The following is a 57,671-nucleotide window of genomic DNA, read 5'->3' on the forward strand; positions in this document are numbered from 1 at the left end:
TTCGGGTTATGAGCCCGACGAGCTACCAGACTGCTCCATCCCGCGTCCGATGCAAGGAATATATAGCTCCACCGCAGTCAACGCAAGAGCTCTTTTGCAAATACTAACTGACCGCTCACTAATCAGGCGTGTTGTTGAATATAACAGCAAGTTTTCGTTAATTCCCCAGATTAATGATTAGCCCTGTGACCAAAATTTAATACTCGAGTGATCTGTCACTGATTGTCTTCCAGGCGCCAAACCATAATGAAATCTGTCAGTCCCTCCTAGGCTTCTTCAAGCGCTGACATACTGAATCGACAAAAACGGGGCGAGCTACTGGCAATGGCTCCAAAATCTTTAATCGTATAGACGTTTAATGAACCAGCAATCCGTTCGCGGCGAAATTTTTCGCACACATATTTTTTGGTATTGGTGATCATCTCTGCCCGAGTTCAGATCACGCCGCCTGTATCATCATAAAATGCCATCCCCTCACTAAAGAAATCGCAGGCTGTTTACCCAAATGAATTTGGCCAGAATGCTAACAATTCAATGTGCTGAATGTAGGTTTTAACATCTAGCTACTCGCCCAAATGACCACATCACGTATGCCTGTAAGCGAAATATGGAATAGTGAGAATCGAGGAAATAGGGTTTGTGTTTGCTAAATTAAACTCAAAGCTATGCTTTGCATTGAGTTCATTTTTAACACTGTTCACCCTACGGGATTAGGGGAGTTATTCAGCAGCGTTGCGTACAAGCAACTCAGATTCATCTAATGCATCTTTGTGTGCAATAACATTAATACGCATTTCATTTTCAAAGAATTGCATGGTTGCCACTGCGTTTGCATCTTGAACTTGTGTTTTCTGTGCAATATTTAACTGCATTTCACGGAATTGCACATTTTGCTGAATTTTGTTGGCCATACATGAGCCGTCAATAGCGAATGTGCTTGATTCCATACAGTCGAATAATCTATTGTTCTGAGTCTCAGCATGGCTAGCGGCAGATGAAAATACGCTTAACATTGCGACAATAATGGGTAATTTGATTCTTAACATAATGATTTCCTCGATAATTCGCTTAACGACATGTTAAGCATCGTAATCCTGCGTTGGAATCAAATCTACATGCCAAACCATAGGATTGTGACAACAATATGACAAAACTGACTTTTTTGGTAGACTTTCTTGATTAACGACTTTGAACAAGCACGTAATTGCCGAGTGTGTGAAGCCCATTTACCCTTAACACCAAGGCCAATTATTCAAGGTAGCCAGCGTGCAAAGATATTGATTATTGGTCAAGCACCTGGTTTAAAGGCTCATCAAACTCAAAAGCCGTGGAATGATCCATCCGGGGTGCGTTTACGCACCTGGTTAGGTTTAAGTGACGCGCAGTTTTATGATGAAAACAATATTGCCATTTTACCAATGGGCTTTTGTTATCCGGGAAAGGCAAAAAGTGGCGACAAACCACCGCGTAAAGAATGCGCTCCGCTATGGCACGAAAAACTCATTAAGTACATGGCGATTAAGCACATTTTATTAATTGGTCAATACGCCCAATCATATTATTTGGCCGATAAGTTAAACTTGACCCAGCGCGTTAGGAATTGGCAAGAGTATCAACCAAAGTATTTCGTCTTACCACATCCGTCACCACGAAATAATATTTGGTTAAAGAAAAACCCTTGGTTTGAAGAACAAGTTGTACCTAAAATGCAAAGTGTCGTAGCCGAACTAACTAAATTTTAACCCATATTACGCGTCTTTTTTAGCCTCTTGAGCGATGAACACCAGTAGCGCGTCAAAAGGCATTGGTTTTGCGTACATAAAACCTTGGGCCTCATCACAGCCTAATTTAAGCAAGTAATTCGCTTGTTCTGGTTTTTCGATGCCTTCAGCGATCGTTCTCAGCCCTAACTTGCCACCTAAAGTGACGATAGTTTCGGCGATAAACGCCGATTTATTTGGACTGATCTCATTGACAAAAGCCCGGTCTACTTTAAGGCGATCAAGAGGCAGTTGTTGAAGATAACTCATGGATGAAAAGCCGGTACCAAAGTCATCAAGCGCCACTTTAACGCCAAACGCTTTCAACTCATGTAGCACATCAATTACCAGCTGAGGCTCATCCATAACGATACTTTCAGTAATTTCTAACTCAATACACTCTGGTGCCAAAGCGTTATCGGTTATCGCTGTTTTCACCAGCTCAATAAATGCTGGATCGCGAAATTGCGGCATGGATATGTTCACTGCCATGCGCAGATTGGTGAAGCCTTCGTTCGTCAGCAAGCGTAACTTTTCACAGGCCTCTTGCATCACCCAAGCACCAATATCGATGATCAATCCTGAATACTCCGCAAGGGGCACAAAAACTGCTGGAGAAACAAAACCACCATCTGTAGATGGCCAGCGTAACAAGGCCTCCATACCGATAATTTTTTGCGTTACCAAGTCAATTTGCGGCTGATACCACAATTGTAATTTTCGCTCGCCAAAATCATTACGCAATTGGCGGATCATGTCTAGCCGCCAAGTGGTCTGTTCTTCCATTTCAGGCGCATAATATTCAAAATTTGTTTTGAGACTCTTTTTAGCCCGATTTAGCGCAATATTGGCGTGTTTAAGTATATTAATACCTGTATGTTTTTTGCCATTAAAACGATAAAAACCAAATGCGGCACTTAGGGGCAACATATGATCTCCTGCCTCAAATGCGTTATTAAACAATCCTTGTAAGGTCGCAGGGTTGACCTCTCGCTCGGTACCGACTATGGCAAATACATCTGAGCCAATACGTGCAAGCGCTGCGGCCTCAGGAAACACAGATTCAATACGCTGGGCTAACGCGAGCAAAGTGTCATTGCCCGTATCCTGACCGAGACCATCATTTATGTCTGCAAAATGATTAATATCGATAAGCGCAACCACATCATTTGCGTGCTCTATGTCGGTGCTAATATCGTCTAGACGATTAATAAACTCGCTCCGATTAGGGAGTTTAGTCAACCAATCTTTAAACGCTGCGGTATGCAGTTGATGAAACAAATTAACATTTTCATAACCAACTGAAATACTTGATAAAAAAACCTCTATAAGTTGTTTAAAGACGTCAGAAATTTGCTGGCCAACTTTCAAATAAACGGCGGCATCATAATCCGAACTTTTTAAATATAGAACGGTGAAGTGAGCATCATAGATATGGCATTTTTGTTGTAAGCATTGGTTGACTGAGCGGACTATTTTTTCGTCGTGTAGATTTTCAATTTTTTTATTGATGTAACTGCTAAACTCCCCGGCCGCACCAAGCACATATACTGCGTTCTCGTCTTTATCTATTATTGAACCAGCCCGCGCACAAACTACCCCTGACGGATCAAGTCCTAATAAGGAGCTAATTTGTGTAACCACCCCTTCGCAAAAACGATTAATAGAATGCTCTTCCAATAAGTTTGATGCTGACTGGATGATTTTCTCTAAACCGATACGACTTTGATTAATGGTTAATATTTGTTGGTAAGAGCGTAACGAGGCGATAATAGTCGTCACTAACTTGCTACGTGTGAGCTCTGTCTTCGTTTTGTAATCGTTGATGTCGTATTCTTTAATGACACTTTCTTCTGGGGCATAGCCCGGCTGACCAGTGCGAAGTATGATGCGCGGCTCTGTCAGTCCCATTTCGTTACGCATAATACGCGCCACCTGCAATCCCGCATCGTCAGTTTCCATGACAACATCAAGTAGGATAATCGCTAAATCCGAACCTAATGTCTTTATAATATCCAGCGCTTGCGCTTTAGAGTATGCGTGATAGAAGGTCAAATTCCGGTTATTTAATACCAAATCGGACAGCGCTAAACGCGTAACAGAATGGATCTCTTCATCATCATCAACTACCAATACATTCCAGCTTCCTGAAAATTCTGTATTGTCTGCGGTATTTTCCTCAGAAAGGAAAACTAGCTCATCATTCTCATATTCCATCGGACACATTTATTTTACGACTCTCTTGAGTTTACCTGCACACAACAGCAGTATTTCTTAAGCTTAGCTAAATCCTGAGTAAATCAAAATTAGTTCACCTAATTTGTTACGCAATTCAATGCTACTAGGAATAAGGATACTATGGTAAATAATATTTACTAAATTAGATATGTGAATGAATACCCAATGAAAGTTGATAACCAAAACACTCCTCTTCCTGTGTCTTTAGACAAGAATACGAGCAAGTCTTCGCAACCTGCAAGCGCATCAACGGAAGCGCCTACAACCGCTCAAACCGAAACGAGAGGCACAGCAGCGCGTATAACACAGTGGTTTGCTCAAATTGGTGTGACTTTACCCTATCAGGGCATACGAGCGAACAGCATAGAGAGCCGAGTTCTCAAGCGCAAGAAGATAGCTGCTCAACGTAAACTAAACAACATTGAAAGCGTGTTTGAAAAAGCCTTAAAATTTTGCATTGAGGGGGATAAGGACGAACGTATCGATCAAGATTGGTTCTATAACTTCGTGAATATGGCAGAAGAAATACACTCCCCGGCAATGCAAGAACTGTGGGGTAAGATATTTGCGGTTGAAACCAGTCGCCCAGGTAGCTTTTCGCTGCGCACTTTACTGACCCTCAAACAGCTCACTTTCAAAGATGCACAAACCTTTCGCCGAGCAGTCGCACTATCAAGTCGACGAAAAGGAGATACAACCCCTAAATTATTAACTGGTTTCTACCAAAAACCATCCATGTTTGCTTTGTTTCGCTTACGCAAAGAGCAACAACTCAATTTGGCTATGTTTGGCTTAAGTTACCCCGATCTACTTTCCTTAATTGGTCTAGGTTTAATTCATCAAGCCGAGATTGAATCAGGAGAATGGTCAATAAATACTGATATAGAATGGAGGAATAACGCTCAAACCTTTCATTTGAGCGCTAAAAAGCATGGTACGACATTGAAGTATTATAAGTTCACCGCCACAGGCGCTGAGCTATTTACATTAGTGGGCACCAATACACAGGATAAGTACCTAGAGGCGCTAAAATTGATTTTGAACAACGCTTTCACTGTCAGTTAGATACCGTCACCGTCACCAAATTCATGTAAACCACACTCACGTTTTAAACCGAAAAAGCGGGTGTCTTTTTCATCCATGCCTTCTTGTAAAGATCGTGTGGTATGCCAATCACCAATTGACACATAACCTTGCTCCCACAAAGGGTGATAAGGTAAGTCATTTTCCTTCAGATAATAATGAATATCTTTGTTGCTCCAATCTAAAATTGGATAAACCTTCACTTGACGAGTCAGTTTTTGCAATATTGACAAAGATTCACGCATTTCTGATTGGCTACGGCGTAAACCAGCGAACCAAGTTTTCACTTCAAGCTCAGCAAGCGCTTGTTGCATAGGTTGCACTTTATTCAGCTTATTGTATTGCTCTATTCCTTCCGTTCCTTTTTCCCAGAGTTTGCCAAAACGCGCTTCTTGCCACGCACCTGACATTGGAGCGCGGTAAACCTGTAAATTAAGATTTAGGCGCTCGGTCAGCTCATCAACAAACTGATAAGTTTCTGGGAATAGATATCCAGTGTCTGTTAATACCACGGGTATATCAGGAAACTGTTGGGTCAGCATATGCAACATAACCGCAGCTTGGGCACCAAAACTAGAGGACAACATAAATGTCGGCTCCAAGTTTTCTAACGCCCAGCTCACTCGCTGAACCGCACTTTTGGCTTCTAACTGCTGATTAAGTTCTGTCAATGAAACCTGCGTTAAAATCTTAGGTGTTCCGTCGAGCAGCTCAACATTTTGCGACGGTTGCATAGCTAGGTTACGCATAAAAATCCTCAGCGGAATTTACCACTTCTGCAATAACACCAGTACGAATAACAAAATCACCAAATGACTCGGCGCTTTGTCCGTCTTTAGCCCATAGGCCAATTAACACGTCGAGCTCATCCATAATTTGCTGCTCACCGATGTTCTCTTTATACATTTTAGGAATGCGCGTACCTTGGCGATTACCACCTAAATGTAAGTTATACTTTCCTGGACCTTTGCCCACCAAACCGATTTCAGCCAGCATTGAGCGTCCGCAACCATTCGGGCAACCTGTGACCCGGTATATAATACTTTTCTGGGCAATTTCATGCTTCGCCAATAGGCCTTCCAATTGCGTTACTGCTTCAGGCAAATAGCGCTCTGCTTCCGCCATTGCGAGTGGGCAAGTAGGTAAAGCGACACAAGCCATCGAATCTTGACGCTGAAGAGAAAGATCATCCACCATCAAACCATGGGACCGGGCGATGTCTTCGATCTTTGCTTTGTTTTCAGCACTTACGCCAGCGACGATCAAATTTTGATTCGCCGTTAAACGGAAATCCCCTTGGTGAATTTTTGCAATTTCAGCACAACCGGTTTTCAGCGGCTTACCTGGATAATCTAAAATACGGCCGTTTTCAATGAACAGCGTTAAATGATGTTTACCATCGATACCTTCAACCCAACCAATGCGGTCGCCACGTTCGGTGAACTCATAGGGATGACTTTCACCAAACGTCACACCTGAACGCTTTTCGACTTCTCTCTTGAACGTTTCAACACCAACACGCTCAAGGGTATATTTTGTTTTCGCATTTTTACGATCTACACGGTTACCCCAGTCACGTTGCGTCGTGACTACCGCTTCAGCGACAGCTAACGTGTCTTCAACACCGATAAAACCAAAATCGTCTGCTTTGCGCGGAAACGTAGCTTGGTCACCATGAGTCATAGCCAAACCACCACCCACCAACACATTAAAACCGACTAATTTTCCATCCTGAGCAATGGCCACAAAGTTAAGGTCATTTGCGTGTACGTCGATGTCGTTAAGTGGCGGAATAACAACGGTTGTTTTGAATTTACGTGGCAGATAATTTGAACCTAAAATGGGTTCATGATCCGTGGTTTCTTTTTTCTCACCATCTAACCAAATCTCTGCGTACGCACGAGTTTTAGGGAGTAAGTGTTCGCTGATTTTTACTGCCCATTCATAAGCCTGCTGATGTATTACCGACTCAATTGGATTCGAAGTACAGAGTACATTTCGGTTAACGTCACCAGCGGTAGCAATAGAATCAATACCAACTTGGTTCAACGTTTGGTGCATCAGCTTGATGTTTGGCTTAAGTACACCATGAAATTGAAACGTTTGACGGGTAGTTAAACGAATGCTGCCATACAAGGTTTTCTCATCTGCGAACTTGTCGATCGATAACCACTGGGCAGGTTTAATAATGCCGCCTGGTAAACGTGCGCGTAGCATTACATTTTGCAATGGCTCTAGTTTTTGCTTTGCGCGCTCTGCACGAACATCGCGGTCATCTTGCTGATACATACCGTGAAAGCGTATAAGCTGGAAATTATCACCAACGAAGGACCCAGTTAGGTCATCTTTAAGATCGTCTGCGATAGTGCCACGTAAAAAGTTACTTTCGCCTTTTAGGCGCTCGTTGTCGGCCAGTTTGCCCTGTACAACTAAATTATTATTGTCTGTCGTCATTAATAAACGTCCTTCTGATAACGTTTTGCTCTGCGTAATGCAGTTAAGTATTCTTCTGCCGCCTCGGCGCTCTTTGCACCATGCTTTTGTACAATTTCAACCAGCGCAGCATGCACATCTTTCGCCATATGATTTGCATCGCCACATACATAGAAATGCGCACCCTGCTCTAACCATTCGAATACTTCTGCGCCTTGCTCAAGCAAGCGATGCTGTACATAAATTTTGTCTTCTTGGTCACGAGAAAACGCCAAGCTGACCTTGTCGAGTACACCGTCTTTTACGAAACGCTGCCACTCTGTTTGGTACAAAAAGTCCTGGGTAAAGTTAGGATTACCGAAAAACAACCAATTTTTGCCATCCGTTTCTTGTGCTTCACGTTCTTGCATGAACGCTCTGAAAGGTGCTATACCTGTACCCGGCCCCACCATTATGACAGGGGTTTCTGGGCTTTCAGGCAAACGGAAGTTGTCATTCTTCTCTACAAAAACCTGTATCTCTGCGCCTTCTTCCAAACGCTTAGTAAGGTAGCTAGAGGCCCCGCCTTGGTGCGCATGTCCATGGGCATCATATTCAACCAGTGCCACAGTCAAATGTACTTCGTCTTCAACTTCATTTTGGCTTGAAGCAATGGAGTAAAGGCGAGGGGTCATTCCCCGTAACATATCAATCAAGGATTGCGCATCTGTCTTAACCGGATACTGACGTACAACATCAATAATTTGACGCTCACCTAAAAACGCCCGCAGCCCAGCTTTATCTTCAATTAAGGCATTCAGCTCAGGGTTATTCGCAAGCTGCGCATAAGCACTGGCAAAAGAGGGGTAACTTTGAGTTAATTCACGCTTTTCGATTAAGGCTTCACGCGCAGATAAAGTATCACCAGCAACAGACACCTCTGATGCACCATCAATCTCTAGCAGCGCCAGCAACTCATCAACCATGCTCGGATCATTTTTGAACCAAACACCTAATGCGTCACCAGGACGATACTGAATGCCTGACTCTTCAAGAGAAATTTCAACGTGCCTAATATCTTTAACTGAATCGCGACCAGTAATCTTTTGGCTTGCTAACAAACTCGCGGTAAATGGGTTCTTCTTAGAATATTGCGCAGCCGCTACAGACAAGGTCGGCTTGCCAATATGTGGCATAGCCACAACATGGGAGTTACTTTTGGCTTTTAACTCGTCTTGGACCTTATCCAGTACTTGCTGTGCCCATGTTGCAGATGCTTCATCGTAATCAACATCACAATCGACTCGATTTACGATACGCGTTGCACCTAACTCAGCCAGTTTTTTATCAAAATCTTTTGCTGTTTGGCAGAAAAACTCGTAGCTGCTGTCACCTAGTCCCAATACTGAAAATTTAAGGTTAGGTAACTTAGGGGCTTTCTTGCTAGCCAGAAAGTCATGTAACTCGACTGCGTCGTCAGGCGCATCGCCTTCACCATGAGTACTGACGATGACAACGATGTGCGATTCGTTCTTAAGCTGCTTAACTTTGTAGTCAGCCATATTGACCAATTTGGCAGCAATACCTGCAGCATCAAGTTTTGCTTTATAACCCTGAGCCAACGCTTTAGCGTTGCCCGTCTGGGAGCCATAAAGAAGCGTAATGAATTTTTCAGGGGACGAAGCTTCAGCAGCAGGCCCATTCGCCTGAGGCAAAGTCGCAGTAACTTGAGTCTGTGCTAATCCAGCTAAATAACCACTTAACCAACCCATTTGAGCAGGTGTAAGAGATGGAGTCAACTGATTAAGTTGAGCCCACTGGGTATCGCTTAGAGCGGTTGTAGAACCTAAATTTTTCTGTGTATTTGATGACATAATATCGCTAACCTCGAATGCTATGGCACTAGGTTAGCGATCTATGTTCATAACTGGAAAGAATAAATACTGATTTTTTATTACTTAATGGACTGAGCGAAAAGTCAACAATTCACTACAGGCAACAAAACTTAAAAATGCACTTCAATACCCAAAAAAGCCCCACTGAATTCGAAGTTGGTATAGATACCGTCTAAGTCATCCAATTCTATTTCTAACGAGCGGTAGCCCAATTGCAACGTGGCATCGATTGCTAGGTTATCAAGCAACCCATAGGTGATCGCCGCCTGATAATCAGTAATGCTGTTGTCATCAAACGCTAAAAAACTGCCTTCAACAAACGCGCCTAACCCCGTAAACGGAACGCCTACAGCCACACGTGAATACAACATAGGCACAAAACCAGAGAAATCCTGTGCCGCATTTTGCGTGGCGTCGTTTTGTGCTTCGAGATAAATGTCACCGTCTAGATGTTTAGCATTTATACCCAAATCAAAGCTAATCAAATCATTATCAAACAGCTCGTAGTAAGCAATATAGTCAGTACTGACGAGGTCAATGTTAGTATTGACCTCGGTATTCGCCGAAAATAATTCGCCGCCATATGTCATGCTTGATGACAAAACGGTTTGCCCATTGGTATCTAAACCCGTGCGCTGTAACTTAACATTCGGCACTAAAGGTAATGGGTGCTCCAAGGCAATATAGAAACTTCCCTTGGTTTCATCTTCATAATTAAAATCTACATTGCTATTGTTATCTGAAAACCCACCTGTGGTCTCCATATCCCACGCTTGAGCCCCTGCATATACACCTAATAGAGTATCGGCCTGACTCGACAAGCTCGTTAAGGCCATGACTAGTGCACCGGCACAAAGCGATTTATTCATAGATTATCCTTGATTTAATAGTTCAGAAAGTTCAATTAGAGCAGCATTCGCTCGGGAAATATAGTTCGCCATCACTAACGAGTGATTAGCCAACATGCCAAAGCCACTGCCATTTAATATCATGGGACTGAAAATAGACTCTTGGGTTGACTCGAGTTCGCGAATTATTTGCTGAACGCTAACGCGTGCATTCTTTTTATCTAGCACATCAGCAAAGTCAACTTCCACAGCTTTAAGAAAATGGATCAGGGCCCAACTCGCTCCTCGCGCCTCATAGAAATTATCATCCAATTGAAACCAGCTTGTTTGCTCACGCAACTCTGCGGCGGGTATTGCTCCTGCGCTGCTATCACCAGCGAGGCCGGTATCGAGGCGGTCTTGCCCAACACTGACACTTAATTTTTGCGACAGGCTGCCCAAGCGTTTTTCAACTTGTTTAACCCAATCCCTAAGGTTATCAGCCCTGGCGTAAAACTGTGCTGTGCCCTGACGACTATTCGATAAGCTCGTGCGATATTCGTAGAGTTTATCGATAGCATCTTGATACTGAGATTCAGCAGACGGTAATAGCCAGCTACGATGATCAATATTTAGTTTAGGTTGTGCATCAGTCAAAAATGGGTTTTCACTGGATTGCGATTGAGAACGACTAATATCTTTACGCATAGAAAGCGCTAAATCACGTGTCATCTCTAACACGCCAAACTCCCAACTCGGCATATTGTCCATGAACAAGCTTGGCGGGATAACATCGTTGGACAGGTACCCTCCTGACTTGTTCAACAGGGTTTCCGTTACCGCAATCAAGCTCGTCGTTACGATATAACCCGGCACCAGCTTTTCATTATGCTGCTGGGCATAGTTTTGCGCCGTTTGTCGAGGATCAAAAGTTTCAGGCTCAAAACTCCAATAAATTGCAATCAGCCAAAAGAAAATAAAGAGTAAAGCTGCGATACTGAGCAGCCACTTTGGAGTTAGATATTTTTGCATGTTCACCTCCTAGTGATGACTATGTTGATTAGGGGATACGACGATGGCATCAAACCTGATCTGTTGCCCATCTTGGGTTAACAAATTTAGGGTTACAGTTTGAGATTTATTAAGAGACTCAGTTAAACCAAATATCATCATATGTAGTCCGCCTGGCGCAAAAATCAGTGTTTTGCCTGCAGGCACAACGACTGCGTTTTGTTTCTCCATACGCATTACATCACCATGCATAATATGATTGTGTAATTCAGCTTTACTTGCAATCTTGGTTTGGCCGCCAATTAAGGTAATATCCTGATCTCCAGTGTTGCGCACGGTAAAATACGCTGACGTATTCGGCACACTAGGTGGCAGCAATCTTAAGGTTGCATTTGTGATTTGCAGTTCTGCGAAGGTAGCGTTTGATATAAAAATTAACGCTGCGGCAATTATTTTTTTAATGCTCACAAGCACCTACCATTCCACTTAAATGAATCAGAACGGAATTATTCAGCAAATCAGAGCAATATGCTACCCATTCCCACGCATGGTAGATCATGTATCTCATTTATTTAGCGAACAATTTAGGAGTAGCGATCCTCATGCTTTTTGTCTTTTAATGCCCAAATGATTATCACCACCGCCAGCAATATCGGCCAAATACTGCCTAACCCAGCAAAAATCAGTGCAGCCAAGATAGCAAACAGGGCAAACCCTATAGCGGCAAATACGCTAAGGGCAACCGCGAACCCCACAAGCACCAACACTACGCCGACCACAATCATGACAATAAGCGACGTCACCGGCTCAACGAAATTATTGTCAAGTTGCACCTGTATATTCAGTAAATCTGATGCGGCGTAACCTAGGCTGTAGGTAATTAAAATAGCGATAAGTACCGCCAGCGCTAAGTTTTTCAACAGATTCATGAGCGTGTAGGCAGCAATAATACTGCCATAGCATAAGCGACTGCAGTTGCAACGGGTAACAGTAACAAACATGCAATTGCCGCGATGCGAATCGCCCACCGAGGTTGCTCCCAATGCTTCGCCAGACCCGCACAAACCCCAGAAATTTTACCGTGTAAGGTATCGCGATGTAATCTGTCTAAATTAATATATTCTCTCATGTTGCTCTCCTGATATATGTCACACCGAAGTTCACGTAGCAGATGTGAAATTCATGCTGTTAAATGGATTGACTAAGCGACCTTGTTACGCAGTTCTGTTAACTGTTTTTCGATATTCTCGTTCGCTTCAAGTTGCGCTAACTCAGCGGTTAAGCTTTTCGTTTCACTGACCAGATCAAAGGCGTCGACTTGCGCTTCTAGATCATCAATGCGCCGTTCATATTGATCGAATTTCACAATTGCGCTATCAACTTTGTGGTATGCGCCGGAGCTTTTAAGTTTCAATCTTGCATGCTGCGTACGCTGCTTAATCAATAAGCTCTTTTGCTTGCTTTTCGCCTCCATAAGCTTTTCGTTGAGCTTACTGCTGTCACTTTGTAATTTTTCGATAGACTCTTGCACTTCACATAACTGCGTCTGCAAACCTTCCAGAGCCGTATCAACTCGTTGTTTTTCAGCAAGTGCAGCGCGGGCAAGATCTTCTCTGTCGTTTTGCAGCGCAATACGCGCTTTGTTCTGCCAATTTTCGCTTTCAACGGTGAGCTTACTCATACTGCGCTCAATATGTTTTTTATCGGCCAATACTGTCGCTGCCACTGAGCGCACTTCAACCAAAGTATCCTGCATTTCCAGAATAAGTTGCTTGATCATTTTTTCTGGATCCTCTGCCTTGTCGAGTAATGCATTAATATTTGATTGCACTATGTCTGACATTCTTGAAAGTAGTCCCATGATAAATCTCCACTTGTTTGGGTTTAACTGGTTTTACCAGCACTATTGGTAACGCTTATATTCAGGTTTCTATAACCCTCATCACTGATTAACAACTACAAGTGTTATGCCAATCTATAAAAAAAACTAACCACTTGATATTAAATGGTTATTTTATCCGCCTGAGTTTTATGCGAATTAACATTGAACAAATAATTGGTTAAAACCACTACTCTTATAGTGAAAATAACGATTCTGGAATATTGGCAGTACACAACGTAGATAAAATTAGGGATTGCAGGGGGTCGTTTTTTGAACGTATTATGAATAAAGACCGCTCGATGGTTTAACTCACGCTAAGGAATAAGCATATGACCCACGACGAAATACAAGCCCTAATATTATCTGCAATCGAACTGACTAACCAATCACGAGAGGATCTTGAACAAGTACCAGTATCACCCGATACTGCGTTATTCGGGGCACAAGGTCACCTAGATTCTATGGGACTAGTCGCTCTACTGATTGACATTGAAGATATGCTACAGGACCAAGATATACATATCTCGTTAAGTGATGAACGAGCTATGTCGGCAGCCAATAGTCCGTTTAAAAATGTCGCTTCGCTTGTTGCGCATATCAGTCACTTGTTAGAAAGGGAGTAATCCCATGCAACACATTCTGGTGACAGGAGCAAGCCGAGGACTTGGCTTATCCATTGTGCAACACCTTTTGGCTAAAGGTAATGTGGTTATTGGTTGCGCGCGCAGTAAAGGCGAACTAAAACACGAAAATTACCACCATTTTGAAGCTGATGTAGCAAATGAAGAACAGGTACAAGAACTTTTCATTAAAATCAGAAAAACCTTCAAGTATATAGACGTATTGATAAATAACGCTGGTGTTGCTCGCATGAATGCTTTTGCACTCACACCGTTCAAAAATATGCGTGAAACCATAGACGTCAACTATGCAGGCACTTTTATGTGCAGCCAAAAAGCAATTAGCTTGCTCAGGAAGTCTGCCAATCCTCGTATCATCAATATGAGCACAGTAGCAGTCCCTATGAATCTGCAAGGCGAAGCCGCATATGCTGCCTCAAAAAGCGCGGTTGAGTCACTGACGCGTATTATTGCTAAAGAGCTCAGCAGCTTTAATATTACCTGTAATGCTATTGGCCCATCACCGATCGCCACCGACCTTATTCGTGGTGTGAGTGACGATAAAATAGCGCGTTTGGTAGAACAACAGTCAATTCAAAAGATGGCCCAACCTGAAGATGTGCTTAACCTCGTTGACTTTTTCATTCAGCCACAAAGCAAAATGATTACCGGACAGGTGATCTATCTAGGAGGCATATCGTGACAGTGCAGTTTTTGTTAGACAAAATGTCTGAGTTCAGCACGCAAGAAGCCGTGGCTGTTGGCAGCAATATCATTACATATGGTGAGTTACTTGAAAAATACCATGATTGGCTGAACTGGATATATAGTGAAAATATCAAGCCTGGAGAAGTCGTCAGCATTAAGTCCGATTACTCCGCTGATAGTATCTCGCTATTTTTGGCACTCACTCAAAATCGCAATATCATTGTGCCGCTGTCGAATGATTCAAAAGCCCATTTCGAAACCTTCTGTGACATAGCGCAAAATCAATACGATATCATCCTTAGTGATGACGACAGCCAGCTAACCAAAACGGGGAATCAGGCAGAACACCCTTTGTATAAGGTACTGCGCGAAAAAGACCGCCCTGGTTTGGTCTTATTCTCTTCAGGCTCTACGGGCAAGAGCAAAGCGATATTTCACGATCTGTCCCAACTGCTAAATAAATTTACCGTGCCGCGGAAGATGATGCGTACGTTAGCATTTTTGCAGTTTGACCATATAGGCGGTGTGAACACCTTATTATACACTTTGGCTAACGGCGGCACGGCAGTAGTACCATCTAAGCGCACTCCTGAGTCAGTATGCGAAGCCTTAGAGAAACACCGGGTCGAAGTTTTACCCACGTCACCGACCTTTATTAATCTGCTTTTACTGTCTGGGGCAGCAGATCATGCCGACCTAAGTTCGCTTAAACTGATTACTTACGGCACTGAAACCATGCCTGACAGTACCCTAGCAGCCATTACCGCAAGGTTTCCAGAAACAAAGCTGCTGCAGACCTATGGTTTATCTGAAGTGGGTATTTTACGTTCCAAGTCTAGAGATTCACAGTCACTTTGGGTAAAGGTTGGCGGCGCGGAGTTTGAAACCAAAATAGTTGATGGCAGATTATGGATAAAGTCTGAATCCGCCATGTTGGGTTATTTGAATGCCCCGTCACCATTTGATCAAGAGGGATTTTTAGATACCGGCGATCAGGTAGAACAAGACGGTGAGTGGCTTAAAATATTAGGTCGGCAAAGTGAAATCATCAACGTTGGCGGCGAAAAGGTTTATCCCGCCGAAGTGGAAAGTGTTGTGTTAGAGATGCCCGGCGTTGAAGACGCAGCAGTTTATTCATCCCCTCACGCAATTACAGGCATGATAGTAGCGATCGAAGTTAAGCTTAATACCGACGAGACATTATCCGAGTTTAAGGTGAGGCTGAGACTGCATTGTGCTGGGCGTTTACCAGCATACAAGGTTCCGAAAAAAATAACTCTAATTGACAGCTATACTCATAATGCTCGCTTCAAAAGAATGCGCAAACGGTCATAATCAACAAGTACAAGACGAGTCGACGTGACTCATCATAAGGATATTTACTATGTACTACGCATTAAAACTATTTATCAACCGTCTATGTCAGTTATTGGCCCTGCCCATGGCAATTACCTGTTGGTTAGAAACAGCATTAAGTAAGCACTCTGAATCTATTTTTTCTTTTTGGACCCACGTTTACTCTATATTGCCAGGCCTGCCGGGCGTATTTTTGCGCAGGGCTTTTTATTCCTTAACCCTCGAGAAATGCTCACTGAATAGCTATATAGGCTTTGGCACCATATTCGCCCACCGCAGTACGATCGTTGAAGACAACGTATACACTGGCATATATTGTTCCATAGGCTCGGCTCATTTAGGTAAAAATTGCTTAATTGGCAGTCATTCTAGTCTACTCAGTGGCAACACTCAGCATGTACGCAATGACGATAATGGAGAATGGATGCCGTTTTCGTCTAACAACATTAACCGCATCAATATAGCTGAAAATGTATGGATTGGAGAAGGAGCGATACTGTTAGCAAGCATAGGAAAAGGCTCTTTAGTGGCAGCGGGAGCTGTCGTTAACACCAATGTAAAAGCGAATATTGTTGTTGCAGGCAACCCAGCTAGATTTGTCAAAAGTTTCGCACTCCCACCATCAATCGACGAAGCAGCCGCAGAACCGCAAAACATTGCCTTAAAATCACAGACTGAACACTAAGGAAGAAATATGAAACGCTGTGACTTCGTTGATTGGATGAAAGCAGTCGGTATGTTTTTAATTGTATTTGGACATTTTTTTGGTGATCCCTTTGACCAATTTACCCAACCTGTATATCCAAAACAACTTGGCGTCGCTATGTTCGTTTTCATCATGGGCTGGGGATTAGGCAAAGTTACGACAAAAAGATACCAAATCAGTTACAACCGTTTGTTTCCTATGTTTTTTTGGGGAATAGTTATTGCCCTTTTTATTAGCGTTATAAGCTTCTTTGTCATAAACGACATTTCAGAAAGTAACTATGCACCTTTTGTTTTTGGTATAAATGTCATTTTTAACTTTTTCCCCGCCAATCCAACCACGTGGTTTATCGGTACTTATTTTCACATTATTTTGCTTTGGGCAATCATTTTATACCGAATCAACGTGACCCCTTTTATATTATGTTTAAGCTTAGGAATTGAAATATTCATTCGTGGTTATTTTATATACGACCACTCTACTTTCATTGCCTACATGACATTACCTAATTGGCTCACGGTGTTTTTGCTAGGTATGTATATGTGTCAACAAAAAGACCAAGACAGTTCCAAAGGTTTTTTTGTTGGCATAATTGCATGGGTGGTATTTTTGTTCCTTTGGGCACTCGTATTAAACGAAATAAATGTAACTCGTCGCTTTCCTTTTAAAAACATTCAGGTAAGTTCAGATTTAATCAATGCTGTGTATACATCTATCGCGGTTTCATTTGTATATATTAGCAATACCTTATTTAGTATTGCCGTCTTTAGTCGCGTTAAAGCTGGCCGTATCGTACGTTTCTTCTCACGTAACACCATTATTGTTTTTATTGGGCATATGCCGCTTTACTTTGTAATCGAGCCAATCGTCAATTTGGTTTTTGCCAGTGGATGGCCCAAGCGCCTATGCATCGTTCTTATTATGTATATTGGCCTATCTTGGGTATCTGAAATATTATGCAAAGCGATAAAAGTAGATGAAATAAAAAAGTGGGGGTGGGGAAAGTTAATTCATTGGGTGCCAATACTAGGCAAATAACATCTGGAGCCCATGTAACAGCGATCAATACTACAAGGAGTGACCGCTGTTTATATTTGAGCTTGTGAGGCTGATTGATGTCCACATGTTTTCTTGCACATAAGTCCCAATTGAAAACAAGATCGCACCCACTAAGTAAGCAACAACTGGTGCGAGTAAAAGCGTGATAAGAGCATGATGATCAAACATAATCATCTCCTATTCAGCTTTATTTTTCGTCACTTCTTTTTCGTCAAGATCAGTAATTTTCACATGACTCGCAAACACAGGCTCATCATTAATGCTGAACATGTTGCTCGCTGTCAATACCGCCTCTTGAATCCCGTATTGCAACTCTGATTTAGTCGTTTTTATGGTTTTTGCCATCAGGTGGCTAACAAATTGCTCCAAGTTTACCTCTGCAGCTGAAGCTTGAGAGCTGAAAGCCAGAGTAGACGTTAAAGCGATGACAGCGATTGTTGATTTAGTAAACATGATATTCCTCTTCATTTTAAGCAGTGTGACACCAATTTTTGATGTCACTGTTAAGTCGAGGGAAATAGTGCGAGAGTTGTGCCAAGTCAGAATGATTTCGCAACCAACTGATTAAATAGACTTTTTATAAATATGATTGTGTGACGTTAAATAAAAGTGGGTGAAAAAAGCAACAGGTTAGTAAAAAAGACCACCAAGATGGTTAAATTAACTAACCCGACTATCTTGGTAGGCTTTTGCTGTCGCGCGAGCTTCATCGACCGCCGCTAACGCGTTGATCAAGAGCTCAGGGCCAACTTGCAAACCATTTTTGCTTTGTCCCGTACCATGCTGGCTCAAATAACGCCGCCAAATACGCCCACCTGGTTGCCCTTGAAATAAGCCCAACATATGCCGCGCTATGTTCCATGCCCGGGCGCCACCGGCCATTTGCGCTTCAACGTAGGGCAACATAGCATGCACTATTTCTTCTCGGCTCAGCACGGGACGATCATCCTGATAGAAGCGCCTATCCACATCTGCCAAAATATAAGGATTACTGTATACCTCTCGACCGATCATAACACCATCGAGTTTTTCCAAATGAACAGCGGTGTCATCTAGGGTTTTTACGCCACCATTAATACTGATATTTAGCTGCGGAAATTCATCTTTAAGAGCATAAACTCGGTCATACATTAAGGGGGGAATATCGCGATTTTCTTTAGGGCTTAACCCTTTTAACCAAGCTTTTCGCGCGTGCACCGTAAAAATATCACACCCACTATCGGCCACGACGCTAATGAAGTCAGTCAAATCCTTATATTCATCCATATCATCTATACCGATACGTGATTTAACTGTCACCGGAATATCGACTTCTTTTTGCATTGCTTCGATACACTTAGCAACCGTGCTTGGTTCCGCCATCAGACAGGCACCAAAGCGTCCATTTTGCACTCTATCAGATGGACACCCAACATTAATGTTAACCTCATCGTAACCACGTTCTTGTGCAAGTACCGCACAGCGTGCCATGTCTACCGGATCAGATCCGCCGAGTTGCAAAGCTACGGGATGCTCCGCATCGTTGTATGCTAAATAATCACCCTTGCCGAAAATAATCGCCCCGGTTGTTACCATCTCAGTATAAAGCAAAGCATGTTTAGATATTTTTCGTAAGAAATAACGGCAATGCTTATCGGTCCAGTCAAGCATGGGTGCAACAGAAATAGTGCGGTTAATTGACGGCGTTGAATTATTCACTACAAACCTTTGATATTTAAAATATTTCAAAATGACAGCCAAATTTTGGCCATCATCAAAGTCCCTACGCTAGTCAAATAACGATAGCACTTAAGCTTACGTTATATTTATGCTGACAAAGCGATCATGGGGATACGGATAAATCAGCGGCGTATTATAGCACTTGCTGACACGTCTAGAAATGACGCAATGGTATCGTTAAGAAAAGGCTGCTAGTTTAGCGCCTTTAAATGTCATTGCGTTCAACCTTTGCGGTAAATTTGATCACAGGTAAACTAGTCAAAATACTTGGGCCTAACAGAGCCGCTGGCAAAGATGTGACAAAGGACAGCATTATGCACACCACAACAACACACGCGGCACCTTCATGGCAATCAAAGATTAGTCAAACGATTGAGCAACATAGCAACGATGTGACCAGCCGCTATTTGCAATTGGCCAGTGTGGATGAACGCGGCCACCCTTGCTGCCGGACCTTGGTATTCAGAGAATTCAACGCGCGCCAAACACAGCTCTTTCTGCATACTGATAGCCGAAGTGACAAAATAAGCCAGTTTGAGGCGAATAAACAGGTGGAAGCCTGTTGGTATTTTAACCAAACCCGTGAACAGTTTCGCTTAAAAGGGCAAATAGAGTGCATCGTTCATGATCCCATACACTCGTGCGACGCAACAAGTTGCCCAGCAACGCCACCACCACAACAGTTGCGCAATGAGCACTGGCAAAAACTCAGTGGCGCATTACGTGACAGTTATGGCGAAGATTGTGCTGCAGGGGCACCCAACCCATACTTTGTGCTACTGATACTGAACATTGCCCAAGTGGATTATTTGCGCCTAGCACCGCTGCCTCACCTGCGCCTGAATTACCAACTTGATGAGCAAGCCAATTGGATAGCCCGAGTTATCCGCCCCTAAGACTTTTACTCTTTTACGTTAAAAAATACATTTCATATGCTCCGCCTATTTGTACAAATCAATAACAATTAATGACAGTTGGTCAAAATAAGTACACAGTAGAGCGGTGGGTTCGGCCAAAAAGCATGTTTATTGCTTCTCTTAACGGATGCAATACGGGCCTATTATGTCTACCTAGATAGAGGCAAGTGTATGTTGGTATTAAGATTGAATAAATCTGGCCTACCTCAGGCATGGATAACCGTAGAAGAAGCAGCTCGATATTACACGCAAAACAGAGTTTTATTTGAGCTTGGAAACAATAAACGGGTACTGCGTGGCGGCTGGAATAATCAAGGTTTACAAAGTCGTCTGACCTTGTCTTCAATTATAGGCTGCGAAGGGAAAGTTATCCGTCCTCTGGGTAAAGTGCCGCTGAACAATCGTTTTTTGTTTCGTCGCGACAATTATCTTTGTATGTATTGTGGACAAAAATTTCGCATCACCGAACTGACCCGAGATCACATCATTCCCCGTTCAAAAGGTGGCCGTGACATATGGACTAACTGCGCCTCGGCCTGTAATCGCTGCAACTGCTTTAAAGCTGACCGGACACCGGAAGAAGCTGGCCTCGCATTAATTGCGGTGCCTTTCACGCCAAATATTCACGAACGTTTTTACTTAATGAACCGACGTATACTTGCCGACCAAATGGCATTTCTAGGTAATCATTTCTCTAAAAATCGCGCATGGGAAAAACCTGAAATCAGCGATATTGTTGTTATTTAGGCTAACTTAGGGCGAAAATCGGCTAAAAACAGTAATACTTAGCTATTAGGTCTATTCAACTTTAGTTTACACTACGCCTTTGTTTGTATCTGGTATCAGTTGGAGTGAATGTAGTGGCACTACTGTTTGGCAATTTGATGGGTCTACTCTCGGTTATCTTGTATTTTATCAATACAGTGTTTTGGGTTATCCCCATTGTATTACTGTCTTTTTTAAAGCTTATCCCCATTAAAATTTGGCGAACTGGGCTGTCTTACCTATTAGATGGTTGCGCCACCTCTTGGATAACGGTCAACAATATCAATCAAAACATTTTCAGCCGCACAAAAATTGAAGTCATAGGTACGCAAACACTCACCCGTGATGATTGGTACTTAGTCATTGCCAATCATCAATCCTGGGTTGATATTCTGATTCTGCAACGAGTGTTCAATCGCAAAATTCCTTTTCTAAAATTCTTTTTGAAACAAGAGCTTATCTGGGTTCCTTTTTTAGGTATTGCTTGGTGGGCGTTAGACTTTCCTTTCATGCGTCGTTACACCAAATCATTTTTAGCGAAAAACCCCCATCTAAAAGGCAAAGATTTGGAAACCACCCAAAAAGCCTGTGAAAAATTTCAGACTAAGCCAGTCAGTATCATGAACTTCGTGGAAGGAACCCGTTTTACCCCAGAAAAACATCAACGCCAGTCCCCGTCCTTTCAGCGTCTTTTAAAACCTAAGGCCGGCGGAATGGCATTTGTACTGAGTGCCATGGGCAGTCAACTACATAAACTACTCGACGTAACGATTTATTATCCACAAGGTATACCCACATATTGGGACTTTGTTTGTGGTAAAGTCACCTCAATCAAAGTACATGTTTCCGTCACGCCAATCAGCGACTTATTACAAAGCGAAGCGTTTACTCAAGATTACTTCGACAACCCTGCCCAACGAGTAATATTTCAACGCTGGCTTAATAGCGTTTGGACAGAGAAAGATCGAAAAATCGAAAAACTTTCAGCGGAGCAGTAACACGATGTTTTCAGTGCTGCCGAGTTTCATTATTTTCCCAATTCATTTGTGCCTGCAAATCATTAATTTGTCTTTTTGGGCAGTGCTGATCATTGCGCTCGGGATCATCAAATTGCTAATCCCATTAGCGTTTATTTCCCGGCCCATTAACCACATTCTCAACTTTATGTTATGCGCATTTGGTGTCATAAGTGTGCGCTTAATTCGCTTCTTTAATCGTATTGAAATAGACGTGAACATAGACGGAGTGCTGAGCAAAGAACACTGGTATCTCATGATGCCTAATCATCTCAGTTGGTTGGATATTATTCTGTTGGTTGATTTTGCTGCTGATCGTATTCCAGCACCGAAGTTTTTCCTGAAAAAAGAACTGATTTGGTTACCTTTTGTAGGGTTAGGTGCTTGGGCACTCGATATGCCATTTATGCAACGATATAGTCGAGAATTTATTGAAAAAAATCCTCATTTAAAAGGTAAAGATATCCAAACCACCAAGAAATCCTGTGAAAAATTCCAAACCTGCCCCACCACAGTGATTAATTTTGTTGAAGGAAGCCGTTTTACCGCACAGAAGCACAAACACCGTAATAGCCCCTACATGCACCTGTTACCCCCAAAAGCAGGTGGGATTGCATTTACACTCGCTGCTATGGGGGAGCTATTTACCGGTATCTTAGACGTAACGTTAATGTATCCAAACAACCCCAATAAGCCAATGTTAGACATGCTCTCAGGGCGACTGAGCAAGGTCATACTGCGCGCTTCCGTCATGCCGATTGAGCAAGAAATCATTGGCGACTATTTTAACGATGCGTATTTCAAAGATAGCTTTCAATCTTGGTTGAATTCTCGCTGGGCGCACAAAGATACCCAAATTAACCAATTATCCGGAGGCAAGTAAGTGGACCATAGCGCACAACTAGGTGACTATATTATTCAGGGCTACCAATATGTTGGCCTGACTGTGAGCAAAGACGGAGGGTTATTTGCGTTAACCGCTGTTATATCGCTGCTGTGCCTAGCCTGGCTTAGTTTTCGATTAGTGCGGATAATATTAACCGGTCGGCTCACTCGGGTTATTTTTCACAGTAAAAACACCATAGACGATGAATTACATGAGCACGGCGTGTTTAGACGTATCGGTCACATTGTCCCTGCCATGGTTATTTACCTGTGCAGTAGCATGCTGGTTGAAGATCCCATTCTGTTCTCTGTCCTGCAAAAAATGGCGATTATTTATATGCTGATAGCAGCAGTGGCTGCCAGTAGCGCTTTACTCAATACAGTAGAAGATATCTATAACGCATCTGAGCTGGCTAAACGTGCACCAGTCACCGGCTTCATTCAGGTAGGGAAGCTGTTCGTGGTGATCGTCGCAGGCTTACTTATCATCTCCAACTTATTAGATAAATCGCCACTGTTATTGTTATCCGGTTTAGGTGCCGTTACAGCCATACTCTTGTTGTTATTTAAAGATACGATTTTAGGTTTTGTCGCAGGTATTCAGATTGCAGCTAACCGCATGGTAAACACAGGGGATTGGGTTGAACTGCCTAAATACGGTGCCGACGGTACTGTTTTACAAGTCGGACTGACCACAGTCAAAGTACAAAATTGGGATAAAACCATTTCGACCGTTCCTACATATAGCTTGATTACCGACTCAATGAAGAACTGGCGCGGTATGTCGGATTCAGCAGGACGGCGCATCAAGCGCTCCTTGTATATCGATGTGAATAGCATCAAATTTTGCGATCAAGACATGCTTGACGACTTCCGTAAAATTCGTTTCATTAATCAATACATAGAAAAAAAACGCGCCGAACTGGATGCCTATCATCAAGAACAGAAAATCGATATCCAAGACCTGTTGAATAGTCGTCGTTTAACCAATATAGGTACCTTACGCGCTTATTTAGTATCCTATTTACGTCATCATCCAAGCATCAATCAGGATATGACTTTAATGGTTCGCCAACTACCGCCGACAGAGTTAGGGCTACCACTGGAGATATATTGCTTCAGTGCCAATAAAGATTGGATAGCCTACGAAGGTATTCAGGGAGATATTTTTGATCATGCGCTGGCCATGCTGCCAGTGTTTGGTTTGCGAGCCTATCAACGTGTCAGTGATAGGTCTCACTAAATATTGTTAACTTGACTGTGGGCTTTAGCCTACGGTCAAGGCATACCAAAATAAGATAAATAACACGACACCAGATACCCCAAAGAAACCATATTCAACACGTGATTTCATGGCAGTCTCTTGCCCTGCAGGTTGAGCGATAAACCCCATTATGATACTCGTCACGCCTAAAACAAACGCTACTAAACCAAAACCAAACAATATTGCATCAGTCCAATTACTCATCTCACTTCCTCAAAAATAGTAAACACGTTGTTATAAGCCCACATAAATTAGGGCAGAATTATATATCAATTCGTACAAGAAAACACAAACTGGTTAAATTGCCTAATTATTAGTGTGTTCATCAAAAATGCTGGTATAAAAACAATCCACCTTGCTCTCAACCTTAGGTTAACCCATTGTTTTTACTTGAAATACAATAAATGGTACAGGCCTTGCTGCTATCCCACTATCATTAAAATGTATAAATTTATCTGTCAATATCAAGGAATAAGGCCATGCGTAATATTATTTTTTGCACTTCGCTCATGTTATGTAGCGCCGCAGTAGCCGCAGATAAGCAATGCGATGTTGAATTCAACGGCGGCCTGCAATTAGAAAATCAAGTACTGACCTTAACCACAGAGCAGAACGATAAAATTGTCATTAATCAAAGCAAACATCTGTATGTTAACGGTCAAAAAACCTCGTTGTCTGCCAGCCAACAAGCACGTTTGAATGAATTCTATGATGGCATTAGTTCCGCTGTCCCAGTGGCGGCGAATATTGCAGCAGATGCAATTGAATTAGCGAACTATGCACTGGATGAAACGTTCACCCAATTACTCGGCGAAAATAACTCTGTTGTTGCTGACATTAGCGCCCAACTCCAAGAACTGAAACGAGAATTGAACGACAGTTTTTACGCCGACGATGGCTCAATACGGCTGAATTCTGCGCACCACAACCAAGGTGAGTTTTTAAGCGAAGGGTTTGAAATAAAGTTTGAACAAGCCATCGAGACCATTGTGGCTCACTCAATTGGTCAAATAATGGTCACTATCGGTAGCGAATTAATATTTAACGGCGGCGATCTTGATGAGTTCGAGCAACGAATGGAGAATTTTGCTGTGAACATAGAACGCCAGGTTGAAAACCAGAGCGAAGCACTTGAGGCCCGCGCCGAAGTATTATGCGCCAGTTTGGCTAATATAGACCGCCTAGAAGAAAAGTTGCAAAACGAGGTGCCACAACTTGCAGACATGGACATACTTCAGGTAAAACATTACGCAATGTAATGCCTATCAAGTAATCTATGAATATATCTATTTTTGGCGGGGGTTGGCTAGGTCAACCTCTTGCAAGCAAACTCAGCGGCGCTCGTGGTACTGTTAACCGACACTCCCCCAATCAATACCATGTCCGGGTCACCGCCCGGAGTGAGCAAAGCGTCTTAATGCTGAAAGAGTTGGGCTTAGTTGCTTATCCATTCACACTTGGTCAATCACTTACTGAACACAGAGATTTGACGGCGTTGCTTGATAATGACGTCGTCATTATCAATATTCCTCCCGGACGTCGAAATCTAGCGAATGATCCTAGAGCCAGCCAGATATTCATCGACAACATGTGTGCACTTATCCAGCAAACCTGCATCGAGAATAGCGCCCAACTAATATTTATTAGCACCAGCGCAGTATATGGGGATGCACAAGGTTATATCACAGAGCACAACAAGGTCGCTCCCGTGACTGAATCTGCACGAGCACATCAAGCAGTAGAATCGTTTATCCTGCAGCAGATTCCCCACTCCGCATGCATATTACGCTTGGCTGGGCTAGTGGGTCCTGGCCGCCATCCCGGCATGTTTCTAGCGGGTAAACACGAGGTAAGCGCAGGTGGTCAGGTCGTGAATCTTATCCACCAGCAAGACGTGATCAGTGCACTTGAAAAGATCATCCTAAGCAAGACTTGGGGGGAAGTACTGCATTTATCTGCCCAAGCGCATCCTTCTAGACGAGAATACTATACCTGGGCAGCACAGCAACTGGGCTTAGCAGCGCCGCATTTTGCATATGAAGTCGAGTGCCTCCAGGGTAAATGGATTGATGCCAGTTACACGCTACAAAAGCTATCACTGTCACTTACCTACCCTAGTCCCTATGACATGCTCTAACACCCAAAGAGCTGGGTGTTAGAGGGATAAAACCGCCAGCTAGGTACTGGCGTTTTCTACCTAGCCAATAAGCGCATTGCCAAAATACTTGAGCGCGACGGTATTGATAAATACCAACAGTAAAATCACTGGAATAAAGGTACCTAAGGAGAAGTTCACGTATTTTTCAAACCAACTATTCGCAAATTTTGGCGAGCCCATATCAAGTTCGGTATTTAAGTTGCTTTTCTTCCATCGGTAAATGACAAACAAACAAACTAACAGGCCGTTGAAAGGTAATATGGTGTCGTAAAAAACATCAATAATCACATCAAACACCGACTTGGTTTGCCCTGCATAACTCACAAACTCAGTGAAGAAAGTCGAAATACCAAAAGACGACGCAGCCACGATGGATAACGCAACCAGCAGCGCGCCCAATATACCTAACGATTTCTTACGGCTATAGCCCTTATCTTCCATCAGTGCAGAAACAGGCACTTCAAAAATAGAAACCAAAGAGGTAATTGCAGCAAAAAACACCAATAAGAAGAACAAACTCGCCACAACACTGGCTCCGGCATAACCAATCGTCGACTGCAGTGCTAAGAATATTTTTGGCAAGAAAGTGAAAATCATACCCACCGACGAATCACTTAGACTCTCAGTGTTGGTATTAGGGTTAAACGAAAACACCGCGGGTAAAATCAACAAACCCGCGATAAAGGCAACCCCAGTATCCATTAAGGCGACCAATTTGGCAGAGCCCGGCACGTCACTGTGTTTATCTAAATACGAGCCATATGTCAGCATGATCCCCATACCTAAAGACAAGGAGAAAAACGCTTGAGACAAGGCCGCACTCACGACAGCGGCATCAACCTTGCTAAAGTCAGGGACAAGGTAATATTTCACCCCTTCAAACGCATTATCTAAGGTCAGCACAAAGATGACCAGACCTATCAACATCACAAAAAGTGCGGGCATCATCAATTTTGCGGCTTTTTCAATGCCTTGTTTGACCCCACCTTGCAGGATCAAATATACGATAATCAGTACCCCAATCATGTAGTAGAACAACTCGTAACCATTGATGAACACACCAAAGGTTCCCGGGTCAGCTAATACGTCAAGATTACCCAATACGCACTGAACTAAATAACCAAATATCCACACTGTGAGCACGAGATAAAATATGGCAATCATAAAGGGGGTGATAGTCGCGAGCCAGCCTGCAATTTTCCAATGCCACTGACCGCCAGAAAGATCATTGTATGCGCCTAGCGGATCTTTACGACTTGCCCGCCCCACAGACATTTCGGCCAGCATCACGGGTAAACAAACAAATGCGACGAAGATGGCATACATCAGTAAGAAAGCGCCGCCACCATTTTTTGTTGCCGCAACCGGAAAACCAACCATATTGCCGATACCAACAGCTGAGCCTGCTGCCGCGAGAATAAAACCTAAACGAGACCCAAACTGTTCGCGAGGTGCACCCATAGTGTCATCCTTTATTATTGTTATATTTTTATCATAATGACCGGATGTTAACAGCAGATAATTAAAAAGTCTTCGCTGAGGTGCATTAGCTATAGCAACAAAATGCACAAAATATTTACAACTTGTAAATCAAGCTATTCACCACGGGATCGCTTTACCATCCCAATCGATAAAATAGGGACCTTTTTCTGGGCAAACGCTCGCTAATAGGCCTAACAAGCGCCCAACGCTGAATTCACTAGTAAAGAGTTTGTCAGGCTGCACATTACCTTGAAAAGGTTTGGATAGACTGGTATCCACCGTGCCTGGGTGATAACAAATAAAAGCCACATTTTTTGCCCGGCGCTGATACTCTACTTGCGCGGTTTTCACTAACATGTTCAGAGCGGCTTTACTGGCTCTATATCCATACCACCCCCCTAAGCGGTTATCTTGAATGCTGCCCACCCGTGCACTACAAAAACTAATGTCTGCTGGTTTATGCCCAGTAACAAGCGGCAGTAGGTAACGCAACCAAAGTGCCGGCAATATAGTGTTAGTCGAAAAATAGGCACTTAGTTTATCCGCCGACATGTCCTCTAAACGTTTTTCAGGTTGCAAATCAGTGCCATCTCTACTTTGCCCGTGAAGCACCCCGCAACAACAGATCACTCGGGTAAATTGCCCTGCACTTTGCTGGGCCTGACAAAAATCGGCAACCACCGACTCATCACCATAATCGAGTTGTATCAACTGAGCACCTTTGACGAACGATGAAATATCGCCGCCAGCTTGCTGACGCACCTGACGAGAAACACCGATAACGGTTTTATACCGCTCGGACTCAACAAGTTGGCGAAAGACCTCACGACCGATCCCGTCTGACACTCCTATGACCAGCGCATTGCCGTTATGCTCCATCACTCTGTCTCCTTTTTTCTAGCCTGACTTGTATCCACTTCTGCTAAGCCAAGGGGCTTTTCCAGAGATTCCGCACAAGAAACACAGCGCCTTTTACCGGTTAACAAAAATGAAATTTTATATCGGTTGCGCGCGAGTCCCGTATATAAACCATCTGCCACCCAACGAATAATTGGCCAGCGTAACCAAGCGTATACCCAGCCTTTGTCTACGGTTTTCCATGCGAAATACATGGCATCTAACCCTGTGAGCATAGTGCCATCAGTCTTTTCAACATGAATACGAGCATTCAATTCATTTCAATTAAGCAATGGGTAGTCTTGCTTGAACCTGGCCCGCTGGATATCCACAAATCGGATTTGCTGGCGCACATCATACTGACGTAACCGACTCATTTCGGCTAAACAGAGCGGACAAAATCCATCATAAAAAACGCGAATCGGCATAGTGTATATCTCTAAGTTTTGTATCTCTTTACTTACGCTGGTCAACTAAAAATAGATTAGGTTAATCTTATATGCACCTTGAACCCTTATAAAGTGTAACCACATTAGAGCTTTACGAATTTAGTAAGGTAAGTCATGGCAAATATTCAACAAGCAACGCTTGGTGGTGGCTGTTTTTGGTGTTTGGAGTCTGCATTTAACACCGTGGATGGTGTTAAATTAGCCGTCACAGCTTATGCTGGAGGCCAAACCCAAAAGCCAACTTATGAGCAAGTATGTAGCGGTCAAACAGGCCATGCGGAAGTGGTACGGGTTAACTTTGATGCGGATAAACTGAGTTATCGCGAAGTATTAGAAATATTCTTTGCGTTACACAATCCCACTCAGTTAAACCGACAAGGTGATGATGTGGGTACACAATATCGCAGTGCGATTTATTATCATGACGATCTACAAAAGCAAGCTAGCGAGCAGATCCTACAAGAAATCACTGACGAGCAGATATGGCCAGACCCTGTTGTAACCGAGGTAGTTGAACTGAATAATTACTTCCAAGCAGAAGATTATCATCAGGATTACTTCAACAATAATCCGCAAAATCAATATTGCAACATGGTGGTTGCCCCTAAACTGGCGAAGTTTAAAAAAACCTTCGCCAGTCGTCTCAAAAGCGCTTAATGCTCAACAGAGCTGGTGTTATGAAACCATACGTCTTGTATTGGTAAGCTGAACAACAAAGGCGCCATTTTTTCGAATTTGGCGCTATTTTTTGCACACATAATATTGTGTAAATAAACTTGCTTCCAGGGATCGTTAATCATCCACAAAGTGTCGTCTTTTACCGTCAGTCCCTCTATAGAGGCATTATTCATTGGCTCCCATGCAGCACATATGTCGTTTGGTTCGTCCACCGGTGCGTAGAAGCTTAAATCGACAATAATCGTGTCCTGTTTACCCGCTAGATCTATTACCCAAAGTTTTTCGTCATTACGCGCAGCGGCAAATAAATAACGCTGTCCATCACGTTCGTACACTTCCAAGGCATTAATAGGATGATTACCGTGCTTAAACGCGGGCAGCTTCACCTGTGCATCTTGCACTTGAACAAAACCATTTTGCTGCCAAAATTGCTTGGAAAGCGCAGTAGTGAATATCCGAGCGCCACCAGCGGCATCTTTTTCTAACCCTAAATACAGTTGCCCGTCGTCACTTAACGCTAGCCCCTCAATTCCATCATTGGGAAAATCACCTAAATTGAGCTCGGCAGCAAATTGCAGTGGCCTCACATGAGTCATCAATGCAGAGTTATCATCTTGCACAGCAAGACGTACTAGTAAGAACGGATAAACAACCGAACCAGAATTTCCATACTTACCAGCGCACTCAGGGCTAAGACCAGCGTGATCACTCCCATCTTCGGTGATAGTAAGAAATACACCTGATTCATTTGGTACTGCGACCAAGGCTTCTAAATCTGGATTCTGTTGTAAATAACTAGCAAAACAGCTCTGTTGTACGGCATCACTTAAGCTAAATACCATAGCTGTCGGCGATACTTGAGCCGTTTCAGCAGAAATAACATGTAGTTGCAAACGCTGGGATGGATCAGCACTTCTATCGCTCAAGGTAACCAATTTGTCTTTCCAAACGGTTAATCCTGAGGTTTGCGGATCAAGCATGACATCGCCGTTTGCTTCCGTTAACCATTGCCCTCTTACCGTCAAGATATCTTGGGCGAGTTCAGTGTTATTATCCACTGTCACTGGGTCGACATTGTTCGCTTGTTGCACTTTATCACAGCCAGTGAGTATGACTATGGCCAAGCCAAACGTCACCATTTTACTATTCATGTTCTATCCAATTTACAAAGTTGCACATCAGTGATGATTTATATGCAGTTGTAGATGCTTGGTCAATAGCACATAAGAAAAAATCCATGATCGGATGAAAATCCAGCGATGATAAGAAGTTACGCCCAATGGGTGTACTCCGTGAAACAGCGAACAATATGCGCCCTTAGGAACGGTGCGCTTTCATTACAAACCCATAATGGTAATCACGCCAAGGTAAGGTATATTGAAACAAAGGAGAGGTGCCCCATGAGTCGGTTCCCGCTACACCACGTTGCTTATAATCAATATTAATAAACAATCTGTCTTGCTTGCTCAATTCATGAGGATGCAGACCTCGTTTTTCAAATTGATCATACTCATGCACGTCAAATCTCTGGGCGCCAAAACCTATTTGTGGCAAACCATCGAAGGTTAACCCTAAGCCATTCTTATTGCTAAACGTCACACTACGTACATCGCTTCGATAACCGTTCTCTTGAGGGCGAACATAGGGAAAGTGCAACTCATCAACCGACATACTATAGCGGCTCACTAAGGCCGACTCTTTGCGATCCCAGTAGTTTTCGTGAGGTCCTCTGCCGAACCAGTGCACTTGCTCAAATTCGCTGGGCATTTGCACTAAACTACCGATACGTGGCAGGGCGCTGTGAAAAAGATGGGGCGCAGCATAAAACCAAATATCAAAAGCGACACTACCATCTCCACTGACCGTGTATTTGCTCAAGTAGCGACTTTGTACATCCTGCAAATAGCGCTCTGTGGTGATTTCAATACCGTCAGCGCATTCTTTCCAGTCCAATTTGCTTAGATCGGTGTGCTGGCCTGCAAATTGCCAATCTTTGGCTTTTTCAGGGAAGCCCTCACCAAAGTCGTTATCCGTCGGTGCACGCCAAAATTCAGGGCGAATAGCAGACAACAACATGGATTGTCCTTGTAGCTGATAATCACTAATCAAGCCCTTGATCACATCAAAATGAATCGAAAAATCGTCACCTGAAATGATCAATGCTGACGCACTTTCAATCGCTTGCAACGAATTTTTGTCTCGATCAGCTTTATCGGTTTTTGTCCCGCTTTCAGAAACCCAATTAGCCAGAGAAATTTGGCTACGTGCCACAATAAATCCGCTGGGCAACATCGCATCGCCGTGTTTGTTAGCGAACTCAAAGATAGCGAAATATTCAGCATCATCAATCCGGGGGAATGTTCCAGCAAAGTCAATTAACGCACTGCTTTGCGCCTCGACGGTCAGAATTTCAATGCTGCCTGTTTGGATCTCATTGCCATTTCTTTCAATACGCCAATGTAGGGTGACATCAGATAAGTCGCTAAAGTAGCGTTTGTTTTTCACCCTTATTTGTTGATTACTCCCAGTTACCGCTTCTACACTCATGTGCTGATAAACCGCCTGAACCTCATACGCATGGGGGTTAGGTGTACGATCTGCAGCCATCACACCATTAGCACTGAAATTGCCATCGTGATACATACCAGGGTCCTCTATATCTCCGCCATATCCCCAATACGGCGTGCCATCTTCCGTTTTTAGTGCAAAAGTTTGATCGACCCAATCCCAAATAAAGCCCCCTTGTAACAAGGGGTATTGTTCAATCACACGCCAATAATCGGCTAGATTCCCCATAGAGTTACCCATAGCATGCTCATATTCACATAAGATAAGAGGCCGTGTTTCCCCTAACTGAGCGTAATGTTCCAGTACCGGTATAGGTGCATACATTTGGCTGTACATATCCGTGTGGCGTCGTAATTGCGCCTGCTCAGACATGACCGGCATGCTTGTTTTTGTTTTAAGCCAATCGTACAAGGCCTCCATGTTAGGCCCATCACCGGTTTCGTTACCAATCGACCAAATCACCACGCTAGGATGGTTTTTGTCGCGCTCGTACATATTTGAAACACGATCCAGATAGGCCGCCTTCCAATCCGGCATATTGCCCATGTGCCCACTGGGATCATAAGAGACGGCCTGGTTCGCCGCGCCGATCCCATGTGACTCGATATTCGCCTCATCAACTATGTACATACCGTATTCATCTGCCAATGCGTACCAATACGGGTCATTCGGATAATGGGATGTACGTACTGCATTAATATTAAATTGCTTGAGTAACTGCATATCATGGAGCATTGACGCGCGGCTTATCACGTGGCCGGTGACAGGATCATGATCGTGTCGGTTAACGCCTTTAAACAATACAGCTTGCCCATTGATTAAGACGTTACCGTTTTTGAGTTCGCTGGTACGAAAGCCAATACGCGAATAAATATGCTGCACAGCTTGTTGATTTTCGTCTAATAGTGTCAGTTTCAGCTGATACAAATTCGGTGTTTCAGCACTCCATTTAGCCACGTCCTCAATTGTTGAGGTAAAATTCAACTCAGCACTTTGTTTTTTAAATTCTGTTATCGCTAGCGTTTCACTAAATATCGTTTGCTCATTAGCAGCCAGCAGTTGAGCATGTAATTTATAAGCCTCTTGCTCATCGATTTGACCGTTCAAATGAGATTGTATATCGACTTTAAGTGCCAGCTGACCATGGGTATATGTGTCATCTAAGGTGCTAAGGGCATGAAAATCACGTACACGCACTTTTGCTGTGCTGTATAAATACACGTCGCGTTCGATCCCAGATAAACGCCACATATCTTGTAGTTCTAGGTAAGTTCCGTCAGACCAACGGTAAACCTCAAGGGCAATGACATTCTCTCCCGGTTGCACGTACTGCGTGATATCAAACTCTGCAGGGGTTTTAGAGTCTTGCGAATAGCCCACTTTATGGCCATTCACCCAAACATAGAAAGCAGATTTAACCGCGCCTAAATAGACAAAAACCTGTCTGTTTTGCCAGTCACTTGGTAGGGTAAATTCTTTACGATATGAGCCCACGGGGTTGTTATCGTCAGGCACATCACCTGCGACAGGATGCTCAGCAAAATCTACTCGTATATTAATATAATTAGCAGCACCATAACCGAGCAATTGCCAATTGCCTGGCACGTCTATTTTATCCCACTGGCTAGTATCAAAATCAGATTTATAAAAATCAACGGGCCGTAAAGCAGGCACACTTACCCAGTTAAAATCCCATTGGCCATTGAGCGTTAAATAATCATCGGACACAAAAGGCACATCCACATACCCCTGTGGGTCGTCGGAAAAACCGTAAAACGACGTGCGAGCGGGCTCTTTATTAATGGCAAAGACCTGAGGGTTTTGCCAGTCAGGGACAGTGGTGGATTTATCTGGTGTCATATCAAGCGGCTCCGATAGATGTGTGGTTGGGTAGTACTGATTGTGAACTTATATCCCCGTTCACATCAGTTAAAGAGATAGTGACGACACTGACTCAGTGCAATTTCGTCAATTATAATCATATTTATACTACATATTAGTTAAATTGTTAACGAGGGGGTCACCCAAACTATCACGCCTAAGTAGTTGCCCCAGACGTCAAAACCGTGGAGGATTGGTGCTATCCCTAATCATTTTTACTATTGAGTATATTAATGAAAATAACCGTCATTCGTATGAATGCCTCTTTGCGTAAGGCCGTACCACTACTTTTATTGTTCGTGTTACTTTGCTTTCAAAGCCATGCTCAACAAGCCAGCGTAACCCTTGATCGTGTTGCCAGCTTTATGCAGGCTTACAATGCCCATGATATAGATGCCATGCTGCTCAACATGTCGGATGACGTAAAATGGTTCAATGTTGCCGATAACCAATTAATCGCGGAAACCACAGACAAAAAGCAGCTATATGAAGCCATGCAAGCCCATTTCAAAGCAAAGCCGAACGCCCGTTCTCGCATAAAAGATAGCATTGCACTAGGTGATACCCTCGGGGTTATAGAAGAGGCGTTTTCTGATAAAAATGGCATCACAACATCCCAGTGCGCCATGTCAATTTACCAACTGAGCCAAGGTTTAATTATTAGCATTACCTATTACGCAGCAGCTAAGTGTTAGCTCCAGCATCTTGTGCAGTCATAAAATTGTGCGAGCAAGGGCTATCCCCCTAGACCAATGCATGGCAAACAAGGACAATAGCACTATGTTTTATCGTCTTTAAAAGGTACCCATGTCAGATACGTCTTTCAGAATCGGCTTATTTTACGGTTCAACCACCTGTTACACCGAAATGGCAGCAGAGAAAATTCAAACTGCGTTCAATCGTCTGTTTGATGCCCATGTGGTCGATATTTTCAATATTAAAGATGTCCCCCTGAGCCAGGCTGAGCAATTTGATGTATTGATTTTCGGCATTTCTACCTGGGATTTTGGTGAGCTACAGGAAGATTGGGAGTCTTCTTGGCAAGATATCAGTCAACTTAATCTGAACGACAAAACCGTTGCCTTATTCGGCCTAGGGGATCAACTAGGTTATGCTCAATGGTTTCAAGATGCTCTTGGTATGTTGCATGATGAGTTGGTCATTCTTGGCTGTAAAATCATTGGTTATTGGCCCAATGAAGGTTATGAGTTTACTGAATCTAAAGGCCTCACCCAAGACGGTAGCCACTTTGTTGGCCTTTCGCTAGATGATGAAAACCAATACGATAAAACCGAGCAACGGGTTGAAAGCTGGACAGAACAGTTATTACTTGAAATGGACAACGACACCCAGTGATACCCCAGTCAGGCCACTCCCGACTACACCGCCCTTATTACCGTAATGGTCATCAGCATCGTGCAGGGGCTGACGTTAGTTTCCAAGATATCGTAAAAATATTTGGCTTCCGCACCATCAATATCGGTAAATGGGTCACCTGTGAAGAACAACAGATAGCGGCCAACCTATTTTTTGACGCTTTTTGCGATCTGATGGATATTCTGCAAGTTCCAGCGTCAGTTATTGCCTTGAACGGTACGTTATCATTGGCCTTTGGTGCAGGAGGCCGCAAACACAGTTGCGCACATTATGAATCGCAAACCAAACGTTTGGCCTTAGCCAAAAATGCCGGTGGCGGCTCATTGGCCCATGAATGGTTTCACGCGTTTGATCATTATGTGTGCGACAAACTCTTTAAGACCAGCCAGCCGCAAAATTTTGCCTCAGAATTATGGCTCGATGATCATGAAATGCAACCTCATCCCCTGAATATAAAATTGAGTCGCTGTTTTGAACATATCTTTCTAACCCCAGATAAAGAGGAAGCCAATCAATACGTACTGACCAGTGCCGCAGTCGATAAAGAGATGAAGTTATATTACTTTGCTCGTCCTCAAGAACTCGCGGCTCGGGCGTTTGAAGCGATCATTCAGGATCATCCCATCCGCAATGCATTTCTGGTTCAGGGCACAAAGAAAAGTCCAGAAGCCATGTTAGGTATATATCCACAAAATCAGCATCGCCAAAACGTGCAACGATACTTTCTTGATTACTTTGTACATCTGGGTCAAGCACTCGAGAACAAGCGCGTACAAAGCTGAATAATATTGCCTGGTCTAGGCGCACAAAAAATATACTGGGTTTGCAAAAAAGATCGTTCTACGATACAAATAGTGCGCGAACCACATAATGATCTAGGCGATCCTCAGTGCGATCTGAGTCACTACTATTGTTGTGTTTGCTCGTGGGAATAAGTCAATAAAGAGAATATGCGATTTGTTTTGCTATTAAATTAGCACCCCTCACATCTTTAGATTCACCAGTTGGTAAATCGTTGATTGGTTATTTTTCATACCATGAATGTGAAAAACAATACATTTTCGTTAATACAATTACATAAATTTATGTAATTAGTGGATGCTCTCAATTAAAAGTGCCTTTATACTAGGCGAATTCATTATCAACAATTTGGCGACAAGTACAGATGAAAAGAAAAAAGCACGGCTCTGCTGATGACGAAGCAGCAATAGATATGACCCCCATGTTGGACATCGTGTTCATCATGTTGATTTTCTTCATTGTTACCACCTCTTTCGTAAAAGAAAAAGGTCTGGATGTTTTGCGTCCAAAAGACTCAAACTCTCCGCCGCCGAAAACGAATGTTAAATCGTTAGCTATTCGTGTTGAGCAGGATGGCACTATCATGATGAACAGTCGTGAAGTAGATATTCGCCGCATCGTGGCGAACATTCAAAGCTTTTTGGCTGAAAACAACACAGATTCTGCTGCTGTTCAGGCTCATCCAAAAGCGAAGCACGGTATTGTAGTTGAAGTCATCAACCAAGCAAAAGAAGCGGGTATTGCAAACGTTTCAGTGCTAGTTGGTAAGTAACTAAAAATTACGGTAGGAAATACTAAAAACGCCATCATTTGATGGCGTTTTTTATGTCTGAACTAACCTATTTGCTAAGCGTTGAGTTTGATTATTCGACGTCTAAGGGCTCGGGGGAGAGAATAATACCAGTGCGGTCAGCGTACACATGGTCTTCAGGTAAGAAAGTCACACCCCCAAAATTGACGGCTACGTCCACTTCGCCCACGCCTTTATCATCAGCACTGACCGGAATAGATGCGATAGCATGAACGCCTATGTTGATCTCTTCCAGATCATCCACTTCACGCACGCTGCCGTAGCAGATAATACCTTCCCAACCATTATCAAACGCAATCTGCGCAGCGGTTGAATCAATCAAGGCCCGGCGCATAGAACCACCACCATCAATCAGTAGCACTTTCCCCAAGCCCGGTTGTTCAAGAGTCTTAAGGATCATACCTTTATCCTCGAAACATTTGATCGTGGTTATCTCACCGCCAAATGAAGCGCGGCCACCAAAGCTAACAAACATGGGTTCGACCACATCAACACTGTCGGCAAACAAATCACATAATGCAGACGTATTATATTCCATTGTTAATCCCCTTCGTCGATTTACAATCAGTATACTGCTAGGTATGTGCAATGCCACTACTAATCAACCTTTTATCGCGCTTTTTAGGTATTACCGCATTGAGTAGTTTATTCATAAACTGTTCTTTAATCTGTCACCGAAACTTCACACAGCAAAAATACCATCAGGATATTGAATTGATTGCGCGTTGAAGGAGTGTGACGGTGAAAACACTTACTCAAACTGACACCCAACTATTTCATTGGTTATTCGGCCTTACAGCTAAACGTGATTGTCGCTGGATCGTTTGGATGTCTCGCACCGGCGACGGTCACCTGTATCTGCTGCTGGGCCTGTTACTATGGTTATTTGAAGCTGAACACGGTGCACTTTTTTTATACAGCGCCCTGCTGGCCTATAGTCTTGAGTTGCCGGTATACCTCATTTTGAAGAAATTCCTACGCCGTCAGCGTCCTTGTGATTTATTGCATAACTTCAGCGCACACATCACCCCATCGGATAAATTTAGTTTACCTTCAGGCCACACAGCCGCTGCATTTTTAATGGCTAATTTGATCGCCAGTTTTTATCCTTCGATGATGATTTTTGTTTATTGCTGGGCCAGCATCATTGGCTTATCTCGGATTTTACTGGGTGTTCATTATCCTAGCGATATCCTCGCAGGCGCCGCCCTTGGTTTGAGCATGTCCTATTTCAGTCTATCCCTACTTTAAGAGTTGACGCCTTTGAAAATACTATACGGTGTACAAGGTACCGGCAATGGGCACACCACCCGCGCCCGAGTGATGGCTAAGGCCTTTAATGCACGCAGCGACATTCAAGTAGATTATCTATTTTCCGGTCGCGATAAAGACCAATATTTCGACATGCAAGTATTCGGAGAGTTCGCCAGTTACCGTGGCTTAAGCTTTGCAACGCGGGGGGGAAAGATCAGTAAATATCAAACCTTGAAACACGCCAATTTACGCGAGCTACATCGTGATATTAAGTCCGTACGTGCCCAAGAATATGATCTGGTGATTAACGATTTCGAACCTATCAGTGCATGGGCAGCGAAACTCAATGCCATTCCCTCGATATCTATCAGTCATCAAGCAGCATTCATGCACCCGATACCTAAACATCCAGGTACCTTGTTCGACAGATTGATCACCCGTTATTTCGCCCCAACAGATCTGCAATTAGGCGTGCACTGGTATCACTTTGGGCATGCCATTATGCCGCCTTTTATTGAGGCCGACGATACTAAACAACCACCGTCACGCAACTACTTAGTGTATTTACCATTTGAAGAGATTGACGATATCGCTGCTTTACTCGACCCCTTGTCGGAACATGACTTTATTTGTTTTCACCCAAAAGTAGAGCAAGAGCATCAAGTGGGGAATATCAGTTGGCGTCGTCCGTCTAAAATGGACTTCGGGCAAGTATTGCAACGTTGCTCAGGCGTCATTGCAAACGCAGGATTTGAATTGGCCAGCGAGTGCCTACATTTTGGTAAAAAACTGTTAATTAAGCCACTTAGTGGCCAGTTTGAACAACTGTCGAATGCCAAAACCTTAGTTCAACTTGGACTCGGACACAGCATGCCAACGTTAGACAGTGAAATTGTGGAAGAATGGTTAGTCAAACCTGCGATTGAACGTATCGAGTACCCGCAAAACCCCGATATTTTAATAGACTGGTTAGTCAAGCGCGATTGGCAAGCAGTTGATCTGTTATGTGAACAGCTTTGGAACAAAGTCCGCTTTCCTCAATCTGTCGTCACCCAGTTAGATAAACTGCCCATTCCCTAGCGTTAACGACGGGTTAATTGATATAGAATATAACACTTAAAGCACTGCTAACACGTTGCATTTTGCGCTGGGAGTGCCATCATACGCGGCTACACTATCAGTTGAGGCCTGTGATGCGACGTAAAACCCCATTTCTGTTAACGCTAATGAGCGTTGTTATTTTGCTAACCTTGCAAGGTTGCGGGCAGAAGAAGCCCTTATTCCTGCCGGAAAAACCACAACAGAATACGTCTTCACAAACGCCCACTCTCCCATCTCAAGATATGCAAGAAGGTAAGCAGTAATATGGATTTTTTTGGCTACAAAAATGAAAAACTATATGCAGAAGAAGTCTCACTGCAAGACATAGCCCAAACCCATGGAACCCCATGTTATGTTTATTCTCGGGCGACAATAGAGCGCCACTGGTTAGCATTTGACAAAGCAGCAGGCGCCCACCCGCACCTGATCTGTTATGCCGTTAAGGCCAACTCAAATTTAGGTGTATTAAGCGTACTGGCTAAACTGGGTTCCGGTTTTGATATTGTGTCAGGTGGTGAGTTACTGCGTGTCTTAGCCGCCGGTGGCGATCCGACTAAAATAGTTTTTTCCGGTGTGGGTAAAACCCCTGAAGAAATAGCCTTAGGCTTGAAACATAATATTAAATGTTTCAATGTTGAATCACCCGCTGAGTTAGCGCGCATCAGTCAGGTAGCCGTTGCGGAAAACAAGATAGCGCCAATCTCAATCCGTGTGAATCCAGATGTGGATGCCAAAACTCATCCATATATATCGACCGGTTTAAAAGCCAACAAGTTTGGTATCGAGCGTGAGCAAGCCGTAGAAGTATATCGTCACGCAGCCTCATTACCGAACTTGGCTATCAAAGGTATCGACTGCCACATCGGTTCACAGTTGACTGAAATTGCCCCCTTTGTTGACGCATTAGATAAGCTTTTGGTACTCATTGATGAACTGGCAGCAAATGATATTATTCTATCTCATTTAGATGTGGGCGGCGGTCTAGGTGTGACGTACAAAGATGAAACCCCTCCACACCCAGATGAATATACCCAAGCCATTACCCAACGCATGGAGGGCCGTAAAGACCTCCAGCTTATTTTCGAGCCCGGCCGTGCGATTATGGCCAATGCGGGTGTGCTGCTAAGCAAAGTAGAATTTTTAAAACAGGGCGCAGAAAAGAATTTCGCAATTATTGATGCCGCTATGAATGACTTGATTCGACCTGCTTTATATTCAGCCTGGCAAAGTATTATTCCTTTGGACACATCACTGACTCGTGACAGTGCAGTGTATGACGTAGTGGGCCCGATCTGTGAAACCGGCGACTTTATCGGTAAAGAGCGAGAGCTCGCCATCGAAGCAGGAGATTACTTAGCCGTTCGCAGCGCAGGTGCATATGGATTTGTGATGGCCTCGAATTATAACAGTCGCTGTAGAGCCGCTGAAATCATGGTCGATAAAGACAAAGTCATAGTGGTCCGTGAACGTGAAAAGCTGGAAGATCTATGGCGCGGCGAGAGCGTACTATAAACCTAAAGCAAATCTCTTTGCACCATCTCCATTTAGGCTATGGTGCAAATGCATAGTCAGCTGTGCTTTGAAATGATATAACCATCATTATAGGTACTTGATACAAGGGCGATAGTCGTCTGATTAAGTGATTTTTACGTAAGTGGCAAACATGCAAGTTCAGTTTTCAAAGATGCACGGTTTGGGCAATGATTTTGTCGTGATCGACAACGTGACCCAAAACGTTTTTTTCAGCAAAGAAAAGATTTCCCAATTGGCAGATCGCAACTTCGGCATCGGCTTCGACCAGCTATTAGTCGTTGAACCTCCGTACGATCCTGAGCAGGATTTCCATTATCGGATCTTTAATTCCGATGGCTCAGAAGTCTCCCAATGTGGTAACGGCGCTCGTTGCTTTGCGCGCTTTGTTAAGATGAAGGGCCTGACTAATCGCAATAAAATAGTGGTCAGTACCAAAGCTGGTCGATTGGTGCTTTACCACGAGCGGGACGGCCAAATTACCGTGAATATGGGCGAGCCCATGTTCGAACCGGCAAAAATTCCGCTCAAAGCGAACAAGCAAGAAAACATCTACATTATTCGCGAAAATGAGCACACCTTCTTTTGCGGAGCGGTTTCAATGGGTAACCCCCATTGTGTATTGTTGGTCGATGATATTGAAACAGCCGATGTAGAAGGCATAGGTAAAATGTTAGTGGCCCATGAACGTTTCCCTGAGGGAGCGAACATCGGCTTTATGCAAATTTTAAACAGTGGTCATATAAAACTACGTGTGTATGAGCGCGGTGTGGGTGAAACCCTCGCCTGTGGCAGTGGCGCTTGTGCTGCGGTTGCCGTAGGACAAATGCAGAAAAAACTTAGCAAGGACGTCACTGTTGATTTACCCGGTGGAACCTTGAAAATTCGTTGGCAGGGGCCAGGTTCGATCTTAAAAATGACAGGGACAGCGGAACATGTCTTTGATGGAAATATCACATTATGAATGAAGCATCTGGTCAGCAAAAAAGTCAACTCGACGCCACATCTACCTTTGCTGCACCGGATGGCTTAACAGATCAACAGGTGGCGGAGTATCTTACTCTGCATCCTGAGTTTTTTGTTGAACACCCAGCCATACTTGAGAAAATACAGATCCCCCATGCGCAAAAGGGCAGTGTGTCTCTGGTAGAACGCCAAAGCGAACAGTTGCGCCAGAAAGTGCGCTTGTTAAACACCAAATTAAGCCAATTGATCAGTATTGCTAAGCAAAACGAAGCCATTTACCGTATTTACGCCGATTTAAACCTGCGCGTTCTCAAATGCAATGATATCAGTTCAGTACAATATGTTCTGGAAGACATCATGCAAGAGCAGCTGAACTTATCATCGGTTGCACTCAAGCCTTATAAAGGCGCCTTTGCGCTACCTGAAATTCAACGTAAGTTGTTTGCTGAGAAGCGTTTCAAGAATAACGATTTTTTCTTCGGCCGCTTAAGCGAACATGAAAAAAAGCTGTTATTCAACGACCAACAAGCTGAGTCCGTCGCTTTGTTGCGTTTAGGGAACAACGGTGAGTTAGGTATTCTGGCTATTGGTAGCAATGATCCCGGGCACTTCAACCCCGATATGGACACTCTGCTGATTACCCAATTGCAGCAGTTTTTAAGCATACTGTTGCCCAAATTACTCGATTATTAAGATGCTGCAGCCAAGTCTGCAACCCTTATTAGACAAGTACTTTTACTACTTAAAGTACGAACGTAACCTTGCCTCGAAATCAATTCAAAACTATCAACGCCAGCTAGCCAGTGTTTGCGACGCCCTAGAGATAAACACTTGGGCAGAGTTAACTGTGGATCATGTTAGGCAAGTGCTTAATCATGCTCGCCGTCAAGGACTGAACCCGCGTAGCATTGCCCTTAGGCTTTCTGCACTGAGAGGCTATTGTAGTTACCTAGTAGAGCACAACATTCTGCCTAGTAATCCAGCAAAAGCCATTCAAGCCCCCAAGCAAGGCAGCCCTTTGCCCAAACAACTCAATGTTGACGAAATGCATCAGTTGCTCGACTTCGAGGACGATTCATTGCTGGGAATACGGGATAAAGCCATGCTTGAATTAACCTACAGCTGTGGCCTGCGCTTAGCTGAGTTAGCTGATCTGAATCTGCGTAGCATCCAAGATGATGGCCAGCTTCGTGTTATGGGTAAAGGTAGTAAAGAACGCATTCTGCCGATTGGCAAAACCGCATTAAGGTGTGTTAATGAATGGCTCAAAGTACGCGGTGAACTCGTACAAGGTGATGAACCCGCATTATTTCTTAGCAAACATAGACGCAGAATAAGTCACCGCCAAATAGCTAAACGCATGCAACTATGGGCCAAGCAGCAACATCTAGAGCAAGATATTAATCCCCATAAATTACGCCACTCATTTGCCACGCATATTCTCGAATCAAGCGGCGACTTACGCGGCGTGCAAGAGTTATTAGGGCATGCAAATTTATCGACCACTCAGGTTTATACACACTTGAACTTTCAGCATTTGGCTAGCGTATATGATACCGCGCACCCCAGAGCTAAACGGCGCAAATAACCCTGCCTATTGAAGAGGATAAAAACGTATCCATGATTTATTACCGTAAAATTGGCCAAATCAAAGCCATGACCTTCGATCTCGATGACACCCTTTACGATAACCATCCTTACATCATGCGAGCTGAGCATGCCTTGATAGACTTTCTCGGACAGTTCGCCGACGATCCTTCACGCAGCGATCCTGCCTATTGGCGCGAGCACAAACGCAGCACCTTGCAACAACAGCCAAATTTGCATAGCGACATGGGTTTGTTGCGCCGTGAAGTACTGACCAGCGGCTTGCAGGCATTTGGCCATAGCGGCCAGGTTCTTAAGAATGCAGTAGATGAGGCCTTTGACTACTTTTATTTTCAACGCAGTAATTTTCAAGTAAGTGAAGAAGTCACCACTATTTTGACCACTTTAGCTGAACGCTGGCCATTAGTGGCGATCACGAACGGCAATGTTAACCTCGAACAGATAGGTATCGCGGATTATTTTCAAAAAAGCTTTCACGCCAGTCTGGCGTTTCCCATGAAGCCCAGCAGCGCTATGTTCGATGCTGCAAGGCAGTTGCTAAAATTGCCCAGTGAGTCGATTTTACATGTGGGAGATAACTTAGAAAAAGACGTGTTAGGCGCAAAAAAAGCAGGGTTTATGAGTGCTTGGTATGCTGACAACCGCCCGATGCGCATAACGAACGAAGATGTCACCGTATTACCGGATATTCAGTTACAACACCTTAACGAGCTGTGTCACTTGTAATCACCAGAAGCAGTGCGCTAAATATTTAGCTCACTGCACTAGCATTAATCTTCTAACACGTTTTGGCGCATGGTCTGACAGGGGTTCTGGCAACTTGGCTTACCAACGATTTTAGCTGGTACACCGGCAACCGTAACATGAGCAGGCACATCGCTTAATACCACACTACCGGCACCCACTTTGGCACCAGGTCCAATTTCGATATTGCCTAATATTTTGGCGCCTGCGCCAATCATCACGCCGTGGCGTACTTTCGGGTGGCGATCACCACTTTCGTTGCCCGTGCCACCAAGCGTGACCGACTGCATAATCGAAACGTTGTCTTCAATGACAGCGGTTTCACCGACTACGATACCAGTCGCATGGTCGAACATCACGCCCTGACCAATATAGGCCGCAGGATGAATATCCACCGACAGCACTTCAGAGCTGCGGCTTTGCACAAACAAAGCCAATTCATGGCGTCCCATCAACCACAACATATGGGCAAAACGGTGTACCTGTATGGCGTGAAAACCTTTAAAGTATAAAAGAACGGTGAGGTAAGACTTCACCGCTGGATCACGCTCAAAGGCTGCGTGAATATCAAAAACGGTAGCTTCCACTAGTAAGGGCTGGTCACAATAGGCTTGATCCAACATAGTACGTAGTGCCTCAGCTGACATCACTTTGTCCGATAGCTTATTAGACAGGATAAAACTCAACGCCCCGGCGAAGTCACCTTGTTTTAAAATGCACTCGTTTACGTAAGTGGCGAGCAGAGGCTCTTTTTCAGCCATCACCTGAGCTTCATCACGAAGCGTTAGCCAGAAGTTGTTGTCCACGGTATCCACCTTCGGTTTGTATTCTTCGGTAGTGTAATCAGTTGTGATATTAAAGCCCAATATTGACTAAGAACAAATTCATTAATTGTATAAAAACACAGTATAACTGTTATAATGCGCCTATAATTCTACAGCATTTTTTCCCCATGGATGTATCTCGACTCTTAGAACAACTCAACGATAAACAACGTGACGCCGTTGCCTCTCCCGCCGCTGATATGCTGATATTAGCAGGCGCTGGCAGTGGTAAAACCCGTGTATTGGTACACCGCATCGCTTGGTTAATGGAAGTGGAAGGTATCGCACCTTGGGGTATCTTGGCAGTAACCTTTACCAATAAAGCTGCCAAGGAAATGCGCGGTCGTATCGAAGAGTTGCAAGGCAGTGCTCTTAGCAACATGTGGATAGGTACCTTCCACGGTATTGCGCACAGGTTGCTACGCACACATTACGCCGAAGCCAAATTGCCGGAAAATTTCCAGATCCTTGATTCAGACGATCAATATCGCTTAGTTCGCCGGGTGATCAAGAGTATGAACTTGGACGAAAAGCAATGGGCTCCTAAGCATGTTCAATGGTACATCAACGGCAATAAAGACGAAGGCTTACGCCCTGAGAATATAGACACCCATGGCGATTACAATCAGAAAAAGCTATGTGAGATATACCAAACTTATCAGCAAACATGTGACCGAGCTGGCCTAGTAGATTTTGCCGAGTTGCTGCTTCGGGCTCATCGCCTTTGGGTCGAGAACCCTGAACTGCTTAAACATTATCAAAATCGTTTTCGCACTATATTGGTCGACGAATTCCAAGATACCAACAACATTCAATATGCATGGTTACGTCTGTTGGCTGCACCAAGTAACAATATGATTATTGTAGGTGACGATGATCAGTCGATTTATGGCTGGCGCGGCGCTAACGTACAGAATATTCAGCACTTTTTACGGGACTACCCCCAAGCTAAAACCATTCGTCTAGAGCAAAATTACCGCTCTACTGGCAATATTCTTAAAGCGGCCAACGCCGTTATAGACAACAATCAGGGCAGACTCGGCAAAGAGCTGTGGACTGAAGGTGTCGATGGCGAGCCTATTTCTTTGTATGCCGGTTTTAATGAGCTCGATGAAGCGCGCTTCGTGGTGTCACGGATCAAAGATTGGCAAACCCAAGGTTACGCCCTGAGTGACTGCGCGATTTTATATCGCAATAACGCCCAGTCCCGAGTACTCGAAGAAGCGCTTTTGCAAGAATCTGTGGCCTATCGCATATACGGTGGCTTGCGATTCTTCGAACGCCAGGAAATACGTGATGCGTTAGGCTACTTGCGTATCATCAATCAGCAAATCGATGACGCAGCCTTTGAGCGTGTGGTCAATACCCCGACTCGGGGCATTGGTGATAAAACCCTTGCCCAAGTACGCGAACAAGCAAAAGAAAACGAACTGTCCATGTGGCAAGCAAGTTTACAGCTATTGCGTGAAAAACGTTTATCCGGGCGTGCCGCAAATGCGCTGCAAGCGTTTATCGATTTGGTTTTGCAGTTACAAAAAGAAACCCAATCGCAAGCGTTAGAGTTACAGGCCGACTACGTCATTAAGCATTCTGGTTTATACGCCATGTACAAAGCCGAAAAAGGCGAAAAAGCTCAAGCCCGTATCGAAAACTTAGAGGAATTGGTCACCGCCTGCAAACAATTTTCTCCACCAGAAGAAGCGGAGAACTTGTCGCCGCTATCTGCCTTTTTAGCCCACGCTTCGCTTGAAGCAGGCGATGCTCAAGCAGACAAACACCAAGACGCGGTGCAAATGATGACCATACATACAGCCAAGGGACTTGAATTTCCTATGGTGTTATTGGTTGGCGTAGAAGAGGGGATGTTCCCTAGCCAAATGAGCAACGATGAGCCGGGTAAAATAGAAGAAGAGCGACGCTTATGTTACGTGGGAATGACCCGCGCCATGCAAAAGCTCTACCTCACCTATGCCGAGAGCCGCCGAGTATACGGGCAAGACAAATACCACACAGTGTCACGGTTTATCAAAGAAATACCCACGGAATACATTGAAGAAGTGCGCCTGCGCACCAAAGCAACGGTTTCACGCCCCATGCAAAGCCGCTTTCAATCCTCGGCCAGCCACACTGCGTTTGATTCAACAGGCTTCAAATTGGGTGAACGAGTTGCCCACCGTAAGTTTGGTGAAGGTACCGTGCTCAACTACGAAGGCAGTGGTGAGCACGCCCGCGTTCAGGTCAACTTTGATGACGTAGGCAGTAAGTGGCTGGTACTCTCGTTCGCAAAATTAGACAAAATATAAAAGCTTTATCCTTTTAACTGGCTACTATGTGGTTAACAATAGCGTTAACCACCCCTTGGTATTAGCTAAAAGGTAAACTCGTTTTATGCGCCCAAAAGTACTGATCATTGACGACAACGAACACAGCTTAGACGTCATTGCCAGTTTAATACTCAAGGCCCAATTAACTCCGGTCAGAGCCACCAGCTTGACCGCAGCGCAACATGTTTTTTCGCGTTCTGCCCCGGAAGATTTTTTATGCGCAGTCGTCGATTACCGCTTGCCTGATGCGCCCATCGGTCAGGCGATTGATTTTACCCTAGCGTCGTTTTTACCCACTATCGTCACCACCGCATCTTTAGATGCCGATACCCGAGCCGGGATCCTCAACAAAAACGTCATTGATTACATTCTCAAAGAAAATGAGCAAGTGTATGAATATTTAAGCGTATTGCTCAGTCGTCTGCATAAAAACAAAAGCCTAGGGGTATTGGTGGTCGATAACGCTCGGGTCAGTCGCAATCGCATTACCTCATTATTGCGTCGTCATAATTTTATGACGTACGAAGCCATGACCGGTCAACAAGGCCTAGAATCCCTCACCCGCTATAATCATATTAAATTGGTCATAGTGGCTAACGACTTACCCGATAGCAGTGGTATCAAGATACTCAGTGAAATTCGCCAGCGAGCAAAGAAAGAGGATATTGCCGTGATTGGTTTAGCAGATAGCGGGGATACCGGCTTATCTGCGCGTTTTATTAAAAGCGGTGCTAACGATTACTTAGCGCAGCCCTACGGCCAGGAGGAGTTCCTGTGCAGAATTATGCAAAACATTGAATACATAGAGAATATTGAGCTAATTCGACGCGCCGCTAATTCAGACTTTTTAACCGGCCTGCCTAATCGTCGCCACTTCTTTGAACGCGTCGCTGCCGCCACGCAGTTAGCGCCTATTTGTCAGTGCTTAGCCCTTATCGATATCGATCACTTTAAAAAAATCAACGATACCTATGGCCACGATTGCGGTGATTATACCCTCAGAGAAATTGCCAAATTAGTGTCGAGCACCTTTAGTCAGCATATCCCTGCTCGTTTTGGCGGCGAGGAATTTTGTGTATTTATGCCCAACATTGGCCTGCAAACAGCGGTGAAAATTTTTGACGACTTTCGTCAGGCCTTAGCCGATATCGAGTTCAAGTTTGAAGGGAAAGTATTCCATTGCGCTGTCAGTATAGGCGTCACAGCACTGGAGCATGGTGGCGTTAATGGCATGCTGCGCAAGGCCGACGAATATCTGTATCAAGCAAAAAACACGGGACGCAACCGTGTAGAACACGATCCCATCCGTGCCAGTTAGCTGGTCAGTTCGCTTTGTGCGTGTTTAAGTGCCTTTCTCACCTTGCGGTATTGGCGCAGCGAATCAAAACTAAACAGACCCAAGGCTAGCCATACAAAGGCAAACATCACTATTTTACTATTATCCAGCGGCTCATCGTATACCACAGCAGCGAGCACAAACATGATGCTCGGGCCGATATATTGAAAAAAGCCCAAGGTAGAAAACATAATGCGTTTAGCGGCAGCGGTAAAACATAACAAAGGTGCGGTGGTTACGATCCCTGCGCAGATAAGTGCAATGTTTAACCCAGAATCATTGCTCAGCATGTTGCTGTACTCCCCTGCAAACCAAATCCAATATACAATCGCTGGGGGTAGCAACAAGCAGCTTTCGACTAATAAGCCGGGCAGTGAGTCCACAGCGACCTGCTTACGTAATAGACCATAAATACCAAAAGTGACTGCCAAGGCGAGAGCGACCCAAGGCAACTGCCCGTAACTGACAATAAAAAACAGTACGCCTGTCAACGCTAATCCTACCGCCACTTTTTGTAAACGCCTGAGTCGTTCACCTAAAAAGAGCCGACCTAAAAATATGTTTAAAAGAGGATTAATGTAATACCCTAAACTGGCATCCAATAAGTGGTTATTATTAATTGCCCAGATGAATATAAACCAGTTAGCGGCAAGCAACACACCAGAAATAAGCAGAACCTGCATCACCTTGGGGTTGAGAATAGCTTGCTTGACCTTGTCAATCTTGCCCGTCACAACCACCAGCAAAACCAATACAAGCACAGACCAGATAATGCGATGCATTAAAATTTCCATTGCGGGTACTTGGCCCAACAACTTGAAATACATTGGGGCTATACCCCACATGGTATACGCCGCTATTGCGAATAAGACGCCCGATTTCACTGCTTTGTCACTCATCTTGATGCCCTTTATTCGCCAAGCGCCGGAGTGTGAATTAACTGTGGGTTAAATGCAATGCGAAGCATGGTTTTAACCCTGCCCCCATCGTTGCAATAGCATGCCAATAGCCAGCTTTGTTATATCATTATCCGTACCAGCCGAGCTGATTAGTCACTTGAAAGTAGCAAGCTTTGACCACCAGAATGTAAAATACAATTTAACAACTAGCCCATTGAAAAGAAAATAGCCTAATGACGGTCTCTTGATTGTGAGCAGGATTCGAGGAATACGCGTTTGTTAAATAGAAATATAGGTCTACTGAATCAGCTGGTTAATCCAGCGTTAGTCAGACGTTCGTTAGTAACTGCCCTAGTAGTGGGTTTAATTCTAAACGTCATCAATCAATATGACGGATTGATAGGCCGCGCGCCTATTCTGTGGGGCAATTTGATACTGACGTTTATCGTGCCTTACTTCGTTTCGACAATATCTGGCATTCTGACCTTGCGACAGATCACTAAACAGCATGCCGCTAGGCAAAATGCTGCATAAACCTGAGCCTAGTTAATATTCGCAACCTAGCTCACAAACTATTGCCGCCGCCGGTCAGTAAATTTTGCAAAAAGCCCGTCAAAAAAGACTGATGGACAGTATCAGCACTGTGCATGGAATAGACGAATCAACCCTATCAATGGGTCACTAAAGTTGAAATTGCGGCCAGCATCCCCCCTGTATCCTTTATTCTGTAGGGCCTCGCGCATAGATTCTAAGTTAATTGTTTAACGGGATTTTTATTACACCCTGCCGCTCCTGCCCTTGGTATATATCCTGCAAAGTCACACTGCTCACTTTGAGTTTACCTCCTTGGTTTCCCGTAACGCCAAGCTTTTAAAACAGGACGTCCATGGTCGCTTATTTAAAACGTAAAACGAAACAGTTTATCGAATCTAAAAATATGTACATGGCACTGGTCATCGCCTCATTTTTAGAATCCATTATTGTACCTATTCCCCTTGAAGCAGTCCTTATTCCCCTGATGCAAGCCAAGCGGGAAAAGATTTGGTTTCTAGCGTTTTTAGCTACCTTGGGCTGTGTATTCGGCGCCATCATTGGTTATGGGGTTGGCTACTTTCTATTTGATCAATTCGCCGCACAAATCGCCAATTGGTTTTCAGACCCTCAGCAGCTAGAAAACGTCAAAACACAAATGCAAGAACAAGGATTCTGGTACGTATTGTCGGTGGGCATTATCCCCATTCCATTTCAGATAGCGATGCTGGCAGCAGGCGCGGCTAAGTACTCGTTATTTATGTTTTTACTCGCCACTTTAATTGCTCGCTCAATCCGCTATTTTGGGCTGGCCTTGTTGGTAAAACTGGCTGGTAACCAAGCAGAAGCTATTTTTAAAAAGTATAAAATTCCCACCGCCATTGTACTCACCTTAGTGGTGGTGCTTATCTGGTGGGTGAAACACTAACTTATGAATATCAAGGAGAAGATGATGAATGACGATTTAGAGCACGGCGAACATGACCATGAATCAAAAATCGTTTCTTCCACCGGGGAGCTATTGTTTAGCGAAAATACCCGGGAGCGCACCAAAGAACGTAACCGAGAAAGCCAAGAATATGTTTCGGTCATCGTCAAACGTGTAGATGAAACGTTTCGCCATCCAGATGATATTCTTGAAAAAGCCATAGATGAAGGGGTTGAACAACTGGCACGTCCAGCTATGTCGCTTTTTATGTCAGCGCTGGCGGCGGGCATGATCATCTGTTTTACCGTGTTAGCGGTCGGCGTCATGACTACAATCGTTGGCGACTTAACCAGTGGCTTCAACCGTGTCTTAGTGGCCTTGGTTTATCCCCTTGGTTTTGTGATGTGTATATTAAGCCGCACGCAACTTTTTACTGAACACACTGCTACCGCTTTCTACCCAATTTTGGATCGACGGATCAGCATTTTTCGCATGTTTCGCCTATGGGGCATTGTTATCGCGGGGAATATCATAGGCGGTATATTCAGCGCTGGGCTGCTGGCTATGAGTGATGAAGTCATACACGCTAGCAGCGGTTATTTGATTATTGCTGAGCATATACTGTCGTATTCTCCCCTTACCTTGTTGATCAGTGCCACATTAGCAGGTTGGTTAATGGCATTAGGCGCGTGGACCATACTATCGACCCACTCAACCACCAGCCAGATACTGTGTATTTACATTGTTACCTTCGTTATCGGTTTAGGCGGGCTACATCACTCTATCGCGGGCTCTGTTGAGCTATTGGTCGGTTACTTCACTTCAGATAGAATTGCCCTAGTGAGTATGATAGGTGCCCTGTCGGTGGTGCTATTGGGCAACGCAATTGGCGGATCGGTCTTTGTTGCTCTACTCAATTACAGCCACATTCGCAAACTCAATAAATAAGGTGTCATCCCAGCAGGCCGTTTGTGGCCTGCTTATTTAGGTTACGCCTTCGTGACTAGGAGGCCAAACGCTGTGCACGCCAACCACAATAGCTGCTAAAACTGGTCACCACTGTTCCCCACGCCCAGTCTTGCAAACTAATGCCCAGTGGCCAGTCTGCGAGCAATGCATAATTTGTCATATTGTATGCACCGTATGCTGCTGCGCCCAGTACGGCCCCGTTTAGCAATACCCCCTTGCCCTGACGAGCAGAAAATTGCGGCCGAATGACCAATTGCACAATCGCCAAACAATAGAGACTGTAAAATACCACCCAAGGCCAAATATGCACTTCACTGCGCATTAAGCCTGCCATCGCCTGGGTGTAACTGTCTTTAGCAATCAGTCCAAGCCACAGACCATCGAGTATCAGAAAACCAAGTAATCCCCCAATATACGCCGACATGACGTTTTTCATCGTTATTTCTCCTTACAAGCAAGCCTTGCACATTGTTTATTACGGGTAAAATGTATTGGATGAAAGCTAATACGCAAACTTACTTATTTCGACCAAAATACCTTCTCTCGGCAAGCAGAAAGAACTACTACCCCCGTGTAATTTTTACCACCAAATCGCCCTACATTCGTGCATGTATCTAATTAAACTTAAGTATATCAAACAATTACACACTAGCTTTATTGGTACGATGTTCGCATTATTAAAGACAATATGACGATTGTGAGCCAGAAGAGGAAGACAAAATGAAAATTTTTGAAGCGTTACGTAAAGACCATAATGTACAACGTGATTTAATGGATGAGCTGCTCAACACCTCAGGTAAAAGCGACAGACGCATAAAGGCCTTTGCCGAGTTAAAAGAAGCGTTGGAAAATCACGCCTTAGCTGAAGAGCGTTATTTCTATGCGCCATTGATGAAGTCTGACGACATGGCGGATCAATCTCGTCATGCTATTGCTGAGCATCACGAGATTGATGAACTGATCGAAAAGTTAGAAAAAACCGATATGAGTTCATCCGCATGGTTGGTTCATATGAAATCCCTGCAGCATTTGGTGCTTCATCACTTGGATGACGAAGAGCAAACGTTCTTCCAAATGGCAGGCAAAGTGTTAAACGAAACTCAGAAAGATCAATTGGCGTCAAATTATCGCCAAGAAATGCGCGACCAGCAATCAGCGTAATGCGTTGCTGGCAAAATGGATTTATTAACCAGTCTTCCATTTAACTTTGTACCAAGAGGATAACTATGAATATTGAAAAATTAATACCAGGCAGCACATTTCCGACTATCCAAGTGCAAGACACGAAAGGAAAAACCGTCCCCTTAGTCGCAGCAAACGCCACAGATCATTGGACTATGGTCGTCGTGTACCGAGGCCAGCACTGCCCAGTATGTAGCAAGTATCTTACCGCGCTACAAGAAATGCGCACTCAGTTTGAAGACATCAACATCGACATCGTTGCGGTTTCGGCTGACTCAGTAGACCAGCTAAATAAAAAACTCGATGATGTGTCCGTCGCATTCCCAGTGTATGCAGGCCTAAGCATGGAGCATATGAAACAACTTGGCCTGTATGTGTCTGAGCCGACCTCCGATGCTGAAACAGACCATGCATTCCCAGAGCCTGGTTTATTTGTCATCAACAGCGATAACAAGCTGCAAGTGTTAGAAATTGCCAACAGTCCCTTTGTGCGGCCTGATCTTAAAATGTTGGTTTCAGGCTTGGGATACACCCGTAAAAATGATTATCCCATTCGCGGAACCAAAAGCATTTAATCGTCAATCGTCCAGCCTAAGCCCCTAACCTGAGGCCTAGGCTGGTTTAGCAGATGTGTATTTTGTGATCAAGGGCAAGCGCTAGAAAAATCATCGTAAAGGAACCCCAGCATGTTTATCGTAAAATATTACCTCGGTGGTGCATTGGCCGCTTTGTTACTTGCCTATTTTAGCCAAAGCGTGTTTATGGCTATCCCGCTGGCGTGGATTGGTTTGTCTTTAACGGCCGTGGGCAGTGCCTATTTACTTCAAAAACCGGCCATATTTCGTAAAAAACAAGACGGCAGTATTCCCTTCTACGTGCGCTGGTTATTCATTCCCTTTCTCGTCGGTGTACAACTGTATAATGCATGGGCAAGAAAACATGACAAAGTGCCGGCGATCCAAAAAATAGACGACGATTTGTATCTTGCCTGCCGATTATTCCCCAGTGACGTTGAATATCTGCAAGGGCAAAACGTTAAAGCCATCCTAGATGTAACTGCAGAATTTGACGGTTTAGATTGGACCGCCACATCCGAAGAATTAACTTATTTGAATGTGCCGGTGCTAGATCACCAAAGCCCAAATGAGGAGGATTTACTCAGCGCGGTTAATTGGATAGACAACCAAAGACGTGCGAAACGTGGGGTGGTGGTGCATTGCGCTCTTGGTCGTGGGCGTTCTGTGCTCGTTATGGCGGCATACATCCTCAGTAAAAATCCTCAGATGAGCGTACGCCAAGCAATCGCTAAAATCCAAGATGTACGCGAAACAGCACGGCTGAATTCCCATCAATTAAGGGCGCTATGTAAGGTGTTCGAGCAAGGCAAACTGACACCCAAAGAACCCACTTGGTTAATAGCAAACCCAGTATCTGGGGCTGGCAAATGGCCAGAGAACCGTGAGTTCATTGAGCAACGCCTGTCTGCTTCCATGCAGCTTAAAATAGTTGAAACCACGCCAGACATCAGTGCTGAAACATTGGCCAAACAGGCAGTTGAATCAGGCGCTAGTATGGTAATCGCATGTGGTGGGGATGGCACGCTAACGGAAGTGGCGTCTGTATTAGTCGATACCAATGTGCATTTTGCAATTATTCCCATGGGCACAGCGAACGCCCTCGCCCACGCTCTGTTCGGCACTCGTTCAAAAGTCATGCCTATCGAGGTTGCCTGTGAGCATATTGAGAGTGGTGTAGCGACAAAAATCGACACCGCTAGTTGCAACAAGCGGCTGATGTTATTAGTCACAGCCGTGGGGTTCGAACAGAAAATGATTGAAGGCGCTGATCGCGATGAAAAAAACCAAGGCGGACAAATGGCATACATTAAAGCCCTTTGGGAAGCAGTAAATACGAATGACTCACTTGATCTACTTGTCACTATAGACGATGGGGCACAACAGTCGCTGTCAGTCTGCAGCTTAGTGGTGGCAAATGCCGCTCCCTTCACAACAGTACTTGCGCAGGGAGGTGGCGAGCCGGATGCCAAAGACGGGCAATTAGACCTTACCTGGATCCCCCCGCAAACCTCAATGAGCGAACATATGTTTAGTCTGTCAGAACTGATAGTGCCAAATGTCTTCGTGGATGCAGAAAATAAAAATGTTCATCATCAGCGTATCAAAAAGATCATAATTAACGCCGAACAACCGCTTAATTATGTGATTGATGGCGAAACGTACCAAGATGAAGCCCTCGATATACGCATAAATCCCAGTTCACTGACTATGCTAATTGCGCCACAGCAATAATGCTGGCGTAGTGAACTTAAAGACACCAAAGGGAAAGCTGGACGTTTTCCTTTTTTTATCTTGCCTTTACCATTTATAAACTTTGCAGATTGCTCAAACAGGGGTGTGCACTTTTTACCATTACAGCAGTAACTTTTGCTTAGGCAAAAAACAGTTACACCTCTATCCCTTATAAATTAAGACTTGCAGAGTTGGCCTCAATATTGAATTAGCCAATATATACAATTAAGTAAGCTGTATTACACAGCCTCAGAACAGACCTTAAAGAGCACTGCTAATGAACATATTACCCGATTACATTCTGTGGAAACCCACCCTCACCCTCTGTTTGATCTGTCTTTGCTTGTTCGGTTGTTCAACTGTTCCACCTACCCACTATCAGGTCGCTTCAGAGCAAGGTGCCAACGGCTATAGCCATATCCAATTGAGTGAAAATCAATACCGCGTATTGTTCAAAGGCAACAAGAATACCGATAAAGATGAAGCCAAAGATTTTGCCCTACTCCATGCTGCCGAGTTAACCACTGCCCAAGGCTACGACTGGTTCACCATAGTGGATAGTGAAACTGACGTAGAAACCAAAGGTGTGACCCGAGTCGGACCAAGTACGATGAAACCGGTACCTGGCCAAACGAGCTGCGGGCTGCTTGGCTGTGCGACGCCTAGCTCACCAAATTACGCTGGTGGTGAAGTCACCACTAAGCAAGTAAAAGAAAACGTCTTGTCTTCCTTGCTCATCACCATGGGCAAAGGAGAGCCTAAAACGCCATTGACCGTATTTGATGCCGCGCAACTTGCCGAAAATTTACGTCAAGCAAACTAGTTTAGCGGCAGCACAGATTGTGCGTTCCCTTTTGCGAGTACCTTTGGTACTCGCTTTTTTCATTTTTACACATTTAGGATCACATCATGGAATTTAACGCTCTCGGTGAATTTTCTTCATTGATCAACGACAAGTTACAAAGCTGGCTTGAGCAAACCATCGCCCACTTGCCAAATTTTGTAGTGGCAATTCTCATTACCATAGTGTTTTCTGTTCTCGCCCGAGTACTCAGTAAAATGCTGCGTAAAGGTTTACACCGAGCGCTAGACTCAAAGCAAATAGCCGATTTATTTACCTCTATTTTCAAAGTCATTGTCATGTGTACCGGACTATTTATCGCGCTGGAATTTTTAGGTCTATCCGGCACGGTCACGTCCCTATTAGCGGGGGCCGGTATTGTCGGCTTAGCCATTGGTTTCGCCTTTCAAGATATGACCGAAAACCTCATCGCCGGTATTGCCATGGGTATCCGCAAACCCTTCGAGCTGGGGGATGTTGTACAAGCAGAAGGTGTGTTTGGTAACGTGCGTGCGATCAACTTACGTAACACCATAGTCGAAACCTTCTTTGGTCAGATTGAAGTTATACCTAACAAGATATTATTTAGAAATATTCTCACCAATTACTCCACCCTTGGTGTTCGCCGCTTAGAAATTCCAGTGGGCATTTCATACGGCGACGACCCCGCAGCCGCATCTAAGCTTTTGACCGAAAAAATCAACCAGTGCGATTTTGTCATCAAAAAAGAAGAAACCGCAGTCTATGTAGAAAGCTTTGGCGACAGCTGTATTAATTTGTTGGTGTGGTTTTGGATAGATTACCCAGGCGATACCGGCTTTATGGCCGCTCGCCATGAAGCGGTGATCTTGATTAAAAAGACCCTAGATGAAGCCGATTTCTTGATACCTTTCCCCATTCGTACGTTGGACTTTGGGGCCAAAGGCGGTGAAAAGCTCGACGCCATGTTAGCCAACCAGCAAACTGCTGGTAATGATAAGACTAGCAACGAAAATAGTAATAAGGCCAGCGGCGCCAACAGCGCAAATTTTGATCCGCAAAGCGCGACAAAAACAGACTCTCCCTCGACTACCAGTGCGGACCCATCACAGGATTAACGG

60 protein-coding genes and 1 pseudogene are annotated in these 57,671 nt (G+C 44.1%); 38 read left to right on the forward strand and 23 right to left on the reverse strand.

The annotated features are described in order from the left end of the window. On the forward strand, positions 1-181 hold a 181-nt coding region (locus GPLA_RS24130), incomplete at its 5' end, for a hypothetical protein (protein WP_040515391.1). 538 nt (positions 182-719) lie between these two features. On the opposite strand, the gene GPLA_RS18795 is transcribed toward GPLA_RS24130, so the two are convergent. Then, on the reverse strand, positions 720-1,046 hold the full coding sequence (locus GPLA_RS18795) for a hypothetical protein (RefSeq protein WP_007106574.1): 327 nt from the start codon (positions 1,044-1,046) through the stop codon (positions 720-722). Between the two features lie 129 nt (positions 1,047-1,175). Here GPLA_RS18795 and GPLA_RS18800 point away from each other — a divergent pair, with 129 nt between their 5' ends. Continuing rightward, complete coding sequence (locus GPLA_RS18800; RefSeq protein WP_007106575.1) at positions 1,176-1,742, forward strand: uracil-DNA glycosylase family protein; 567 nt, start codon at positions 1,176-1,178, stop codon at positions 1,740-1,742. A 6-nt stretch (positions 1,743-1,748) separates the two neighbouring features. Here the strand turns inward: GPLA_RS18800 and GPLA_RS18805 are convergent, their stop codons facing one another. Beyond that, complete coding sequence (locus GPLA_RS18805) at positions 1,749-3,986, reverse strand: bifunctional diguanylate cyclase/phosphodiesterase (protein ID WP_040515392.1); 2,238 nt, start codon at positions 3,984-3,986, stop codon at positions 1,749-1,751. 177 nt (positions 3,987-4,163) lie between these two features. Here GPLA_RS18805 and GPLA_RS18810 point away from each other — a divergent pair, with 177 nt between their 5' ends. Then, positions 4,164-5,063 (forward strand): TIGR03899 family protein, encoded by a 900-nt coding sequence (locus tag GPLA_RS18810; RefSeq protein WP_007106577.1) that lies wholly within the window; start codon positions 4,164-4,166, stop codon positions 5,061-5,063. Here the strand turns inward: GPLA_RS18810 and GPLA_RS18815 are convergent. The 9 genes from GPLA_RS18815 to pspA form a co-directional block, all read right to left on the reverse strand. Next, positions 5,060-5,830 carry a phosphoadenylyl-sulfate reductase gene (locus GPLA_RS18815; protein ID WP_007106578.1) on the reverse strand — a complete coding sequence of 257 codons (771 nt, stop codon included), beginning with the start codon at positions 5,828-5,830 and terminating at the stop codon, positions 5,060-5,062. The two genes, GPLA_RS18810 and GPLA_RS18815, sit on opposite strands and share 4 nt — an antisense overlap. Beyond that, a complete protein-coding gene (gene cysI / locus GPLA_RS18820; RefSeq protein WP_007106579.1) occupies positions 5,823-7,535 on the reverse strand; it encodes an assimilatory sulfite reductase (NADPH) hemoprotein subunit in 1,713 nt (570 codons plus the stop codon). The genes GPLA_RS18815 and cysI overlap by 8 nt, the downstream gene beginning before the upstream one ends. Then, on the reverse strand, positions 7,535-9,367 hold the full coding sequence (locus GPLA_RS18825; protein ID WP_007106580.1) for an assimilatory sulfite reductase (NADPH) flavoprotein subunit: 1,833 nt from the start codon (positions 9,365-9,367) through the stop codon (positions 7,535-7,537). Before GPLA_RS18825 ends, cysI begins: the two co-directional genes overlap by 1 nt. 131 nt (positions 9,368-9,498) lie before the next feature. Further along, complete coding sequence (locus tag GPLA_RS18830; protein WP_007106581.1) at positions 9,499-10,257, reverse strand: TIGR04219 family outer membrane beta-barrel protein; 759 nt, start codon at positions 10,255-10,257, stop codon at positions 9,499-9,501. Between the two features lie 3 nt (positions 10,258-10,260). Further along, positions 10,261-11,247 carry a DUF2333 family protein gene (locus GPLA_RS18835; RefSeq protein ID WP_007106582.1) on the reverse strand — a complete coding sequence of 329 codons (987 nt, stop codon included), beginning with the start codon at positions 11,245-11,247 and terminating at the stop codon, positions 10,261-10,263. Between the two features lie 9 nt (positions 11,248-11,256). Next, on the reverse strand, positions 11,257-11,700 hold the full coding sequence (locus tag GPLA_RS18840) for a copper chaperone PCu(A)C (RefSeq protein WP_007106583.1): 444 nt from the start codon (positions 11,698-11,700) through the stop codon (positions 11,257-11,259). Positions 11,701-11,810: 110 nt separating this feature from the next. After that, the gene (locus GPLA_RS18845) at positions 11,811-12,155 is read right to left on the reverse strand and encodes a hypothetical protein (protein ID WP_007106584.1); all 345 of its coding nucleotides are present in this window, start codon (positions 12,153-12,155) and stop codon (positions 11,811-11,813) included. Then, positions 12,152-12,355 (reverse strand): PspC domain-containing protein, encoded by a 204-nt coding sequence (locus GPLA_RS18850; protein WP_007106585.1) that lies wholly within the window; start codon positions 12,353-12,355, stop codon positions 12,152-12,154. Before GPLA_RS18850 ends, GPLA_RS18845 begins: the two co-directional genes overlap by 4 nt. A gap of 72 nt (positions 12,356-12,427) precedes the next feature. Continuing rightward, on the reverse strand, positions 12,428-13,087 hold the full coding sequence (pspA, locus tag GPLA_RS18855) for a phage shock protein PspA (RefSeq protein ID WP_040515393.1): 660 nt from the start codon (positions 13,085-13,087) through the stop codon (positions 12,428-12,430). 350 nt (positions 13,088-13,437) lie between these two features. Between pspA and GPLA_RS18860 the strand changes: the two genes are divergently transcribed. From GPLA_RS18860 to GPLA_RS18880, 5 genes are read left to right on the forward strand one after another with little or no spacing between them, the layout of a single operon-like run. Continuing rightward, positions 13,438-13,731, forward strand: a complete 294-nt coding sequence (locus GPLA_RS18860) for a hypothetical protein (RefSeq protein ID WP_007106587.1) — start codon at positions 13,438-13,440, stop codon at positions 13,729-13,731. A 4-nt stretch (positions 13,732-13,735) separates the two neighbouring features. After that, complete coding sequence (locus GPLA_RS18865) at positions 13,736-14,431, forward strand: SDR family NAD(P)-dependent oxidoreductase (protein WP_007106588.1); 696 nt, start codon at positions 13,736-13,738, stop codon at positions 14,429-14,431. Then, positions 14,428-15,771: an ANL family adenylate-forming protein gene (locus tag GPLA_RS18870; protein WP_007106589.1), complete on the forward strand. Its 1,344-nt coding sequence runs from the start codon at positions 14,428-14,430 to the stop codon at positions 15,769-15,771. Before GPLA_RS18865 ends, GPLA_RS18870 begins: the two co-directional genes overlap by 4 nt. Positions 15,772-15,820: 49 nt before the next feature. Continuing rightward, positions 15,821-16,477, forward strand: a complete 657-nt coding sequence (locus tag GPLA_RS18875; protein WP_007106590.1) for an acyltransferase — start codon at positions 15,821-15,823, stop codon at positions 16,475-16,477. Positions 16,478-16,486: 9 nt separating this feature from the next. Continuing rightward, entirely contained in the window at positions 16,487-17,536 is a 1,050-nt protein-coding gene (locus GPLA_RS18880) for an acyltransferase family protein (protein WP_007106591.1), read from the forward strand. A gap of 198 nt (positions 17,537-17,734) precedes the next feature. On the opposite strand, the gene GPLA_RS18885 is transcribed toward GPLA_RS18880, so the two are convergent. Beyond that, positions 17,735-18,010, reverse strand: coding sequence for a hypothetical protein (locus GPLA_RS18885; protein WP_007106593.1), 276 nt, complete (start codon positions 18,008-18,010; stop codon positions 17,735-17,737). Between the two features lie 207 nt (positions 18,011-18,217). After that, a complete protein-coding gene (gene dusA, locus GPLA_RS18890) occupies positions 18,218-19,207 on the reverse strand; it encodes a tRNA dihydrouridine(20/20a) synthase DusA (protein ID WP_407636159.1) in 990 nt (329 codons plus the stop codon). Between the two features lie 278 nt (positions 19,208-19,485). On the opposite strand from dusA, the gene GPLA_RS18895 reads away from it, so the two are divergent. From GPLA_RS18895 to GPLA_RS18915, 5 genes are all read left to right on the forward strand, one after another. Then, positions 19,486-20,172 carry a pyridoxamine 5'-phosphate oxidase family protein gene (locus GPLA_RS18895; RefSeq protein ID WP_007106595.1) on the forward strand — a complete coding sequence of 229 codons (687 nt, stop codon included), beginning with the start codon at positions 19,486-19,488 and terminating at the stop codon, positions 20,170-20,172. Between the two features lie 192 nt (positions 20,173-20,364). After that, positions 20,365-20,940 (forward strand): HNH endonuclease, encoded by a 576-nt coding sequence (locus GPLA_RS18900; protein WP_007106596.1) that lies wholly within the window; start codon positions 20,365-20,367, stop codon positions 20,938-20,940. A gap of 113 nt (positions 20,941-21,053) precedes the next feature. Beyond that, positions 21,054-21,956: an acyltransferase gene (locus GPLA_RS18905; protein WP_007106597.1), complete on the forward strand. Its 903-nt coding sequence runs from the start codon at positions 21,054-21,056 to the stop codon at positions 21,954-21,956. 4 nt (positions 21,957-21,960) lie between these two features. Continuing rightward, positions 21,961-22,857, forward strand: a complete 897-nt coding sequence (locus tag GPLA_RS18910) for an acyltransferase (protein ID WP_007106598.1) — start codon at positions 21,961-21,963, stop codon at positions 22,855-22,857. Continuing rightward, positions 22,858-24,102, forward strand: coding sequence for a mechanosensitive ion channel family protein (locus tag GPLA_RS18915; protein ID WP_007106599.1), 1,245 nt, complete (start codon positions 22,858-22,860; stop codon positions 24,100-24,102). A gap of 24 nt (positions 24,103-24,126) precedes the next feature. On the opposite strand, the gene GPLA_RS18920 is transcribed toward GPLA_RS18915, so the two are convergent. Next, the gene (locus tag GPLA_RS18920) at positions 24,127-24,327 is read right to left on the reverse strand and encodes a hypothetical protein (RefSeq protein ID WP_007106600.1); all 201 of its coding nucleotides are present in this window, start codon (positions 24,325-24,327) and stop codon (positions 24,127-24,129) included. Positions 24,328-24,602: 275 nt separating this feature from the next. Between GPLA_RS18920 and GPLA_RS18925 the strand changes: the two genes are divergently transcribed. Both GPLA_RS18925 and GPLA_RS18930 read left to right on the forward strand, forming a co-directional pair. Continuing rightward, positions 24,603-25,382: a YggN family protein gene (locus GPLA_RS18925; protein ID WP_007106601.1), complete on the forward strand. Its 780-nt coding sequence runs from the start codon at positions 24,603-24,605 to the stop codon at positions 25,380-25,382. 17 nt (positions 25,383-25,399) lie between these two features. Further along, on the forward strand, positions 25,400-26,260 hold the full coding sequence (locus GPLA_RS18930) for an NAD-dependent epimerase/dehydratase family protein (protein ID WP_007106602.1): 861 nt from the start codon (positions 25,400-25,402) through the stop codon (positions 26,258-26,260). A 60-nt stretch (positions 26,261-26,320) separates the two neighbouring features. Here the strand turns inward: GPLA_RS18930 and GPLA_RS18935 are convergent, their stop codons facing one another. The 3 genes and pseudogenes from GPLA_RS18935 to GPLA_RS18945 form a co-directional block, all read right to left on the reverse strand. After that, positions 26,321-27,742: a sodium-dependent transporter gene (locus tag GPLA_RS18935; RefSeq protein ID WP_007106603.1), complete on the reverse strand. Its 1,422-nt coding sequence runs from the start codon at positions 27,740-27,742 to the stop codon at positions 26,321-26,323. A gap of 138 nt (positions 27,743-27,880) precedes the next feature. Further along, positions 27,881-28,642, reverse strand: a complete 762-nt coding sequence (locus GPLA_RS18940) for an SDR family NAD(P)-dependent oxidoreductase (protein ID WP_007106604.1) — start codon at positions 28,640-28,642, stop codon at positions 27,881-27,883. Beyond that, positions 28,642-29,088, reverse strand: a pseudogene (locus GPLA_RS18945) (thiol-disulfide oxidoreductase DCC family protein). Before GPLA_RS18945 ends, GPLA_RS18940 begins: the two are co-directional and overlap by 1 nt. A gap of 135 nt (positions 29,089-29,223) precedes the next feature. Here GPLA_RS18945 and msrA point away from each other — a divergent pair. Then, on the forward strand, positions 29,224-29,766 hold the full coding sequence (gene msrA / locus GPLA_RS18950) for a peptide-methionine (S)-S-oxide reductase MsrA (RefSeq protein WP_007106607.1): 543 nt from the start codon (positions 29,224-29,226) through the stop codon (positions 29,764-29,766). On the opposite strand, the gene GPLA_RS18955 is transcribed toward msrA, so the two are convergent. Further along, entirely contained in the window at positions 29,763-30,938 is a 1,176-nt protein-coding gene (locus GPLA_RS18955) for an esterase-like activity of phytase family protein (RefSeq protein WP_007106608.1), read from the reverse strand. The two genes, msrA and GPLA_RS18955, sit on opposite strands and share 4 nt — an antisense overlap. Positions 30,939-31,104: 166 nt before the next feature. Beyond that, positions 31,105-34,215, reverse strand: coding sequence for a glycoside hydrolase family 2 TIM barrel-domain containing protein (locus tag GPLA_RS18960; protein ID WP_007106609.1), 3,111 nt, complete (start codon positions 34,213-34,215; stop codon positions 31,105-31,107). Positions 34,216-34,469: 254 nt separating this feature from the next. On the opposite strand from GPLA_RS18960, the gene GPLA_RS18965 reads away from it, so the two are divergent. The 4 genes from GPLA_RS18965 (at position 34,470) to GPLA_RS18980 (ending at position 37,186) form a co-directional block, all read left to right on the forward strand. Further along, positions 34,470-34,931 (forward strand): nuclear transport factor 2 family protein, encoded by a 462-nt coding sequence (locus GPLA_RS18965; RefSeq protein ID WP_007106610.1) that lies wholly within the window; start codon positions 34,470-34,472, stop codon positions 34,929-34,931. A gap of 112 nt (positions 34,932-35,043) precedes the next feature. Continuing rightward, a complete protein-coding gene (gene fldB, locus GPLA_RS18970) occupies positions 35,044-35,592 on the forward strand; it encodes a flavodoxin FldB (protein WP_007106611.1) in 549 nt (182 codons plus the stop codon). Next, positions 35,589-36,395, forward strand: a complete 807-nt coding sequence (locus GPLA_RS18975) for a CLCA_X family protein (protein ID WP_007106612.1) — start codon at positions 35,589-35,591, stop codon at positions 36,393-36,395. The genes fldB and GPLA_RS18975 overlap by 4 nt, the downstream gene beginning before the upstream one ends. 383 nt (positions 36,396-36,778) lie before the next feature. Beyond that, the gene (locus GPLA_RS18980) at positions 36,779-37,186 is read left to right on the forward strand and encodes an ExbD/TolR family protein (RefSeq protein WP_007106613.1); all 408 of its coding nucleotides are present in this window, start codon (positions 36,779-36,781) and stop codon (positions 37,184-37,186) included. Positions 37,187-37,277: 91 nt separating this feature from the next. On the opposite strand, the gene rraA is transcribed toward GPLA_RS18980, so the two are convergent. Continuing rightward, entirely contained in the window at positions 37,278-37,763 is a 486-nt protein-coding gene (rraA, locus tag GPLA_RS18985) for a ribonuclease E activity regulator RraA (RefSeq protein WP_007106614.1), read from the reverse strand. Between the two features lie 203 nt (positions 37,764-37,966). Between rraA and GPLA_RS18990 the strand changes: the two genes are divergently transcribed. The 8 genes from GPLA_RS18990 (at position 37,967) to GPLA_RS19020 (ending at position 44,410) form a co-directional block, all read left to right on the forward strand. Continuing rightward, positions 37,967-38,476, forward strand: a complete 510-nt coding sequence (locus GPLA_RS18990; RefSeq protein ID WP_007106616.1) for a phosphatase PAP2 family protein — start codon at positions 37,967-37,969, stop codon at positions 38,474-38,476. Positions 38,477-38,488: 12 nt separating this feature from the next. Beyond that, a complete protein-coding gene (locus tag GPLA_RS18995; RefSeq protein ID WP_007106617.1) occupies positions 38,489-39,559 on the forward strand; it encodes an MJ1255/VC2487 family glycosyltransferase in 1,071 nt (356 codons plus the stop codon). Between the two features lie 113 nt (positions 39,560-39,672). Continuing rightward, on the forward strand, positions 39,673-39,843 hold the full coding sequence (lptM, locus tag GPLA_RS23535; RefSeq protein ID WP_007106618.1) for an LPS translocon maturation chaperone LptM: 171 nt from the start codon (positions 39,673-39,675) through the stop codon (positions 39,841-39,843). Position 39,844: 1 nt separating this feature from the next. After that, entirely contained in the window at positions 39,845-41,092 is a 1,248-nt protein-coding gene (lysA, locus tag GPLA_RS19000) for a diaminopimelate decarboxylase (protein WP_007106619.1), read from the forward strand. A gap of 151 nt (positions 41,093-41,243) precedes the next feature. Next, positions 41,244-42,074: a diaminopimelate epimerase gene (dapF, locus tag GPLA_RS19005; RefSeq protein WP_007106620.1), complete on the forward strand. Its 831-nt coding sequence runs from the start codon at positions 41,244-41,246 to the stop codon at positions 42,072-42,074. Next, positions 42,071-42,769, forward strand: a complete 699-nt coding sequence (locus tag GPLA_RS19010; RefSeq protein ID WP_007106621.1) for a DUF484 family protein — start codon at positions 42,071-42,073, stop codon at positions 42,767-42,769. Before dapF ends, GPLA_RS19010 begins: the two co-directional genes overlap by 4 nt. Before the next feature lies 1 nt (position 42,770). Beyond that, a complete protein-coding gene (locus tag GPLA_RS19015; protein ID WP_007106622.1) occupies positions 42,771-43,664 on the forward strand; it encodes a tyrosine recombinase XerC in 894 nt (297 codons plus the stop codon). Positions 43,665-43,696: 32 nt separating this feature from the next. Beyond that, on the forward strand, positions 43,697-44,410 hold the full coding sequence (locus GPLA_RS19020) for an HAD-IA family hydrolase (protein ID WP_007106623.1): 714 nt from the start codon (positions 43,697-43,699) through the stop codon (positions 44,408-44,410). Positions 44,411-44,454: 44 nt separating this feature from the next. Here GPLA_RS19020 and cysE read toward each other — a convergent pair whose 3' ends face one another. Continuing rightward, positions 44,455-45,234, reverse strand: coding sequence for a serine O-acetyltransferase (gene cysE, locus GPLA_RS19025; RefSeq protein ID WP_007106624.1), 780 nt, complete (start codon positions 45,232-45,234; stop codon positions 44,455-44,457). A 146-nt stretch (positions 45,235-45,380) separates the two neighbouring features. Here cysE and uvrD point away from each other — a divergent pair, with 146 nt between their 5' ends. Next, positions 45,381-47,555, forward strand: a complete 2,175-nt coding sequence (gene uvrD, locus GPLA_RS19030) for a DNA helicase II (RefSeq protein WP_007106625.1) — start codon at positions 45,381-45,383, stop codon at positions 47,553-47,555. 85 nt (positions 47,556-47,640) lie between these two features. Further along, positions 47,641-48,894, forward strand: coding sequence for a GGDEF domain-containing response regulator (locus tag GPLA_RS19035; RefSeq protein ID WP_007106626.1), 1,254 nt, complete (start codon positions 47,641-47,643; stop codon positions 48,892-48,894). Here GPLA_RS19035 and rarD read toward each other — a convergent pair. Next, on the reverse strand, positions 48,891-49,811 hold the full coding sequence (gene rarD / locus GPLA_RS19040; protein WP_083882118.1) for an EamA family transporter RarD: 921 nt from the start codon (positions 49,809-49,811) through the stop codon (positions 48,891-48,893). The genes GPLA_RS19035 and rarD overlap by 4 nt on opposite strands. 276 nt (positions 49,812-50,087) lie before the next feature. Here rarD and GPLA_RS19045 point away from each other — a divergent pair, with 276 nt between their 5' ends. The 3 genes from GPLA_RS19045 to GPLA_RS19055 all read left to right on the forward strand — a co-directional run bounded on the left by GPLA_RS19045 (position 50,088) and on the right by GPLA_RS19055 (position 52,218). Continuing rightward, positions 50,088-50,345, forward strand: a complete 258-nt coding sequence (locus GPLA_RS19045; protein ID WP_007106629.1) for a hypothetical protein — start codon at positions 50,088-50,090, stop codon at positions 50,343-50,345. 352 nt (positions 50,346-50,697) lie between these two features. Continuing rightward, the gene (locus tag GPLA_RS19050; RefSeq protein WP_007106630.1) at positions 50,698-51,270 is read left to right on the forward strand and encodes a YqaA family protein; all 573 of its coding nucleotides are present in this window, start codon (positions 50,698-50,700) and stop codon (positions 51,268-51,270) included. A 24-nt stretch (positions 51,271-51,294) separates the two neighbouring features. Then, the gene (locus GPLA_RS19055; protein ID WP_007106631.1) at positions 51,295-52,218 is read left to right on the forward strand and encodes a formate/nitrite transporter family protein; all 924 of its coding nucleotides are present in this window, start codon (positions 51,295-51,297) and stop codon (positions 52,216-52,218) included. A gap of 55 nt (positions 52,219-52,273) precedes the next feature. On the opposite strand, the gene GPLA_RS19060 is transcribed toward GPLA_RS19055, so the two are convergent. Continuing rightward, complete coding sequence (locus GPLA_RS19060) at positions 52,274-52,675, reverse strand: DUF2177 family protein (RefSeq protein ID WP_007106632.1); 402 nt, start codon at positions 52,673-52,675, stop codon at positions 52,274-52,276. Positions 52,676-52,959: 284 nt separating this feature from the next. Between GPLA_RS19060 and GPLA_RS19065 the strand changes: the two genes are divergently transcribed. The 5 genes from GPLA_RS19065 (at position 52,960) to GPLA_RS19085 (ending at position 57,668) form a co-directional block, all read left to right on the forward strand. Beyond that, positions 52,960-53,400, forward strand: coding sequence for a hemerythrin domain-containing protein (locus GPLA_RS19065; RefSeq protein ID WP_007106633.1), 441 nt, complete (start codon positions 52,960-52,962; stop codon positions 53,398-53,400). 65 nt (positions 53,401-53,465) lie between these two features. Continuing rightward, the gene (locus GPLA_RS19070; protein ID WP_007106634.1) at positions 53,466-53,996 is read left to right on the forward strand and encodes a peroxiredoxin-like family protein; all 531 of its coding nucleotides are present in this window, start codon (positions 53,466-53,468) and stop codon (positions 53,994-53,996) included. Between the two features lie 111 nt (positions 53,997-54,107). Then, a complete protein-coding gene (locus tag GPLA_RS19075; protein WP_007106635.1) occupies positions 54,108-55,730 on the forward strand; it encodes a diacylglycerol kinase family protein in 1,623 nt (540 codons plus the stop codon). 277 nt (positions 55,731-56,007) lie between these two features. After that, a complete protein-coding gene (locus GPLA_RS19080) occupies positions 56,008-56,553 on the forward strand; it encodes a CC0125/CC1285 family lipoprotein (RefSeq protein ID WP_007106636.1) in 546 nt (181 codons plus the stop codon). Between the two features lie 86 nt (positions 56,554-56,639). Beyond that, positions 56,640-57,668 carry a mechanosensitive ion channel family protein gene (locus GPLA_RS19085; protein WP_007106637.1) on the forward strand — a complete coding sequence of 343 codons (1,029 nt, stop codon included), beginning with the start codon at positions 56,640-56,642 and terminating at the stop codon, positions 57,666-57,668. The last annotated feature ends 3 nt before the right edge of the window (positions 57,669-57,671 follow it).

It is taken from the genome of Paraglaciecola polaris LMG 21857, assembly GCF_000315055.1.
Lineage (GTDB): Bacteria > Pseudomonadota > Gammaproteobacteria > Enterobacterales > Alteromonadaceae > Paraglaciecola > Paraglaciecola polaris.

Excerpts from the sequence above, each read along its gene's own strand:
- dusA (WP_407636159.1), bottom strand. The coding sequence starts at position 19,207 with ATGCTTGACTGGACCGATAAGCATTGCCGTTATTTCTTACGAAAAATA.
- GPLA_RS19035 (WP_007106626.1), top strand. The coding sequence starts at position 47,641 with ATGCGCCCAAAAGTACTGATCATTGACGACAACGAACACAGCTTAGAC.
- GPLA_RS19060 (WP_007106632.1), bottom strand. The coding sequence starts at position 52,675 with ATGAAAAACGTCATGTCGGCGTATATTGGGGGATTACTTGGTTTTCTG.
- dapF (WP_007106620.1), top strand. The coding sequence starts at position 41,244 with ATGCAAGTTCAGTTTTCAAAGATGCACGGTTTGGGCAATGATTTTGTC.
- GPLA_RS19065 (WP_007106633.1), top strand. The coding sequence starts at position 52,960 with ATGAAAATTTTTGAAGCGTTACGTAAAGACCATAATGTACAACGTGAT.
- GPLA_RS19020 (WP_007106623.1), top strand. The coding sequence starts at position 43,697 with ATGATTTATTACCGTAAAATTGGCCAAATCAAAGCCATGACCTTCGAT.
- lysA (WP_007106619.1), top strand. The coding sequence starts at position 39,845 with ATGGATTTTTTTGGCTACAAAAATGAAAAACTATATGCAGAAGAAGTC.
- GPLA_RS18965 (WP_007106610.1), top strand. The coding sequence starts at position 34,470 with ATGAAAATAACCGTCATTCGTATGAATGCCTCTTTGCGTAAGGCCGTA.
- GPLA_RS18815 (WP_007106578.1), bottom strand. The coding sequence starts at position 5,830 with ATGCGTAACCTAGCTATGCAACCGTCGCAAAATGTTGAGCTGCTCGAC.
- GPLA_RS18910 (WP_007106598.1), top strand. The coding sequence starts at position 21,961 with ATGTTTTCAGTGCTGCCGAGTTTCATTATTTTCCCAATTCATTTGTGC.
- GPLA_RS19080 (WP_007106636.1), top strand. The coding sequence starts at position 56,008 with ATGAACATATTACCCGATTACATTCTGTGGAAACCCACCCTCACCCTC.
- GPLA_RS18960 (WP_007106609.1), bottom strand. The coding sequence starts at position 34,215 with ATGACACCAGATAAATCCACCACTGTCCCTGACTGGCAAAACCCTCAG.
- GPLA_RS18980 (WP_007106613.1), top strand. The coding sequence starts at position 36,779 with ATGAAAAGAAAAAAGCACGGCTCTGCTGATGACGAAGCAGCAATAGAT.
- GPLA_RS18955 (WP_007106608.1), bottom strand. The coding sequence starts at position 30,938 with ATGAATAGTAAAATGGTGACGTTTGGCTTGGCCATAGTCATACTCACT.
- GPLA_RS18920 (WP_007106600.1), bottom strand. The coding sequence starts at position 24,327 with ATGAGTAATTGGACTGATGCAATATTGTTTGGTTTTGGTTTAGTAGCG.
- GPLA_RS18865 (WP_007106588.1), top strand. The coding sequence starts at position 13,736 with ATGCAACACATTCTGGTGACAGGAGCAAGCCGAGGACTTGGCTTATCC.
- GPLA_RS18930 (WP_007106602.1), top strand. The coding sequence starts at position 25,400 with ATGAATATATCTATTTTTGGCGGGGGTTGGCTAGGTCAACCTCTTGCA.
- GPLA_RS18835 (WP_007106582.1), bottom strand. The coding sequence starts at position 11,247 with ATGCAAAAATATCTAACTCCAAAGTGGCTGCTCAGTATCGCAGCTTTA.
- GPLA_RS19015 (WP_007106622.1), top strand. The coding sequence starts at position 42,771 with ATGCTGCAGCCAAGTCTGCAACCCTTATTAGACAAGTACTTTTACTAC.
- GPLA_RS19010 (WP_007106621.1), top strand. The coding sequence starts at position 42,071 with ATGAATGAAGCATCTGGTCAGCAAAAAAGTCAACTCGACGCCACATCT.
- lptM (WP_007106618.1), top strand. The coding sequence starts at position 39,673 with ATGCGACGTAAAACCCCATTTCTGTTAACGCTAATGAGCGTTGTTATT.
- GPLA_RS18830 (WP_007106581.1), bottom strand. The coding sequence starts at position 10,257 with ATGAATAAATCGCTTTGTGCCGGTGCACTAGTCATGGCCTTAACGAGC.
- rraA (WP_007106614.1), bottom strand. The coding sequence starts at position 37,763 with ATGGAATATAATACGTCTGCATTATGTGATTTGTTTGCCGACAGTGTT.
- GPLA_RS18935 (WP_007106603.1), bottom strand. The coding sequence starts at position 27,742 with ATGGGTGCACCTCGCGAACAGTTTGGGTCTCGTTTAGGTTTTATTCTC.
- GPLA_RS18925 (WP_007106601.1), top strand. The coding sequence starts at position 24,603 with ATGCGTAATATTATTTTTTGCACTTCGCTCATGTTATGTAGCGCCGCA.
- GPLA_RS18850 (WP_007106585.1), bottom strand. The coding sequence starts at position 12,355 with ATGAGAGAATATATTAATTTAGACAGATTACATCGCGATACCTTACAC.
- msrA (WP_007106607.1), top strand. The coding sequence starts at position 29,224 with ATGGCAAATATTCAACAAGCAACGCTTGGTGGTGGCTGTTTTTGGTGT.
- uvrD (WP_007106625.1), top strand. The coding sequence starts at position 45,381 with ATGGATGTATCTCGACTCTTAGAACAACTCAACGATAAACAACGTGAC.
- GPLA_RS19070 (WP_007106634.1), top strand. The coding sequence starts at position 53,466 with ATGAATATTGAAAAATTAATACCAGGCAGCACATTTCCGACTATCCAA.
- GPLA_RS18900 (WP_007106596.1), top strand. The coding sequence starts at position 20,365 with ATGTTGGTATTAAGATTGAATAAATCTGGCCTACCTCAGGCATGGATA.
- GPLA_RS19075 (WP_007106635.1), top strand. The coding sequence starts at position 54,108 with ATGTTTATCGTAAAATATTACCTCGGTGGTGCATTGGCCGCTTTGTTA.
- GPLA_RS18940 (WP_007106604.1), bottom strand. The coding sequence starts at position 28,642 with ATGGAGCATAACGGCAATGCGCTGGTCATAGGAGTGTCAGACGGGATC.
- cysI (WP_007106579.1), bottom strand. The coding sequence starts at position 7,535 with ATGACGACAGACAATAATAATTTAGTTGTACAGGGCAAACTGGCCGAC.
- fldB (WP_007106611.1), top strand. The coding sequence starts at position 35,044 with ATGTCAGATACGTCTTTCAGAATCGGCTTATTTTACGGTTCAACCACC.
- GPLA_RS18880 (WP_007106591.1), top strand. The coding sequence starts at position 16,487 with ATGAAACGCTGTGACTTCGTTGATTGGATGAAAGCAGTCGGTATGTTT.
- GPLA_RS18845 (WP_007106584.1), bottom strand. The coding sequence starts at position 12,155 with ATGAATCTGTTGAAAAACTTAGCGCTGGCGGTACTTATCGCTATTTTA.
- rarD (WP_083882118.1), bottom strand. The coding sequence starts at position 49,811 with ATGAGTGACAAAGCAGTGAAATCGGGCGTCTTATTCGCAATAGCGGCG.
- GPLA_RS18875 (WP_007106590.1), top strand. The coding sequence starts at position 15,821 with ATGTACTACGCATTAAAACTATTTATCAACCGTCTATGTCAGTTATTG.
- GPLA_RS18810 (WP_007106577.1), top strand. The coding sequence starts at position 4,164 with ATGAAAGTTGATAACCAAAACACTCCTCTTCCTGTGTCTTTAGACAAG.
- GPLA_RS18825 (WP_007106580.1), bottom strand. The coding sequence starts at position 9,367 with ATGTCATCAAATACACAGAAAAATTTAGGTTCTACAACCGCTCTAAGC.
- GPLA_RS19050 (WP_007106630.1), top strand. The coding sequence starts at position 50,698 with ATGGTCGCTTATTTAAAACGTAAAACGAAACAGTTTATCGAATCTAAA.
- GPLA_RS18805 (WP_040515392.1), bottom strand. The coding sequence starts at position 3,986 with ATGTGTCCGATGGAATATGAGAATGATGAGCTAGTTTTCCTTTCTGAG.
- GPLA_RS18860 (WP_007106587.1), top strand. The coding sequence starts at position 13,438 with ATGACCCACGACGAAATACAAGCCCTAATATTATCTGCAATCGAACTG.
- GPLA_RS19085 (WP_007106637.1), top strand. The coding sequence starts at position 56,640 with ATGGAATTTAACGCTCTCGGTGAATTTTCTTCATTGATCAACGACAAG.
- GPLA_RS18795 (WP_007106574.1), bottom strand. The coding sequence starts at position 1,046 with ATGTTAAGAATCAAATTACCCATTATTGTCGCAATGTTAAGCGTATTT.
- GPLA_RS19055 (WP_007106631.1), top strand. The coding sequence starts at position 51,295 with ATGAATGACGATTTAGAGCACGGCGAACATGACCATGAATCAAAAATC.
- GPLA_RS18885 (WP_007106593.1), bottom strand. The coding sequence starts at position 18,010 with ATGTTTACTAAATCAACAATCGCTGTCATCGCTTTAACGTCTACTCTG.
- GPLA_RS18895 (WP_007106595.1), top strand. The coding sequence starts at position 19,486 with ATGTCATTGCGTTCAACCTTTGCGGTAAATTTGATCACAGGTAAACTA.
- pspA (WP_040515393.1), bottom strand. The coding sequence starts at position 13,087 with ATGGGACTACTTTCAAGAATGTCAGACATAGTGCAATCAAATATTAAT.